Genomic DNA, 57,671 nt, shown 5'->3' on the forward strand with positions numbered 1-57,671 from the left:
CCCCTTTAGCTGAAAATAGCGGTGACCTCTATCTCGACAACGGGATACATTTGAACGAAGCGGGCTACTATTACCTTGCCCAGGTGCTTGAACAGTCTTTTGGATGGCCCCTACGCGAATCAAAGGTTGCCGTCAACGTTTCCAAGTCTAAGGCTACTGCCACTGGCCCTGCTAAAATCATTTCCGGTGGCGGAGATAACGTCACGTTCAGTATGGAAGAACAGGTTCTTCCACTTCCGGTACCTGATGCAGGTCAACCCGCGGCACAAGCATCTGTGCTTGTCCAGGTAAGTGGCCTGGCTAGTGGGTTTTACACCTTGACAGAGAACGGCCGACAATTGATTACGGCATCGGCCGATGATTGGGCAAAGGGCATCGTGCTGGACCACGGCATTTCGCAGGAGCAGGCGGCCAAGATCAGTGGCTATATTGTCAAGAAAAACGAACTCTTCTTCGAGCAATACCGCCCACTAAACAGGACCTATATTCTGGGTTTCAGAGCATATGAGCAGGGCAGGCACAAGCAAGGACTTAAGGACCTCGATTTCATCATCTCCTGGTTGGAAGGACAAATCAATCTGCACCGGAAACCGGTCATCAAAACGTATGAACTTAATCCCTTGAAGAAATAGCCTACTTGGGAGTAAACAAAAAAACAGAAAACAGATAGATGAAATCGATACGTGTGTTATTTGCATTCCGGGGCTTATTTGTTGCACCACTGCTGTTGCTGGCTGCCTGTTCGACCCAACCGGACGAACCCAAGGAATATCCCGAAGATGATCCAAGAAATGAACTCCAATCCTTCCAGATTGCCGAAGGGTTTGAGGTTTCGCTGTTTGCTGCCGAGCCGCTCGTGGCAAAACCCATTCAGATGAACTGGGATGCCCAAGGGCGTTTATGGGTGATTACCAGTACGGCATACCCACTCTCTAAAACCGGCGAGGAAGCTAATGATAAAGTTTTCATCCTGGAAGATACCGATGGGGATGGTGTGGCAGACAAATCGACCGTTTTCGCAGAAGGCTTGGTGCAGCCCACCGGGGTTCTGCCCGGAGATGGTGGGGTTTACGTTGCAAACGCTACGGAAATACTGCACCTTTCAGACACTGACGGCGATGGCAAGGCAGATAGGCGAAGGACAATCGTCAGCGGTTTCGGAACCGGCGATACACACCACCTTATCCATACCTTCCGTTGGGGGCCCGAGGGGAGGCTATATTTCAACCAATCAATTTACATCCATAGCCACGTGGAAACCCCTTGGGGAATCAAGCGGCTGGAAGGGGGCGGCGTGTGGAAACTACAGCCCCATACGCTCGAACTGGATGTGTATGCTAGGGGGCTTGTAAACCCATGGGGGCTGCGATTTGATCAATACGGCCAATCTTTCCTTACGGATGGCGCTGGTGGAGAAGGAATCAATTATGCATTTCCGGGTGCTACTTTCGTGGCCGCTCCCGGTGCAGAAGAGATACTGCGCGGGTTGAATCCCGGGCAGCCCAAACACTCCGGACTGGACATCGTATCCGGGCGGCATTTGCCAGATTCATTGCAAGGACATTTGATTACCAATGACTTTAGAGCCAATCGTATCAACCGGTTCGAATTGGAAGAGCAGGGCAGTGGGTATGCTTCCAAGCAGATGTCCGATCTGCTTTGGACCGATCACGTGGCCTTCCGTCCGGTAGATATTTCCATTGGCCCCGATGGTGCGATTTATGTTGCCGATTGGTATAACCCGATTATCCAGCATGGTGAGGTTGACTTCCACGACCCACAGCGCGATCGGGAACGGGGCCGGATTTGGCGTATAACTGCCAAGAAACAGTCGTTAGTTAAGAAACCTAAACTGGTGGGCGCGTCGGTAGGCAATCTTTTGAAGGCGTTGGAAGCGCCCGAAGCGTGGACACGCGATCAAGCCAGGCAGTTACTGAAAGAGCGGGGTGCAGAAGAGGTTGCAGGACCGCTGCAAAGTTGGATAGATAAGCTCAACAAAAAGAGCGACGATTACGAACGATTAAAGCTCGAAGGGTTGTGGGTGTTCCAGGCGATTGATACTTACAATGGGCCGCTTTTGGAAAGCCTGCTGGATGCACAAAGCCATCAGGTGCGGGCCGCTGCCCTCCGGTCGTTACAGCTTTGGCATAAAAACGTCAGTAACCTAAATGCCATTTTGCAAAAAGCGGTTAAAGATGCACATCCGCAGGTGCGCCTCGAAGCCGTAATTGCACTACGTGAATTAGGCGATGCTGCGGCTGCGAAAACTGCCTTGGATGTGTTGGATCAACCGATGGATGAATTCCTCAATTTTGCGTTGTGGCAAACGCTGCGGCAACTCGAACCCGAATGGCTCGCCGCCGTTGAAAGCGATCCTCAATTCTTCGGGAATCCTGCAAAAACATCGTATGCGTTGAAATCGGCAGCTGCCGCGGACGCCATTACGCTTTTAACGCAACTTTACAAAGAAGGCCAGGTGCCGCAACAATATCGAAAAGATGCACTATCCGCCATTGCTAAACGTGGTCAGCTCCAAGATCTGAATGCTATTTTCGACGTTGCCATCGATCGGTTTTCACAGCAACAGCACGATGTTTCGGATGAGCTCGCCGCGGTGGAAGATGCCGCACGGAACAGGCGGGTTGTCGTTAACCACCAATTGGGCCGCCTTCAGGCAATCATTGAGGGGCCAGACGAAGCTTCTGCTATTGCTGCCATCAAAGTGGTAGGAGCGCTGAAATTAAGCGCGTTCGAACCCCAACTTAAAAAGTTCCTGAGCCATACGAATCGAAATTATGCGAAAGCTGCCATGGCTGCCATGGCAGCCGTCAACCCAACAGCTACGCAAGGACTTCTGAAAAACCTGGCGACTGCACAACATCCGATGGATCTTCGTTTAATCGCTGTTTCGCAACTGGTACAACTCAATGCGGCCGCCGCAGCCAAGATCAGCGTGGGGTTGCTGAATGAGCTGGAAGACCCGGAACAGGCTAAAAACGTATTCAATGAATTTCTCGCTGATGGCGGTCGCACCAATGCGTTGGCTACGGAGTTGCTAGCTACCCGCATACCCGAAGCCGTAGCGCTGGCAGCACGCCAGCATGTGCAGGCATCGATCCCGTGGGATCGCAGGGAAAAGGACGAAGTTAAACTACTGATTCAAGGCCTGGAAGCCTCCGGCGGTGTATTGCCAGCAGAACGTATGCCGCAGGACCTTGACGACGATCAAATCGAAGCGATCGTTTCCAAAGCGGAGCAAAGTGGCAACCCGGTGGAAGGCGAATTGATCTTCCGCAAGCGGGAACTTGCCTGCCTAACATGCCATGCGGTGGGTGGCGCAGGTGGACAGATAGGTCCCGACCTGAGTAGTCTTGGAACAAGTTTACGAGGAGAGGCCATCGTCAAATCCATCATATATCCCACCGAATCGATTAAAGAGGGTTACGAGTTGCAAAGGGTGGTCCGTACGGATGGCACCGAAATGATGGGCTACTTAGTAGCGGACAGGCCCAGTGAAGTCGTTATGCGGGACGTTGCTGGCAATGAGGTGCCTATCCCGAAAGATAAGATACAGACGAGAGAGAAAATACCCGGTTCGTTGATGCCCCCGAGTTTGACAGCAAGCTTGGATGAGCGAGAATTTACCGACCTGATCAGTTACCTCTCCAAACTGGGCAAGACCGGTGCTTTTAGGGTACCTACAGCGCGTTTCGTAAGGCGCTGGCAAGCAGTACCGGTTAACGATGAAATGTTGGAAAGAATAAAAAGCGAAGGTATTGAAGTTGTTTCCAAAGCGAATGAGCCGGGTGGAAGTGCTCATTACAGCATGGTTTCCGGCGCACTTCCCATCGATGAATTGACTATTGTAGAAGCCGGCGGAGACAAGCGTTATAGCTTTGTGAAGTTCCAGGTTGAAATCCTTACCCCGGGCGATGTGATATTTCGATTTGACGACGCAAACGGCATTACGGCTTGGGCAGAAACCAACGTGCTCGCTATCCAGGAACGTACGCTTACCGCCTCGTTTACCCAAGGGGTGCATCAGGTCATATTGGCGGTAGACCGGGACGCGCGCAAGGACGGGTCCATCCGGGTACAGCTAACCGACGACGGCGGTGCACAAGCACGGCTGGTTATGGGAAAGTAAATGTAATCAAACAGCGTGTTTTGATTTCGTGAATTACACCTAACATTGGCCATCAGGCCAATGTTAGGTGTATTAGGATATAGCCGTTGTTTGCTGACATTTGTTTGAAAAGGGCTACTATTTACGTACGGCAGCGTAAGTGCTCGTGCTTTTCTTCGATAAGATGGTATCTTTGTGCGGTAACAAGAAAATAGTCAAATGATGGAAAAACGTATTGCTATTGATCAACTTGAACCCCAAAGCTTTGAAGCCGTGCGTGCATTGGAAAAATACCTGGCTCAATCGCAGCTTACGCCCATACATAAGGAGCTGATTAAAATTCGGGCATCACAACTCAACGGCTGTGCTTTCTGTCTCGATATGCATACCAAAGATGCGTTAAAATACGGTGAGGCCCCACAGCGAATCTTCTTGCTCGATGCATGGCGGGAAACCGATCTGTTTACGGAAGAGGAACGTGCCATCTTGCAGGTAACGGAAGAAGTTACCTTGATTAGTAAGCAGGGCCTCACGACAGCAACCTATGAGACCGCATTGAAAGCTCTCGGAGAAAACTACCTAGCACAGGTTATTGTAGCCATTGCCACGATAAACGTATGGAATCGGCTCGCTGTAAGCACGCATAAGCCTGTGCCTCACATCCCAACGGTTTTGTGACAAAGCGGGGTAGTTTCCGCATTTGCCGGAGCGCATAAAAATTGTAATTTTGTGAATTGCACAATTTTTCATTGAAAGGGAGGTACTGTGGATGTAAATACAAGCGAGGTTGCCGCCGGTGACACCTTCGGCCGCGCAATAAAATCGCGTCTCCATGCGTCGGCATGGCAATGGCTGTCGGCGCAAGTAGATAGCGTTGCTGCCGACCCGAATCCCGGCAGGACTGCCCGGGTATTCACATCGTTGCCGAGGCAACTTAAGACCGATGGTACGTCGCCAACGGTTTCCTTGAATGAGACGTACGAAAACCAAAGTGGGCTTCCGTTGGTGGTGCGAGCGTGGCCGATGGCCAGGCTCGCTCGGGTTTGGCTATTGATGCGTATCCCCAAACTTAATGAAGCCGACTATGTGCAGTTGATTGCACGGTTATTCAAGTACGGCGATATGGAAGAGTTGGTTGCACTCTACTCCGCATTACCGGTATATCATTATCCTGAAGCTTGGCTAACGCATTGCCAGGAAGGAATTCGGAGCAACATCGGCCTTGTGCGGCACGCCGTGATGGTGGATAACCCGTATCCGGCTCACTTTTTGGATGAAGACGCATGGAATCAGTTAGTGCTCAAAGCGTTTTTTACCGATGAAGACATCCCTCACATTATCGGGTTGAAGCGCCGGAACAATTTGCGGCTGGCACAGGCATTAACCGACTATGCATACGAGCGCTATGCAGCGCACCGGGAAATTAACCCGATGCTGTGGATACTCGTGGGGCCTTTTATGGATGGGCGGGCATTTGAGTTGATGGAGCGTATCATCGGCGAAAGTCAGGTGCCGCTCGAACAACGGGCAATCAGATACGCGTTCGAACACTGCAACTACGGTGGCGCACAACAGTACCTTAAGGAACATCAGCTACCTGCGTCGCTTTTGGAGTGCCGTGGAACTCCGTGGGAGATATGGGACAATGATATAGTAAGTATAACAAACGAAGATACAAATCAGTAATGTGCAGCTATCACGAGCAGGATCGCGCGTCTATGGGAGACCGCGTAGCGTTGGACTTAGAACTAGTTAAAGGATTTCGCTTTTTCGATCCGCACATCCATATGGTGTCGCGGACGACCGATGACTATCAGGCGATGGTCGACGCCGGGATCGTCGGTTTGATTGAGCCGTCATTCTGGGTCGGCCAGCCCCGCACCGGTATCGATACTTTCCGCGACTATTACAGCAGCTTGATAGGTTGGGAGCGTTTCCGGTCATCGCAATTCGGCATCCGCCATTTCTGCACCATCGGCTTGAATTCGCGCGAGGCCAATAACGAAGCCCTAGCCGAGGAAGTGATGGAACTGTTGCCTTTTTACATCTATAAGGAAGGGGTGGTTGGTATTGGGGAAATAGGATTCGATGACCAGACCGCTGCCGAGGAAAAGTATTACCGCCTGCAACTGGAGCTGGCCAAAGAGGCCGGACTGCCGGTGCAGGTACACACACCGCACCGAGATAAAACCCGCGGAACATCGCGTAGCATGGACATTGCACTTGAGCATGGCCTCGATCCTACGATGGTCATCATAGACCACAACACGGAAGAAACCGTGAAGGAGGTACTCGATAAAGGGTTTTGGGCGGCATTCACCATCTATCCGTTTACCAAAATGGGCAATGAACGGATGGTACAGCTTGTTAAGGAATATGGCCCCGAACGAATTATGGTCAACTCGGCCGCTGATTGGGGTATCAGTGATCCGCTGGCGGTACCCAAAACCGCAGCCTTGATGGTAAAGAGCGGGATACCCCGGGAAGTGATTGAACAGGTATGTTATAAAAACGCAATAGCTGCATTCGCCCAAAGTGGCCAGTTGGATGAAGAGATGTTTTCTGGAAAAATCCAGATCGACCAGGCGCAGAAATTCGAAGGCAATTCGGTGTTGCGTGGCGGACAGCAGCCGCGGCGAGATGCGGGATCGATCATTATATCCTAGTTACGGATGGAGAACCTGAAATCGTACCTGCAATTGATGCGACCGGCGAACATCGTGACGGCTGTTTCGGATGTACTGGCAGGTGCTTCCATTGCGTTGTTGTTGGTGCCCGAAGGGTCTACGCTGGATTGGTCGGTGTTGATGGCACTGATTATTGCCACCATAGGGCTATATGGGGGAGGTGTGGTTTTCAATGATGTATTTGATGCGGACCTCGATGCCCGCGAACGACCCGAGCGACCCATTCCCAGTGGCAAGGTATCGAAACGGGGGGCAACAATGCTAGGAACGGTACTGTTCCTTATCGGCTTGGTGGCTGCTGGCACCGTCGGTGTACTGCCTGCCGTGATTGCTCTTTCCATTGTGGTGATGTGTTTGCTCTACGATAAATGGGCCAAGCACCACCGCGTTGGAGGTCCGTTGGCTATGGGGCTATGCCGTGGTCTCAACCTGGCGCTGGGTATCAGCTATTCGTTAGCAGCATTGGAGGTGGTTTGGTTTTTGGCATTCGTGCCTGTTATTTATATTGCGGCGGTGACGACCATAAGCCGGGGTGAAGTCCACGGTGGGCAACGGGCACCTTTATATTTATCTGGAATATTGTATGGTGTGGTTGTGGCGTGTGTCGTCGCTTTCGGTATGTATTACCAAAGTAGCATATTAGCCATTGCGATGGTTGTGCCGTTTATCGCATTTATATTCCCGCCATTAACCAAAGCCATCCAAACGCTTGAGGCAAGTGATATCCGTAAATCCGTTAAACACGGTGTGATCGGACTGATTTTTATGAACGCCGCTTGGACAGCGGCGGCGGGTATGTGGGCATTGACATTCGCTACGTTGCTGTTGTTTCCCCTATCCATTTGGTTGGCAAAGCTATTTGCCGTTACTTGAGTTGTTTATGAAGTCTATTATTAAACAGAAATTTTCGGTTTCTTACCACTACGATATCCATTTTACATCGGGGCTGTTCGCACCTGAGAACCGTTTATTAAGCGATTTTTTCGCGGAGCGCCTAGCTGCGGGTGGGGCTGTGCCCAAGCTGCTTGTGGTGATTGACGAAGGCGTTGTAACCTGCCACCCGGCACTCATCGAGCGGATACGCGATTATCTGGAGCACGAATCCGCCGTACAGCTGGTCGGCGAAATCTTACGGGTGCCAGGTGGCGAGGCGATTAAGAACCACTGGGAAAGCGTAGACCGTGTCATTGAATCGGTAGACCGTCACGGCATCGATCGGCATTCATACATCATGGCTATTGGTGGCGGTGCGGTGCTCGATGCTGTAGGGTATGCAGCTGCTGTGGCTCACCGGGGTATTCGCCACTTGCGGGTGCCAACGACCGTTCTTTCCCAGAATGACTCTGGCATGGGCGTGAAGAATGGCATCAACTATCGCGGTAAGAAGAATTTTATCGGCACCTTTTGCCCTCCTGTGGCTGTATTCAACGACAATCTGTTTCTGCTAACATTGAATGACCGTGCGTGGGTATCGGGCATATCCGAGGCGGTAAAAGTAGCGTTGATTAAAGACGCGGCTTTCTTTGACTGGATCGAAGCCAATGCAGGTCGCCTGCGCCGCCGCGATAGTGAAGCAATGGATTACCTTATTTTCCGGTGCGCAGAGCTGCATCTCCATCACATTGCCGGAGCGGATCCCTTTGAATTCGGTTCTTCCCGACCTTTGGATTTCGGGCACTGGAGTGCCCATAAATTGGAGCAGCTCTCCGATTTCGAGGTGTTGCATGGCGAGGCGGTGGCTATCGGTATTGCGTTGGATACCGTATATTCAGCAATCACGGATATGCTGCCACCCCACGATGCGCAGCGGGTGCTAACCGTGCTGCAGGAACTTGGATTGCCTATTTTCCATCCGCTGTTGGAAGGAGAGGGGACGGTGCATCCGCTGTTGACTGGCTTGGAGGAATTCCGGGAGCATCTTGGCGGGCGGCTCACCATTATGCTGCTTCAGGCAATTGGACAGGGCGTTGAAGTACACGAGCTGGATACAGCGCAGGTATTGCGGTCGGCCGCTGCACTGCAAGAAGGTGTTAACTTAGTAAGCTGATATGGTTACCAATTACGGGCAACTGACCTACTGTACGAATATTCATGGTGGTGAGCAATGGGACGAGCATTTTGAATCGCTGAAAACCCACTTTCCGGCTATCAAGAAGGCTGTATCGCCCAGCCAGCCCATGGGTGTCGGTTTGAGACTTGCTGACATGGCTAGCCAAACCTTAATCGAACCCGCCCGACTTGCTGAATTCAAGGATTGGTTGACGGAAGTTGAGGGTTACGTCTTTACAATGAACGGTTTTCCGTTTGGCGCATTCCACGGTACGGCGGTAAAGGAAAACGTCCACACGCCAGATTGGACAACCACTAGGCGTCTGCAATATACCAAAAGACTCTTTGATATCCTGGCGCAATTGGTCCCCGAAGATAGGGAAGGGGGTATATCTACGTCGCCGCTTGGATACCGGCATATATATAACCAGGATGAAATGACCTGGCTGGATATGCGGAAGCGGGCAACATCGCATATCGTCGACATGGTCGCCCATCTGTATCGAATTCGTGAGGAGAAGGGGAGAGACCTGCATTTGGATATTGAACCGGAACCGGACGGTGTGTTGGAAACGGGTGACGAGTTTATCGCGTGGTACGCGGATGAGTTGGTGCCGGAGGGTGTACAGATTTTATCAGACCAGTTGGGCATTACATCTGCTGAAGCCGAAAGGGCGATTAAGCATCACATCAGACTTTGCTACGATGTCTGCCATTTTGCCCTCGGTTACGAGGATCATAGCGCGGTGATTGACGCACTGGCCCAGCAAGGCATACAAATCGGGAAATTCCAGATCAGCGCGGCTATTAAAGCTTTGATGCCAGCGGATACCGAAGCACGGAAAGCGATAGGCAATGCGTTTATGGCATTCGACGAGCCGACTTACCTGCACCAGGTGATTGCCAAGCATCGCGATGGCCGATTGACACGTTTCAAGGATCTGCCCGAGGCACGGACAGGACTTTTGGATATGCAGGTATCGGAATGGCGTTCGCATTTCCACGTCCCTATCTTCCTGGAAAATCTAGGTGACCTGAAATCGACGCAATCGGATATCTTACAAGTACTGGGTATCCACCAATATAGCCGGCAGACCAACCATCTTGAAGTGGAAACCTACACTTGGGGTGTTTTGCCAGAGCAGTTGCAACTCCCGATAGCTGAATCCATCTCTCGCGAGTTGAATTGGGTACTTGACCAATTTACCGACCATCGCTGATATGCAAAGAACAGTTGTTATCGATATTGTTGGATTGTCTTCCGCCGTAATCGGCGCACATACACCCTTTTTGGAAAAATACCTCGAAAATGCCCACGTGAGCCGGATAAAGCCACACTTACCGGCCGTTACGACTTCCATGCAATCCACGTACCTTACCGGCTTATGGCCATCGCAGCACGGAATCGTAGGAAATGGGTGGTATGATCGGACGGATTGCGAAATAAAATTTTGGAAGCAATCCAATAAGTTGGTACAAGGTGAGTGTGTTTGGGAGGTGGCCAAGCGTAAAGATCCCAGTTTTACCTGCGCCCAATTGTTCTGGTGGTATAACATGTATACGGGAGCGGATTATTCGGTGACCCCTAGGCCCAATTACCTGGCCGATGGGCGGAAAATTCCCGATTGTTATTCCTATCCGGCTACGCTACGCGATGAATTGCAGCAAAAATTCGGACAGTTCCCCTTGTTTAGCTTCTGGGGTCCGGGCGCGAATATTGCATCTTCCGAATGGATTGCCAACGCGGCTATGTACGTTGAAGACAAGTATCATCCAACATTGAGCTTGGTATATTTACCCCATTTGGATTATTGCCAGCAGAAATTCGGGCCCGACCCCAGCAAAATCGGAAAGGAACTGCTGGAGATTGATGGGCTGTTGGAGAAGCTGGTCAGTTTCTATGAAGCCAAGGATATAAACATCATCCTGCTATCCGAGTACGGCATTGTGCCGGTATCCAAGCCGATACATATCAATCGCCTGTTGCGCAAAGCCGGCTTATTGGCTATCCGTACCGAGCGGGGACTGGAATTGCTGGATGCCGGTGCTTCCGCAGCGTTTGCCGTGGCAGACCACCAAGTTGCCCATATATATACTAAAGACCAATCCACAAAGGAGCATGTAATGAAGTTGCTGGAAGGGGAAGAGGGAATTGGTCTTTTGCTGGATGACGCCGGGAAAAAGCAGTATCATATTGATCACGGGCGAGCAGGAGACATTGTGGCGGTATCCAAGCCGGATAGTTGGTTTACCTACTATTTTTGGCTCGACGATCGGTTAGCTCCCGATTACGCGCGGGTGGTAGACATCCATAAGAAACCGGGATATGATCCCGTAGAAATGTTTATGTCGTCCAAACTGCGCGCAGGCTATAAGCTCCTCCGTAAAAAACTGGGCTTCCGGTACGTGATGGATGTAATTCCGCTGGACGCCACGTTGGTGAAAGGCTCACATGGTGCAATTGGAATCCCGTCGGAATATTACCCCCTACTGATTACCAAAAATAAGCAACGGGAAAACGAACTTGAGCCGATTGCCATCAAGGATGTCATTCTGGATAGCCTCAAGGCTTGATGTGCAAGCCTTATTTCAATTAAAAGCCATAATCTATATGCAAAATACCACTTTGTATATGTAGCCGTAGTGTGTCGGAAGATATCTTTGTAGTTAGCTAATCCAAATTTGTGTTGCCGCGGTCCATCCCGCGCCTAGCTATAGAAGATATGAAATTCAACAAGCTACTTTTAAGACTAATGGTTCTGCTATGCGGTGCCGTCATATGTTCGGGATCCACCGGATCTTCTAAAGGGATAGCCCTTGATGAGTTAAAGAAAGGTTTCGTCAATCCGCCCGACAGCGTACGCCCTGGCGTATACTGGTATTTTATGGATGGCAACCGTACATATGACGGTATGACAGCCGATCTCGAAGCCATGAAACGTGCCGGAATTGGCAGCGTTATTTTTCTGGAGGTCGATGTGGGCGTGCCCCGTGGACCTGTTGATTTCTTAAGTGAAGAATGGCAGGATATGTTTGTCTATGCCGTGCGGGAAGCGGAGCGGCTTGGCATCGAGGTCATCTTGGGGATTGGCCCGGGTTGGACAGGAAGTGGCGGCCCGTGGGTTGCTGGTGAGCAATCCATGAAACACTTGGTCGCTTCGCGTGTACAGGTGTCGGGAGGAGGGCGCCAGCAACTGACCTTACCTGTTCCACCGCCAAAACCGCCTTATTTTGGTGAAGGGACGTTTACGCCGGAATTAAAAGTAAATTGGCAGGATTACTATGAAGACGTTGCGGTTTTGGCGTTTCCTACACCGCAGCAGCCTACCGAGATACCGCTTATTGATGAGAAGGCACTTTATTACCGCCATCCCTATACGTCGATGCCGGGAGTAAAGCCCTATTTCGTACAGGACGAGCTGTTTGGTGAGCCGGATACAGCTGCTGCAATTGATCCGGCAACACTGGTTGATCTCACGGGCAGTCTCCGACCTGATGGTACGTTACAATGGGATGTACCACCCGGTAACTGGACAGTCATGCGCTTTGTGAGCCGCAACAACGGTGCTGGAACCCGGCCGGCTCCCCTGCCCGGTGTAGGTTTTGAAAGTGATAAGTTCGACTCCCTCGCACTGAAATACCACTTGGATACCTATGTGGGCAAACTGCTCGACCGGGGTGCCCCCATTGCTAAGCGGCGTGGCGACGGAGGGCTTACACGGTTGCATATGGACAGCTGGGAAATGGGAGCACAAAACTGGACGGCAGCATTCCGCGAAGAATTCCAGCAACGCCGTGGATATGACCCCCAGCCTTTTTACCCGGTCTACGCCGGCAATATCGTACAGAGCCGCGAAATAAGCGAACGCTTTTTATGGGACCTCCGCCTCACCGCCCAAGAGCTGGTATTGGAGCACCATGCCCGCTATGTTAAGGCGTATGGACAGCGCCGCGGGTTGAAAATGTCTATAGAACCTTACGACATGAACCCGTTGTCTGATATGGAGCTCGGTTCGGTAGCTGACGTTCCTATGTGTGAATTCTGGAGCCAGCACTACGGCTTCAACGGGGTGTTCAGCTGTATTGAGGCAATTTCTGTTGCTCATATAGAAGGCAGGCCGGTGGTCGCGGCAGAGGCATTTACCTCGCAGCATGATGAAGCTTGGAAGCAATATCCGGGCGCGATGAAAAATCAGGGAGACTGGGCTTTTGCCGCTGGAATCAACCAATTTATGTTTCATACCTTCCAGCACCAGTCGCTTGCAGACAGCCTCCGGCCGGGCATGACGATGGGCCCATATGGGGTGCACTGGGACCGGAATCAAACCTGGTGGCACCTCAGTGATGCGTACCACCGCTATTTGGCACGGTGTTCGTACCTGCTACAGCAGGGCCGTACAGTGGCTGATATCCTTTACCTCACGGCAGAAGGCGCACCGCATGTCTTCACACCACCGTCTTCGGCGCTCGATGGCGATCCGTTTCTTGCCGACCGTAAAGGGTATAATTTTGACGGCTGTACCCCCAGCCAATTGCTGAAAGCACGTGTAGACCAACGTGAAATCGTGTTTCCAAGCGGTGCACGTTATCAGGTGCTGGTATTGCCACTGACCAAGACCATGACCCCGGCATTATTAAAAGCGATTACCGGGCTTGTAGAAGCAGGTGCATCGGTTGTGGGTATTCCTCCACTTCGCTCGCCCGGATTGGCCAATTACCCGCAGTGCGATATGGAAGTGCGCTCGCTAAGTAAAGCACTTTGGGGCGATACGCTTATACCCGAAGCCGCTACCCTACGCAAAGTTGGAAAGGGCGTGTTGCTGTGGGGTGGAGAAGCAAGTAAGCCAACGGAAAATAGCCTATACCCAGACTACGGGGTGGTGGAAACATTCTTGACAGGTGCCGGATTGGTAGCGGACTTTACCGTGGACAAGCCCATCCGCTACACGCACAGGACCAGTGATGATTGGGATTTGTATTTCGTATCCAACCGCACAGCCGATGTGCACGAAGCTTTATGCCACTTCCGTATACAGGGAGGGCAACCGCAGTTATGGGACCCCGTAACAGGTACGACCCGCAAATTGCCAGCCTATGAAAAGAATGGTACACAGGTCGCTATACCGATACGGTTTGAGCCACATCAGAGTTTTTTTGTTGTCTTCCCCAGGAAGCGTACCACCTCTTTCTTTGCAAAGGCCAAAGGTGAAAATATCGTAGTGCCAAAGCCCGTTGTTGAAATTAAAGGACCGTGGGAGGTTTTGTTTGATCCGGCATGGGGAGGGCCGGAGCAAATCACTTTTGATAAGCTTACTGACTGGACGGAACGGCCTGAAGAAGGTATCAGGCACTATTCTGGCAGTGCCCGCTACCTCAAGACATTTGCATTTAATGGTGCGAGAGAAAAGGGTAGGCGTCTGTACATTGATTTAGGTATGGTAAACCATATGGCAAGTGTGAAGTTGAACGGCAGCGACTTAGGGGTATTATGGACAGCACCTTGGCGTGTAGATGTAACCGATCATATCAAGATAGGTACGAATAAATTGGAAATCGAAGTCGTCAATCTGTGGGTAAACCGGTTGATTGGTGACCAATACTATCCGGACGACGGGGCCAAGGACGGAAAATGGCCTGATTGGCTCAAATCAAATGGACAGCGTAACAGTAAGCGCTATACATTTACCACGTTTAATCCCTATACAACCGATAGTCCCTTGTTACCCTCGGGTTTGGTTGGACCAGTGTATGTAACCACCGAATAAAATATTAGTAGGTGTCACCGCTTGAATGGGGGCGTATATCGCTCCCGGTAGCTTGCGGGCGAGAGTCCTGTCTTTTCCTTGAATAATTTGGAAAAATAGAAGCACGATTCGAATCCCAGTTCATACGCTACCTCTTTAACGAGTTTGTCTGGAAAGGTCAGCAGCCGCTTGGCCTTTTCTATTTTCAGCTGGATAGCATATTGTCCCGGAGAAATACCCGTGTATTTTTTAAAGACCTTTCTGAAGAGCGAATAGCTTACGCCCAATTCTTCTGCTACCTGCTCGGCGGTAATGGGGGTTTCTATGTTTTCGCGGAATATAACCCGGGCCTTACCCACCAGTTGCTCCGTATCGTCTTTTTTGTAGTTAAGGGCGTTCTCCTTGGAAATGGCGTGTACAAATCCAAGGAGGTGCAGGACCTCGCCGGAGATGAGAGGCTGGTAACCAGTACGCTCAGTTCTAGTCCTTTCGGAAATATCATCGAAAAGCGAAATGATTTCTTCCCGAAATCCGATATGGATAACGGGTTTCCGGACACTGAAAAAATTATTTCTGACCAACTGGTCGGCTATCGGGCCTTTAAACCCCACCCAATACTCATTCCAGCCCGTCTGTGCGTCGGGTTTATAGCGGTGCCACTCATCCGGAAACAGCATAACGATAGACCCGTCATTGATACGCTGCCGCCCGCCTGTCTGGGACTCAAATTCACCTTCGCCATGTGTGATGTAAATTAGCTGGTATTCGCCCAACACACGGCCGTTCTGCCAGTTGAAATAATAGGCGGCGGGATGATCAGCGCTAGGGTAGGCCGACGAAAATGGAATCGCACCGGCCCCTGCATTTAATGTACATAATCCCCATTTTTCATCATCGGGACTTACAGGAAGATAATTGCGACAGGTTTTCATACAGAACGAACGTTAGCTAGTCCAAAATGTATATCTGTAATATCAAATCGTACATAGACATGCAAGTTAATAAAAAATATTTTAGCAAAAGATTTATACCATATGAGCATGATGACATCAACAGCTGTACGATTGAAAGTTGGACTGTTTGGGATCGGGTTAGACGTGTATTGGGAACAGTTTGAAGAATTAAAACCACGTCTGCTCGCTTATGTACAGCAAGTACACGACCGTTTGGAAGCCCACGATATTGATATTGTAAACCTGGGTTTAATAGACACGGTGGATAAAGCGATCGATGCCGGACATCGTTTCCGGCAGGCTGATGTAGACCTGATTTTTCTTTATGTGACCACTTATGCATTATCTGCTACGGTACTTCCGGTGGTACGTCGGGCTAAGGTGCCCGTCATCGTACTGAATCTTTCGCCCGAGGCAGCGATAGACTATACCTACTTTAATAATTTGGGTAGCCGGCGCGAAATGACGGGTGAGTGGCTGGCGTATTGTGCGGCTTGCCCCGTACCGGAATTGGCAAACGTATTCAGACGAGCAGGCATCCAGTTTTACCAGATTACCGGGTTGCTGGACGCGGATGACCCGTGCTGGCGGGAGGTCGCCGACTGGATTGCGGCGGCTAAGGTTGCCCATATCATGGCGCACAACCGATTAGGCGTAATGGGGACATACTATTCAGGTATGTTGGATATCTATACAGACCTGACACTTCAATTGGCTACGTTTGGCGGCCATATCGAACACCTGGAAGTCGATGAGCTGTCCGCACTGCGGAAGGAAGTCACGCATGAGCAAATCTCCAGCCGGGTAGCAGATTTACGGTCAGCATTTGATGTGCAATCCGATTGCAGCGGGGATGAATTGGCCCGTGCGGCACGTACGTCGGTTGCGTTGGATATGTTGGTTGCAAAACACAAACTGGGGGCGCTGGCATATTACTATAAAGGAAGTGGGATACCGGAAAATGAAGATACGATGAGTTCCATTATACTGGGCAGTACGTACCTGACGGCAAACGGAATACCCGTTGCAGGAGAATATGAGGTCAAGAATGCCCAAGCCATGAAAATACTGGACAGCTTTGGTGTTGGGGGCTCGTTTACCGAATACTACGCCATGGACTTTGAAGATGATGTTGTATTGATGGGGCACGACGGCCCGGGTCACTTCCGTATTGCAGCCGGTAAAATAAAAGTGAAGCCATTGCAAGTCTACCACGGCAAGGTTGGACAGGGACTGTCGGTAGAGATGTCGGTGAAACACGGACCGGTAACCTTACTATCTGTTGTCGAAGGTGACAGCGGCAAACTGGTGTTGCTGGTCGCCGAAGCGGCATCCGAACCGGGTCCCATCCTCGAAATAGGTAATACCAATAGCCGTTACCGTTTTCCCATAGGTGCGCGCCGTTTCGTAGAAAGCTGGAATAGCCACGGCCCGGCGCATCATTGCGCTGTGGGAACAGGGCATATGGCAAGCAAGATAGAAAAACTGGGAAAATTACTTGAATTAGAAACCATCAAAGTGTGTTGATATTATGCGAAGCCGAGTAATCACCGGGCAAATGAAGTGCCTGTTAGTTGTCATTGTCTTCTTACACTGTAACCGGGGAGTGGCACAGCGCCCCCCCGCTGTCACGGCATTCCCCGAGCTGGCAAGGGAGTTTGTACAGCCTAGTCATGCCTATGGTAGTGCACCCTTATGGGTGTGGCACACAAAAGTAACCGAACCCATCATCGATAGCATGATGCAGGATTTTAAGGATAAAGCCTTTGGTGGAGTGTTCATCCATCCCCGGCCGGGTCTAATCACTCCGTACCTGTCGGACGAGTGGTTCAGCCTATATCGGTATAGCGTGGCGAAAGGCAAAGAGCTGGGATTGGATGTATGGATTTACGACGAAAATTCTTATCCCAGCGGCTTCGCAGGCGGCCATGTACCGGCTATGATGCCCGAATCCTATAACCAAGGACAGATGCTCAACCTTACGAAGACAGATAAGTTGCCCGAAGACATCACACCTTATTTCATTATCCTGCAAATGACCGAGACTGGGTATGCCGTGATATCTGATGTTGCCGGAAGGGGTGCAGATACAGGAACTTTTTACCTCTTCAAGAAAGCATATTACGGCAAATCTCCCTGGTACGCTGGTTTTTCTTATGTGGATTTGCTTGCACGCGGGGTAACAGAAAAGTTCATTGAGGTTACCATGACGGGGTATGAAAAGCACATCGGCACAGAATTTGGCCGCACGGTACCCGGAATATTTACCGACGAACCCAATATCGAGGTGCAGGGCAGGGATAATATCCGTTGGACACCAGACCTGTTTGATGCCTTCCGGAAGCGATGGGGATACGACCTGATACCTCATCTGCCTTCTTTATACGAGGAGGTGGGTGATTGGTATAAGGTGAGGCATAATTATTATCAAGTGCTGCTCCAATTATTCATTGACCGATGGTCAAAACCCTGGTATGCCTATACGGAAGCAAAAGGTCTGGAGTGGACGGGCCATTACTGGGAACATGGTTGGCCAAATCCCAATCACGGTGGAGATAATATGGCGATGTATGCATGGCACCAGCGTCCGGCAATAGACATGTTGTTCAATCAATTTAACGAACAAAGCCCCAATGCCCAATTTGGCAATATCCGTGCGGTGAAAGAGCTCTCTAGTGTGGCTAACCAACTGGGGCGCACACGGACACTGAGTGAAACCTATGGAGGCGGAGGATGGGAGCTTACCCTGACGGATATGAAACGGCTCGGTGACTGGCAGTGCGCCTTGGGAGTTAATACGCTGAATCAGCACTTATCCCACATGACCTTGCTCGGTGCCCGTAAATACGACTACCCGCAGTCGTTTTCCTACCACAACCCGCTATGGCCTTACTATGCTTCTCAAAACCAGTATTTCGCCAGATTATCTCTGGCCCTATCGGCAGGTAACCAGGTAAATCACATATTGATTATCGAACCTACGACATCCGCGTGGATGTACTCAACGTTCCAGTCGGCCAATCCCCGCCGTGATGCCATCGGCCACGAATTTCAGGAATTCGTGACGACACTGGAACGCGCCCAGTCGGAGTATGATCTGGGATCGGAAAATGTAATTAAAGACCACGGCAGTGTCCGTAACGCACAGTTTACGGTAGGTGCCAGAACATATCGCACGGTGGTCGTCCCGCCCGGTATGGAGAATATTGACCGACCGACATTTGACCTCTTGTTGCTGTATTCGCAGCAAGGAGGACGAGTGCTGCTCTTTGAGGAAATAAGGTATATCGATGGTGCACCGGCAGAGGCAGACATCCGGCGCTTGCTGAAACAGGGCACGGTGGAGGTTTTCGACGAGCTGACTGACCAACTGATCCGCGACCATTTTTTGCCCGAAGATATTATCGTTGCAGGCGATGCCATTGTGCAGCCCTATCTTTATCACCATACACGCTTATTGGACGACGGGCTGCTGCTGTTTGTCGCCAATTCTAGCTTAGAAGATGACCAAGCGGTTACCGTTACCGCAACGGGTAAGCAAGTACTTTACCTGGATACGGAAACCGGCGAAATCTTCCGTTTTCCTTCTACGACTTCCGGATCGGCACGGTCGTTCAGCTACCGGCTGCCGCCGGCAGGAAGTGCACTGTTCTTTATTGCCGACAGGCAGCAAAACGAGTATCGTACATGGACGGCACCGGCCAAACCGGGAGCGGTGGTTAAGACATCGGAAAGTCGTGTGGAGCGGTTACAGCCCAATGTGCTGACCATAGACTTTTGCGATGTGGCCATTGGCGACACCCTACTGAAAGACCTGCACGTCTACTTTGCTGCCGATACCGTTTTCAAGCACCACGGGTTTAAGGAGGGTAATCCTTGGAATACATCTGTTCAATACAAGGACCACACCATCCAGCGGGATACGTTCCCCGACGGCACAGGCTTTAGCGCCAGTTATCATTTTGAGATTTCTGAAGGGACGGACCTTGATGGCCTGAAGGCCGTGGTCGAACGTGCTGATTTGTGGCAGGTAACCATTAATGGGGAAGCCGTCCGCCCAATCCCTCACAGGTGGTGGCTGGATAAGGATTTTGCGGTTTTTGACGTCGGTCCGTATTGTAGGCCGGGGAACAACACCATTCAAGTACATACGAATCGGATGCGGATATATGCCGAGAGCGAACCCGTATACATCTTAGGCGATTTTGCGCTTCAATCTCGCCCCAAGGGCTGGGTAATCGCGGAAAGCGAGCCGCTTTCGGTAGGTAGTTGGAGAGCGCAGGGAATGCCGTTTTATGGGCATGAGGTAGCCTATAAAAAAACGTTTGAGGGTAAGGCCGGGCAGCGCTACCTGGCGAAGTTGAATGCCTGGAAAGGGACAGCAGCGATCGTAAAGCTGAACGGAAAGACTGTTGGCCATGTGCATTATCCACCTTATGAGTTGGAATTGCGGCAAAATGTACAGGACGGCCAAAAGGATTTGGAGGTGATTATCGTGGGGAGTCTCAAAAATACGCTTGGGCCACATCACGGCAAGCCAACCCCCGGCTTGGTATCACCGTGGCATTGGAGGGTCATCAGGCATTATCCTGCAGGAGAAACCTATGATAGCTATGATTATGGACTTTTGGAGGATTTTGTAGTCTTCCAGATACCTTGAAAATAAGGCGGGCGATAAGTTTGGCCCTCTGGGGGCTGTAAAAGAGCTCTTCGAGAAGTAAAATAAAATAGTTAAGATTGTTGGCATGAAAAACCTAACAAAGTTATTGTTTCTTGGTGTATTTGCGTTTGTCTGCTGTACGCCCGATAAACAAGTAACGCCCGATATTAATCAGGTAGCCCGGGTGTTCCGTGAAGCTCCGGACACCATTCAGACGTCGATATTCTGGTATTGGATTTCAGACCATATATCCAAGGAAGGTGTGGTGAAAGACCTGCACGCGATGAAACGTGTAGGCATCAACCGTGCGTTTATCGGTAATATCGGGTTGGACAACGTGCCCTATGGGAATGTCAAGATTCTTAGTGACGAGTGGTGGGAGACATTGCATACGGCTCTTAAAACGGCAACCGAACTGGATATTGAGATCGGAATTTTCAATAGTCCGGGCTGGAGTCAATCCGGGGGGCCGTGGGTGGAGCCGCATGAAGCTATGCGGTATCTGGCGGCAACAGAGACCTTTCTCAAGGGTTCCCAATACCACACGGTAATGCTGCCTGCACCGGAGGGTGATTTTGAAGACGTCAACGTGCTCGCGTTCCGGGCGCCAGAAGGCTATGGTTCGTCATTTTCCGACCTGGACATTTCGGTAAATACACAACCGCATATCGCCGATGCCGTCGAAGTGGTGGATAAGGACCACCAGACAGGTATTGCGTTGCCCGCAAACCAACGGAGTGTAATCGAATTGGTCTCAACGGCAGATTATACCGCCCGGAGCCTCTCCATTTATCCTGGCAAAAATAACCTGCGGTTTGACGTAACGCTGGAGGTTTTGGGACAAGAAGGATTTCAGGAGGTCAAACGCTTCACCGTAGATCGGTCCAACAATGCGTTGAATGTGGGCTTTGAGCCGTTCGCCCCGGTTATTGTCTCATTTGATGCAGTTACAAGCAATACGTTCAGGTTGGTATTTGACGGAGTTTCGGAACACGCCGGCGTCCGTGAGATCGAACTGAGTGCCATGCCGAAAATTGAATATTACAAGGAGAAGACATTTGCCCGGATGCATCCCACACCATTGCCTTATTGGCATGATTACCTGTGGCCGCGTCAGGTGATGTACGATGGTCCGGCGCTGATGATCGATAAGGACCAGGTGCTTGATATCACGCCACATATGGATCGGAATGGCCAGTTATCTTGGGAGGCACCTGCAGGTGACTGGTTGGTGCTACGCATGGGGACACGGCCAACGGGTGTGACCAATAGTCCGGCGTCGCCCGAAGGATCGGGGCTGGAGATCGATAAGATGAACAGTGTCCATGTGGCCAAGCATTTTGACGCTTTTCTTGGCGAAATTATCCGACGGATCCCCGCAGAAGACCGGAAGACCTGGAAAATGGTGGTGCAGGATAGTTATGAAACCGGCGGGCAGAATTGGACCGATGATTTTATTGCAAAATTCAAAGACCACATGGGCTACGATCCGCTGCCGTATCTTCCGGTGTACTATGGCTATGTTGTGGGGAGCACAGATGAATCAGATCGGTTTTTATGGGATTTAAGACGGTTTGTAGCTGATTATGTCGCCCACGAATATGTTGGCGGGCTACGGAAGATCAGCCATAAACACGGTATGAAAACCTGGCTCGAAAACTATGGGCATTGGGGGTTTCCCGGTGAGTTTTTGCAATATGGTGGACAATCCGATGAATTGGCCGGTGAGTTCTGGAGTGAGGGAACGTTGGGCGATATCGAGAACCGGGCGGCATCATCGGCCGCACATATCTATGGAAAAGTCAAGGTATCCGCGGAGTCGTTTACGTCGTCAGGCAACGAATATGGCCGCTATCCGGCACTATTAAAAAAACGGGGCGACCGCTTTTTTACCGAAGGCATCAACAGCACGCTATTGACCCTCTTTATCCATCAGCCTTATGAAGATATGAGGCCAGGCGTAAATGCCTGGTTTGGTACCGAATTCAATCGGTTTAACACCTGGTTTGAGGATATGGGGTTTTTTGTGGATTACCTGAAACGGTGTAATTTCATGCTCCAACAGGGCAAATACGTGGCGGATGTGGCTTATTTTATCGGCGAAGATGCACCGAAAATGACGGGAGTACAGGACCCCGAGTTGCCGCGGGGCTATTCGTTTGATTATATCAACGGTGAGGTCATCCACGAGCGGCTCTCTGTAAAAGATGGAAAATTTGTGCTACCAGACGGGATGGAATACCGGGTGTTGGTGTTGCCGCAGTTGGAGACTATGCGGCCTGAACTGCTGCGGAAGATCAGCGAGCTTGTGCAGGCCGGAGGATGTATACTCGGGCCTAGGCCCACCCGTTCGCCTAGCTTACAGCATTATGGGGAAGCCGATAAGGAAGTGCAACGCTTGGCAGAAGCGATGTGGAGCGGCATAGACGGAACGCAAAATAAGGTCAACACGTATGGCAAAGGCTTGGTTATGGAGGGTATGGACATGCATGAAGCGTTGGCGTACCTTGATATTGTTCCCGATTGTGATATCGTAGGTAATGATTCCGTACTGTTTATCCACCGTACGTTGCCGGATGCTGAGCTCTATTTCATTTCAAACCAGCAAGACACACTGATAACTTTTGATGCCGCGTTCAGAACGGACGGCAGGCAGCCCGAATTATGGAATGCCGTTGACGGAAGCATGAGAAAGCTGCCCGAATTTTCGTTCGGGGAAAGGACGACCACGGTACCCCTGAAATTGGAAGCCCATGAAAGTGCATTCGTCGTATTCCGCGAAGCGGTTACGGACGAAACCGTGCCGGATGCTGATTTGAAAAACTTTCCGGAACCCAAAGAAACGATCGTATTGGAGCAACCGTGGCAGGTATCGTTTGGACAGCCGCAGGATGCTGGTGGACAATCCTGGGTTTTCGACCAGCTGGTCGATTGGTCTTTGCATCCCGACCCGCAGATCAATCATTTTTCGGGTAAAGCATATTACCGCACTGATTTTTCGGTGGGCCCCAGGCAGGAAGAAGAACGGCTGTATTTAGATGTGGGGGAGGTAGTCGCATTGGCCCGTGTGAAAATAAACGGGAGACCCGTTGGAGGTGTCTGGACGGCACCGTATCGGTTGGATGTCACAGATGCGGTTGTAGAAGGCAGCAACAGGTTGGAAATAGATGTGGCCAATACGTGGGTAAACCGGCTTATAGGTGACCAGAAACTGCCGGAACATCAGCGGCAGACACAGCTATTCGTAAACCAGTATACGGCGGATAGTCCGCTACACCGGGCGGGATTGCTGGGGCCGGTGAGGCTGCTGGTGATGGAAAACTGAGTAGATTGTACTTAAATTTGAATTATTGATGAATAAATTTCGACTAACCCCGTTTTATCTATTGTGGCTACTCATGCCGCAATGTGTGAGTATCGCCCAAGCCCAAGACTTGAACGTACTGGGCCTAAAGGTTGACCTGCTGGAATACCCGTCGCTCCGGGTGGTCAATGGCTACCCGGTTGTTGGCGATGACGCGAACTTGGGCGAACAGGTGCGGATTGCCAGTAAACAGCCTCTCTTAGGTTGGGAACTGGCTAGTACCGACCGTGGGGCGATGCAATCGGCCTTCCGGATCATGGTCTCCCTTGACCGTGACAGTCTGGCAAAAGGAGTCGGCGATGTGTGGGATTCCGGTAAGATCATGTCTGCGGAATCCACCAACGTCCGATACGGGGGACAACCACTGAAACCGAATACGGACTACGCATGGCGGGTGATGGTGTGGGATGAGGATGGAACGCCTACGCTATGGTCGCCTGTTGGCCAATTTCGTACGGCCGACACACTGCATGATTACCAAACCGCTTTTTATCCATTGCAGAAAACCGACGAGGTGCCGCAACGGCTGGCGAAGTCTCACCGCCAAATAAGGGCCGACTTTGGAAAAGCCTCCTTTGGCCAGCTGCGGTTGACCTTGACCTCACCAAACGCGGCGGATACACTTACGGTAAGGCTTGGCGAAGCGATTAACGCCGATGGCACCATAAACCGTAAGCCCGGAGGGACCATCCGCTATGCGGAATACCAGATCCCACTGAAGCGGGGGCTACATACTTACCAGTTGCAATTTAGACCGGATAAGCGGAATACCGGCCGGCAAGCCATTAAGATGCCGGCTTATATCGGGGAAGTTTTGCCATTCCGGTATGTCGAGCTCGACGGATATGCTGGTGACATAGAAACCGGCGATATCGTCCGTTCTACAGTCCACTACCCATTTAACGATTTCTCGTCCCATTTCGAGAGTTCAGATTCGGTATTGAACGCGGTATGGGAGCTGTGTAAATACAGCATTAAGGCGACGTCATTTGCGGGTATCTATGTAGACGGAGATCGGGAGCGTATACCTTACGAGGCGGACGCGTACATTAATCAACTATGCCACTACAGCGTAGATAAAGAATACACCATGGCTCGGCGGTCGCACGAATACCTGCTATATAATGCCACTTGGCCCACCGAGTGGATTTTACAATCGGTGCTGATGGCCTATAACGACTACCTATATACGGGCGACATTCGGTCGGTCCAGTATCATTACGACGATTTGAAGGCTAAATTGTTGTTGCCCTTGCGGGAGGATAACGGGCTGATTAGTACTCGGAAAGATAAACAAACAAAGCAATTGATGCAAGCTGTCCACTATCAGGGTGAGGCGCTGCGCGATATCGTAGACTGGCCACATACGGGCGGCTTTGGCATGGTAGGCAATGGCGAGACGGATGGATTTGTGTTTACTGATTATAATGCGGTGGTCAACGCGTTCCATTACAAGGCCCTGCGTGATATGGCTAAGATGGCTACAGCACTGGGTCTCGAGGCCGATGCTGCTGCGTTCGCTGAAAAGGCTGCGGAGACCTACGGTGCCTTCCAATCCCTGCTGTGGGATCGTAAATCGGGTACCTATCGCGATGGCCTAGACACTGACCACGCCTCCTTGCATACGAATATGATGGCGCTAGCTTTTGGGCTTGTCCCCGAATCAAAAGTTAATCGCGTAGCAGCGTTCATCCGCTCGCGCGGGATGGCATGCAGCGTATACGGTAGTCAATTTCTCATGGATGCGGTCTACGAGATGGGCGATGCCGACTACGGGTTGTCATTACTTGCCTCACAGGATGATCGCAGTTGGTATAACATGATTCGGGCTGGAAGCACCATTACCATGGAGGCTTGGGATAATAAGTACAAACCCAACCAGGATTGGAACCACGCATGGGGTGCCGTCCCAGCCAATATCATTCCGCGCAAACTCATGGGCGTCGAGCCGTTGGAGCCGGGCTGGAGTGTCTTTCGTGTGCGGCCGCAAATCGGCTCGTTAGCGTGGGCTTCGGCCAATGTGCCAACCATTAAGGGCATGGTGGAGATTTCATGCCATCAGGATAATTCGACCTACAGCTTGGAACTGACCATTCCAGGAAATACCTTGGCGGAAGTAGAAATACCTCACCTGGGTAAGAAGCGTCCCCGTGTAACGGTCAACGGTAAGCCCATGGATAGTAAGGATGTTAAAATTGCGGATGGTTTGTTGAAATTCCCACGGCTCCGTAGCGGCAGCTACCATATCACTGTCGATTCGCGTTGATGGGTATTCGGTAACATAATCGTGTACTAAGAGCCTGTTTAAAATTTATCTGATAATTTTTTTAGGTCTCTTTTTGGTCTCGTTTAAAACGAGATTAAATTTTCTCGGGATAGGCTTCCGGCTATCCCTGCGAAACTGAGCAAAGCGATACTCATGAACGCCGAAGAACGCGAACGTAATGTGAATAATTTGCCTCGGTTCGCTCAAAAATAGTCTATAAAAAATTTTACCATACAAATTTAAACAGGCTCTAACGCCAACAATCGGGTAAGCACAGGATGCCGGTTATGCTAATCGTCCCTATCTTGCGGCGATTAATTTTAATTGTAAGCTAAAGTCAAATGAAGCGTCTGCACGTATTTTCCACCGTATTCTTTTTATTGCAATTTATCGTTCCCTGTTTTGCCGATGGCGAAACGGAAATTGTACGAACGTTTGTGTCGCCAACACGGATCCTCTGGCAATCGGGTGCTGTATCCAATACCGAGCAACTACTTACGCCTGGCAATGGGCAGGCTGATTTAACCAACGCCAGCATCTGTGTGCTCAAGAATGAGGGCGACGAGCGTGCGAGCATATTGCTTGATTTCGGCAAAGAATTGCATGGTGGATTGGAAATCGTCACCGGGATGTGGTCGCCGGGGAATGTCCCCCGCAATATTCGCGTACGTTTTGGTGAGTCTGCAAGTGAAGCGATGGCCGAAATAGGCGAGAAAGGCGCAACCAACGACCATGCAATCCGTGACATGAATATACAAGTGCCCTGGCTGGGTAAAATTCAGGTGGGGGAGAGCGGCTTCCGTTTTGTTCGTATCGACTTACTCGATGCCGATGCTGAATTGCACTTGAAAGAGGTGAGGGCTATTTTCACCTATCGCGATATTCCCTACTTAGGTTCGTTCAAGAGCAGCGACGAGCGTTTGAACGAAATCTGGAAAACCGGAGCCTATACGGTCCACCTCAACATGCAGGATTACCTTTGGGATGGTATAAAGCGCGATCGGCTGGTATGGGTAGGTGATCTCCACCCCGAAGTGGCTACAGTAAATACCGTATTCGGTTATAACGAAGTTGTACCAAAAAGTTTGGATTTGGCTCGCGACGTAACACCGCTTCCGGGCTGGATGAGTGGTATCAGCACCTATTCGATGTGGTGGATTATTCTTCACCACGATTGGTATATGCATCATGGTGACCTGGATTACCTCATGCAGCAGCAATCCTATTTATCGGAATTGGTTAAACAAATTGTTTCGAAGATCGGCCCGGATGGAAAAGAACAAATGGATGGAAACAGGTTCCTGGATTGGCCATCGAGTGAAGATGCAGCCGCAGTCCATGCGGGACTACAGGCCATGACCATATGGTCGCTATCGACGGCCGCCAAACTGAGTGAGATCATCGGTGATAAAGAAACGCTTCGGGTTGCCGATGAAGCTGTAAAACGTTTGAAAAAGTACACCCCGCCAATGGGCCAATCTAAGCAAGCCGCGGCGCTCATGGCCATTACGGGTATGGTAGCTCCCGAAAAGGCGAATAAAGACGTATTGGCCGTTGGTGGTGCGAAGAACTTCTCTACATTCTATGGGTATTATATGCTCCAGGCGATGGCCAAAGCGGATAACTACGAAGGAGCATTGGACGTAATCCGCAATTATTGGGGCGCCATGTTGGATTTGGGAGCAACTACGTTCTGGGAGGATTTCAATATGGACTGGCTGCCCAACGCCAGCCGGATAGATGAACTCGTGCCAGCTGGCAAAAAAGATATCCATGGCGATTATGGTGCTTATTGCTACGTTGGACTTCGCCATAGCTTATGTCATGGATGGGCGTCAGGTCCCACTGCTTGGCTAACAGAGCACGTATTAGGCATTAAAGTCGTGGCACCGGGAAGCAAGACAGTACTTGTCGACCCGCATTTAGGTGATCTGGAGTATGCCGAAGGAACTTATCCTACCCCTTATGGAACCATACATGTAAGTCACAGAAAGGGCGCAAACGGCCAGGTAATATCGGAGATCGCGGCCCCTGAAGAGGTCACTATCATACGGAAAAAATGAATGAAGCCAAGATATGCAAAGGATCGCATTTAAAATGAAGCTTATGGCGGGTTGTGAAGTGGAATACAAAAAGCGCCACAATGCAATCTGGCCGGAATTGGCGGCGCTATTGAAAGAAAATGGTGTCTGCGACTATTCCATTTTTTTAGATGAAGATACCAATACGCTATTCGCGGTGCAAGGACAGGTGGGTGACCAATCTTCACAAGATTTGGGCAGTCACCCCATTGTGCAACGATGGTGGGCATATATGGCTGATATCATGGAAACCAACGCAGACAATTCGCCGGTCAGTGTTCCGCTTACCGAAGTGTTTTATATGCCGTGATCCGATAAAGTTGCTATATATCCACTAATCATAAGCTGTTGTATAGGTCTTAGTACCGCTACTTCAAGCCCAAGTATACGTTTTGGCCGGAAACGTCTGACACAGAGCAAAAACCTGGTCGCGCCATCAGGCCTAGGGGGGCGGTGACCATTGCGATGTACGAAAAAGAACAAGCGAAGGAACTGTGTGGTTTAATAGGTAACCTCCTGTACGTTCAATGACGATTTACTGAGAAATTTTGTATAATCGATGAAACTGTTCTTCATCTGCCACAGATTCACGATAAGGTCGCCCAACGGCACAACGAGCCGAAGCTCGGGATTCTGTCGGGCGGTGGGTGAAACCACAACTAGCTCTTCAATGATTTTCGTGAACCCTTCCACCAGTTGCTCGTTCCTTAACGCTTCTCGAGGGGATACCGCCACCAGAAATACTTCCAATTGCTTGTCCAACGTCGATTGTTTGGTGAGCTCCGCGTTCGTATAGGGGAAGCCGTCCACGCCGAAGCAGCAGATTGATGTGGGCGCATAAGCCACCGGATTTGGGTTGTCGTCCGCATAGCATATCAACGACTCATTTTGCGCAATCAATGTGTAGGTGACGTTGCTTTTGCTATTCCTAATTTTGATCCGTGCAAAGCTGAAACCACCCGTTTCATTGACGGCAAACGATTCAACCTTGCCTTTACCGATAACATAGCCTGTCAATGTGTTTACATTTGGCAAAGCCGAATCGAGCATCGTTTGGTCCTCGTTGCGCAGGGCGTCAAAGAGACGTCCGCACGACATAGCCGTCGTTACCGCCCCGGCAACGCATTTGCCGGCTAGGTTCTCCAGTGTATCAGGCCACATGGCCAAACTGGCCGAGTTGTTGAACCGCTTTAACTGGGTAAGATCACGGATGAGTGGCTCATGTGTAGCGTTGCTTTCAGAATCGACCACAAGTCGGTCGCCTTCACCGTTTGCCATAGCAATGGGCAGATCCTTGTAGGTTTGGTCGAGGGAAAATGTGCAAAGCGGCAGGGTGGGGATGGCCCGACCGGCTCCGTCGCCATCTACCACAGCCAGACCGTGGTGTGCAGCGACCACAAAAGGAGCCAGCATGTTCTCGGCGCCGGTCTCGGCCGGAAACACGGCACTGATGGTCTCGGTCTCGGCCACCCGGGTCAATAGCGTGTCATATGCAAACAATAAAGCTTCATCTTGCTTCGGATCCAATGCGCTGTTGGCACCGATATCGGCCATAGCACACCCGTGGAGCTGTTTTTGTTCGTCAGAAAGGGGTAAGGTCCACAACGGTATATCCTTGCCGGTCGATGCAATGCGTTGAATAAAGAACTGACCGGCCTCTACAGACCCGCCGCCGCCGCTTCCCAAAAACGCGGCACCCCATAAAATGTGTTCTAGGGCACGCTCATCGATGTAAAGTGTATCCATGGTATTTAATTCAGGTTAATGCTTGTTTTTATTTTAATAAAACGATAATTTCATCCCAAAATTATGAATAAACGAACGCAATAACAAGACCGCAACAATGAGTGAAGCCATTTTTGACACAAAAGCCGGTATGTTCGCACCGATTGATTGGTTTACTCCCCGATGGACCAGCGCATTTGAAGAAATCAGCCCATATCTAAAAACAGGAGACATTATACTTGTCCATGGAAGGTATCCCGGTAGTTTCTATGTGGAGAAGCTTCAAGGCTGCAAATGGGGGCATGTTTGCATGGTGGTACGGCGCGAGGATATCGATCCAGACAGTCGCCATGGGTTGCCAGAATTATTGATTTGGGAGTCCAATACTTACATGGAAGGGTCCGCGCCTAATCTGTGGCCGCATAGTACCCACGGGAATGTGGTAAAAGAAGGACCCATGTTGGTGTCTTTGGAAGAACGTCTTCGCAAAAACCAAGCGGGTGATCGGGATATCCAGTTTGCTTTAAAAACGCTGAACTGTCCACATAAAATTGATTTCGGAAAGCTCCCGGCCTTATTCGACCTGCATATCGCGAAAAAATTCCCGGCAAGCGATTGGGATGTTTTTGTTTCGGTTTATTTGGGGCGCAATAGAAATAGGGTAAGTGCACATCCGGAGAAGATCGTAAAGCAGCATGCCGATGGCGAGAAATCAAATTTTATGTTAAGTATCGATGACGAGGTCGCAAACTTGGCTGGGCCAAGCCATGAAAAAGAGGTAGATAGGCATGTGATGTACTGTTCTGAACTTATAGCCGAAACTTATAAGCAACTCGGCTTACTGACCAAACGGTACGTGAGTAATGCTTATACACCATTGGATTTCAGTGACAAATCGGAAATACGTCTCTTGGCAAATGCCGCATGGTCAAATGAAGTCTATTTCACCATGTGATACAGCCTAGTGTCCAGTAACCTATCCTCCGCGTGAAATCTACCGTTTTCCTTTGCTTGGTTCAGTTCATCTGTTCGTTAGCTTTAGCCGTATCAGGCCACGGACCGAAGGTAAGGGAAGGTGTATTGGACCTGCGCCAATCCGATATGGAGAACGTGAGTGTGGACCTAGCTGGGGAATGGCGGTTTTCTTATGACCCTTTACGACCTCCGGATTCGGCACATCGCGCACAGACGTTTCTGAAAATGCCGGGGACTTGGCCTGTGCCTACTGGATATGGAACGTATTCGATGGATATTCTGTTGCCAGAAGGACAGAAAAGTTGGGCTCTGGCACTACCCGTCATCCCGTCTGCCTACCGGCTTTATGCAAACGGTGAATTGTTATCTACCATGGGGCAGATGGGTGGATCCACTGCTGTGATACCGCAAATGCGGTCGGCCATTGTGGAGCTGCTCATTCCCAGCGACCGTCTACGGCTGGATTTGCAGGTTGCTAATTTTCACTTCTATGCGGGGGGCATATCAACTCCGCTGCGTATGGGATATCCCGAAACCATACGGCATATTAATAATCGAGGTATATTCATGCAGGCGCTACTTATCGGTGCGTTATTCTTTATCAGTATATACCATGCTTTCATTTTTTTGTCTATCAGGAAAGATAGGGGAGTGCTTTTCTTTTCGATTGCCTGCTTTTTGATGGCAGTTCGGGGGCTTTTTGCCGGCGATGCGCTTTTTTTTGAGCTGTTTCCACAGGCTTCATTCACCTTCTCGTTGAAATTGCTCTACGTGATTTTTCCGGCGGCACTGGTCAGCTTCATGTATTATTTCCGGACCATACTCCCCGCACCTGTTTTTTCGATTTTCCTGCAGCGTACCATCGAAATTGGCGGCGTCGGTTATGTGATGATGGTACTCCTTACGCCCAATACGTTCCATGGGCGGTTTCTATTCTTATTCGCCTTGTTTTTTGTATGGTTTGTCGTTTATCTCCTTTACCGATTTTTCAAGACGCCGCTTCCCGCCTATGAGAATATGCTCGTGGTGGGCGGGCTCTTGTTGCTCATCGTCAGTGTAGCCAATGACCTCCTCAACGATATCGGAGTGTTCCATAGTTGGTATCTCCTCCCTACAGGATTCTTCTGCTTTGTGTTATGCCAGTCATTGCTGTTGGCCAACCGGTATTCAACTGCATTGAAAGAAGCGGGAAAACTGGAACTGGAGGTTGCGAAAAATAGATTTATCGCTAACATAACCCATGAGTTAAAGACTCCGCTTACCTTGGTGATCGGCTATGCGGAGCAGCTAAAAAAGGGTGGGGGGCTCAGCGCCTACCTGTTGAGACCTTTAAACAGCATTCACCACCAGTCAATCAAGTTGCTCAACCTGATCAATCAGTTGCTCGATCTCGGGCGCATAGAGGCGAATGCGATGCCCGTTCAGGTTTTCCGGACGGATGTAGCCCTACTTACCGAATCGATTGTTTCGTCGTTTGAGCCACATTGCAACGACAAAAAATTGCTTCTTACAGTGAATTGCATCGATTTTTCAGGTAATATTGCTATAGATGCTGATAAATATGAACGCGTGGTGACGAACTTGCTATCCAATGCGGTCAAGTTTACCGATGTGGGAGGAGAGGTATCCGTTGTTGCAAAAGCGTGTCCTTCTTTTGTTGAGTTATCAGTTGCCGATACCGGTATCGGAATCGAAGCAAACCGGCGTCAGCATATTTTTAATCGCTTTTATCAGGTGTCCGATCAGTCCAATGGGGGGAGTGGGATTGGGCTTTTTCTTGTCAAAGAAATATTGGAGCTGCTTGGTGGGGATATACGTGTAGATAGCCGGCCGGGCAAAGGTACCAACTTCGTTGTCCATTTCCCGATAGCAGAACAACCCGATGCTCCCTTGTTTGATGTCACAACCTTTCATGTGCAGCATACGGATGTGCTGCTGCCGATTGTAAGCCCGGGTCATACCGAAAAGCGCGACGCGACGGTGCTGGTTGTGGAAGACCATGAAGAATTACGCGCCTTCATTGCTGCGAATCTGAACCCTGCCTATCATGTTTTGCAGGCCGCAGATGCCGAGCAGGGTTGGGCTATCTGCCAATCAGAACTTCCCGATCTGGTCATCAGCGATATAATGCTTCCAGGTGTAGACGGGTATGAATTATGCAGGCTGATTAAGCAAACTTCCTTCTGTCACCACATCGCCGTGATGCTGCTTACGGCAAAGAGCCGTTCCGAGCACCGGATCAAAGGACTGAGTTTCGAAGCGAACGACTACCTGACGAAGCCATTCCATGTAGAAGAGCTATTGCTGCGTATCCGTAATCTGTTGAACCACCAACTACGGCTACGTGATTATTACCATCGACACCTCACCACATCGTCGGCGATGGACGACACCACTGCGCCGACAGATCCATTTATGGCGAGTGCGTATGTAAAAATCGAAGAGGAGTTGGACAATTATCGCTTCAGCGTAGAAGACTTGGCCAGTCACCTGGCTGTAAGCAGCCGTACACTCAACCGTACCATGCAAAAACTCACTGGCTTTACAACCATCGACGTAATCCGGAAATATCGTCTTAAACGGAGTATCGGATTTCTAAAATCCGGCCATACGGTTTCCGAAACGGCCTACCGTGTCGGTTTCGACAGCCCGTCTTATTTCAGCAAATGTTTCAAGGAAGCGTTCTCCTGCAGTCCTTCCACCTATAGCAGAGCCAAGCACTAACGGGTTGTCCGATTAGTATTCATCATTGTCCGATAATTTATAGTCCTTTCTTATTGTAGTCTAGATATTTGTCTCCGTGAGATGGATGCTTTGTTTTAAGACTCCGCTATACGAATAAGATAAGGTATGAAAAAAAAAGACAATGAAATTCAATCAATTTAACAACAACAAACAATTAATCATGAAAAAGTCACTATGTATGTTAACGCTGCTGGTTGCAGCCACTCTAATCGCTTCAGCGCAGGACAGACCTATCAAATTCGGATTGAAAGCCGGATTGAACTTACCAACTATTTCTGCGAAAGGAGATGATGTTGATGGTGAATTTGCCGATTACCTGAAGACGCTGACAGCGTTCCACATTGGTGGTTATATCGATTATGCAATCAGTGACCAGGTGAGTATCCAGCCTGGTGTTACGCTGTCTGGTAAAGGATACCAGCTCAAAGGAGAGGAGGAGGGCGATTCGTTTGCCGACAAAACCCAACTGATGTATCTCGAGATCCCGGTCAACGCGGTAGCTAGTTTCAATGCCGGTGTCGGAACCGTTTTTGTAGGTGCCGGCCCGTATTACGCTTTTGCGCTGAGCGGTAAAAACAAATGGGAGTATGACTTTGAGGGAGAAATAGAAACTGGAGAGGAGGATGTCGAGTTCGGTAGCGGAGAGTATGAAACGAATCGTGGTGATTTCGGTATGAACCTGTTGGGTGGCTATCGGTTCGCCAACGGGTTTAACCTGTATCTAGGCTACGGATTTGGCTTTGGCAACTTGGTCAATACGACGGGGATAACGATATCGAATCGCGTGTTTTCCGTCGGCGCCGGGTTTTCATTCTAGTGCCAGCTCAGCGAAACACCAAATGGAAAGATGGTTAAACCATAAAAGCATAATCACTACAGATTAACTATTTAAACAGAAAAAGGAATGAAAAAGTATGCATTGTTTTTGACCATTACGTTGTCGGCTACACTGATGGCCCATGGTCAAATCACAAAGGAAGAGAAAGGTAGCAGGGGTTATCTTAGGCTTGGATTGAGCAACTTCGGACAGGAACTGAAAGACGATTTGTCGAATTTTTCGGTCAATGAAGGGGGTAGTATAAACACGGAAGCATCGTTACTGTCAAATGCGCTTGAAGGCCGCTATGGCGCAGAAAGGGGATATGTGTTCGAGTTTGGTCGGAACTATTATTTTCACCGCAACAGCCTGCTGCCTATTTTGGATGCGCGCCTTGGGCTGGATTGGACGCAACTGTCGTTGACCTACAACAAACTTAATTTTGATGAAATGGCGTCTGTGGATGAAGCCGCTGGTTATGAGGTTGATGCCACTTCTTTCTTTGCAGTCTCTGCCTCATCGAAGCTGGGCCCTGTGTTCTCCATTAGCCCGCTTCCCAAATTGGTGATTGATGCCCGGCTTCAACTAGCTGCTACCTATCATTTTAGTTCGGTAGATTACTATGCTTACGACGAAGCCAGGGATGACGAGAAGTACTTTTCATTTTTTCCGGAAGATGAAGGAGAGGAAGAAGGTTTTTCAGCAATGACCAAAGCGGGTAACTTCGGGTTTAAAACGAACTACGGCGCCACCCTACGGTATGGCGGGTTGGGAGTGGCGTTGGACTATTTTCCGGGTAAGATTAAATCGAGTTACCAATCTAATGAGGGCCATGGCGAGGCGAAGTTCAAGAACAATATGTTCCAGATCAAATTGAGTTTAACGTTGTAGCGAATTATTATTAACTAGAAAAAGATAGACTATTTAATCTCATGAAACACGTACAATTTATCGCATGGATGTCACTCGTGGTATTAGCGAGTGCATGCAAAAAAGAACCCAAAGAGCCTGAGTACAAGAAGGCATTACAGGTCAATTTTTACGAATCTGCTACGGTGCCGGATGCTACGGACGTGCCTCAAATCACGATCAAGGATGAAACGTTCCAGATAACCGCAATTGGCGACAATGTAAACGGTATTCCACAGCGTATTAGCAAGGTCTATTTGTCGGATACGGAAACCGACAGCGAATGGGTTGCCCTACTCGACGCGAGTGGGCAACCAACGTTCGTTTACCAAATAAATAGTGCCACAGGAGAACAGGAGCAGGATCTCTACTGGTATCACCGGGAAAGCGAATCCGTAGCTTATCTGCGCTATTATGCTTACGATTGGACCAATCGCCTTGGCACATTGCGCTACGAGCAGAAAATCACGGACGGCAACCGCGAAACGACCTTCGATGGTACGACGACACAGGCTTCATTACCAGACCGCATCGCATCATTCGATCCTGTGGGGCGGGTTGGTGCAGGCAAAACGTTGGGCAATCGCTCGTTCCAAACACCTGTATTTTCAATTGGGCACAGGACGTTTGTGGCAGCGGATGGAGGAGAATCCTCAGATGATGATTTTGATCGCGGGGTTTACGATCTGATGGAATCGCTACGTTCGTTGAAAGACGAATTGTTCGACGGTATCTGTGACGTAAACAAGGCATCCGGAGGCCGGGGAGTAGGCTGTCGGATTCTCGACGTCCTTAAGGAAGTGACCGATAGGGAGATTTTCGATGATATCGATCGGGGCCGGCGTGAACAAGAACAGCGTGACGATCGGACGGATGCCAACACCTATCGGAGCAATCTATTTGATCTGGATCTCGGGATTTTCGATCTCAGTGAAGTGGGGAGCGACCTGCAACGTCATTTCAACAATATCAGGGACAATGTCCGGGGGGTGGATTTCTCAGAATTGATAGACAGGTTGTTCGAAACCATTGATGTAATGCCGGAGGATTTGGATGATTTAACCGATTCCCGTGGCGTCATCCACATCGGATTGTCATGGAATAGTGACTCGGACATCGACCTGCATGTGGTTGATCCCTTTGGCGAGCGTATTTATTTCGGACACACAACCTCACAATCGGGAGGATACCTAGATAGGGATGATGTAGACGGGTACGGACCCGAGAATATCTATTGGGGAAGTAATGCGCCGGACGGCAAATACACCGTATATGTGCATTATTATGACCACAACTCTACGCCTGTGCCTGCCTCGCAGTACCGTGTAAGAATAGTGAACGGTTTAGGTGCAGAACGTGCCACAGATGGTGTGCTGACTGCGGTTGACGAGACAGATCAGGTAATCACATTTACTAGGCAGGGTGGTCACATTATCTTCGATTAGTAAGTGGTAAAAGATTCGCTAATCAAGATTAAATGGATATATGGTAACCGGGGAACGACAATCCATTGTTTCCCGGTCTCCTGTGCTGAATGCGGGTTGTTTGCGTTAATCCCACTCCGGTCTCGTGAGCTACTGTTATCAAAAAGTGCTGTGTGCAAAAAAAAAATGCTATTTTTAGCGCTGGGTATGCAAGAATTGCATAGCCTTGGTTTTGAATTAGCGTTAAGTCACGATGAAGCCCGTTTCTGTGTTTGAACATATCTATATCAACGAGTATTCTGCCACGCCCAAGTATCAGCAGTTGGCCAATGCAGTCATCAATGCGATCGAAAATGGGAAGATAAAGAAGGGCGATATGCTTCCTTCGATTAACGAGTTGAGTTATGTGTTAGAAATATCGCGTGATACTGCCGAGAAAGGCTATAAGCACCTCAAGCAATTGGGGGTGTTGGGATCTGTCCCCGGTAAGGGCTATTATATCGCCGATTCTAATTTCAAGCGCAAACTGCAAATCGTCTTATTTTTCAATAAGCTGAGTGCACACAAAAAAATAGTGTATGACGCTTTTGTAAATGCTATCGGCAGCGATGCTTCTGTAGATTTCTATGTGTATAATAACGACTTACTGCTTTTCCGTAAATTGTTAGAAAACCTCAAGCAAACCTACACGCATTATGTAATTATTCCGCACTTCATTGACGGCCGAGATAAGGCAGGCGAAATCATCGACAATATTCCCAAGGATAAATTGTTGCTCTTGGATAAATTGGTGCCGGGGGTCGGAGGGGAATATTCGGCGGTGTATGAGAATTTTGAAAAAGACATCTATGAAGCATTGGAGCAGGCTAAAGAACGGTTGGGTAAATACCACACGCTGAAGTTAATTTTTCCCGATAAAAGTTATTTCCCCAAAGGCATCATCAAGGGATTCTATCGGTTCTGCCAACAGTACGCTTTTAACCACTTATTGGTGAGTGATATTTCGGAAGAACCGATATCGAAGGGTGAGGTTTATATCAACCTGATGGAAGACGATCTGGTGAAGTTGCTTGATCGTGTGATTTCACTCAAATTGAAAATCGGAAAAGATGTAGGAATCATTTCATATAATGAGACCCCGCTTAAAAAATTTATCCTTGATGGAATAACCACCATTTCCACAGATTTTAAGCAGATGGGGGAGACGGCTGCTCGCCTTATCTTGGAGAACTCAAAGCAACACGAAGAGGTGCCGTTTTACCTGACATTGCGGCCTTCTATTTAGATTTAACTACCCATTACCGCTTGGTCTTGGTCGTCAATGGGAATTGATCGATTACGCCAGCGACAATTTCCGGTAATTTATTGATTGCATCTTCCGGATTACGTACCTGTCCGCTGCCACGGGCTTGCCAAATGACGGTATTGGATTGCCTGTCTCTGGCTTCGATGATGATATGACCGGCGCGGTAACGCTCTTCGCCTACGGGCCGGTTCCAGCCGTAACCATAATGTCCCCAACGCGGTCCCCACATCCACGGATTATACCCCCACATACCCCATGGGCCATATGGATAGCCACCGTACAGTGGCCGGCTTTTGTTGTTGACGATTGCAATGTACCGAAACAACAAATCGGGGTTGTCCTTGCTGTATGTTAATCCGCGGGCTTCCAATTCCCGATTAGCAGTTTCCAAGATATTGGCGTTGGCAATGTCGTTGTCAAAATACGATTTGGACATCGAATCTATAGGAGGCAGCCAACCATAGGTGCGGTACTGCGAAAAATCGGTGCTTTGTATTTTGGTGGTGTGGTATTGATACGCCGAACAAGATGCCAATACCATCAAGGGAAGTAAATATAGAACGAATCTTTTCATGGCTATGGACTCCTAAAAAACCTATTTATATAACGTTAGACGGCGCGCGGCCCAGATGGTTTAATCAATCGGCTTCATAATGTTGTGCACCATGGCCCACATAACTTACCGTGTACGCCCGTAATCGGGTGGGTCGTACTTTTGATCTGCTCATAGTTCACAATGGATAGGTAGCTACCAACGGCATTGCACGTCCCGAGCCGAATGCTTTACTGCTGACACGCAATGCTGGCGGGGCTTGAAAGCGCTTGAATTCAGCCCGGTCTACCAAATGGATAACGCGGTGAACCAATGCTTCTTCAAATCCCAGTGCTATGATTTGCGTTGCACTCTTTTCGTTTTCAATATATTGGAAAAGTACGGCATCCAACAGCTCATAGTCGGGTAGGGAATCGCTGTCTTTTTGGTCAGGCCGCAATTCGGCGGATGGCGGCTTTACGATGGTATGCTGGGGGATAATTTCCTGATGGCGGTTGAGGTAGTTCGCTAAATGGTAGACCTGTGTTTTGTAAACGTCGCCAATGATGCTCAATGCGCCAGCCATATCGCCATATAATGTGCCGTAGCCGACGGCGGCTTCACTTTTATTGGAAGTGTTAAGCAGGATGTAGCCCAATTTATTGGAAAAGGCCATTAGCAATGTGCCCCGGATACGAGCTTGGATGTTTTCTTCGGTGACATCCGGCGCCAGTCCGTCGAACGCCGTGCCCAGGCCTTGTTCGAATGCTTGAGCCATGTGTTGTATGGGGATGATCTCATGATGGCAACCCGTATTGTGGACTAGTTTTAATGCGTCGGTGATGGAATGGTCGCTTGAGTATACGGAAGGCATCAGTACCGACATGACATTTTCGGGTCCCAGTGCTTCACACGCAAGTGCCGCCACTACGGCTGAATCGATGCCCCCCGATAAGCCAACCACGGCCTTGGTGAAGCCTGATTTTTTGAAATAATCGCGGATGCCGAGTAACAACGCCTGATGAATTAATGGTGTATCCAGTGGATGGTGTACGGCATCCGCCTGCTGCAACGGCGTGACGCCATTGTCATCCATTTCGTAATAGTTTATCGCTTCGGCAAAGGATGTCATCATATCGATCAGCTTGCCCGTGGGCGAAATAACGATTGAGCGGCCATCGAAAATGAGGTCGGTATGGGCACCCACTTGGTTTAAATACAATAGCGGCGTCCGGTTGGTCTTGGCATGGGTACGCAATACGTCCAGTCGCGCGTTGAGGTGATTGTATGAAAACGGAGATGCCGCAATATTGATAATGATGTCGGGATGTTCATCCGCCAGCGCATCCATGGGGCTTTTGCGGTATAGTGGTGGTGACGCGATATTCCAAAGATCTTCGCAAATGGTAAGTGCGATTTTTTTATGTTGGTAATTGATGCAGTGGAATACGTCTGCCGGCTGGAAATAGCGATATTCGTCAAATACATCGTAGTCGGGAAGCAAGCCCTTGTGTACGGTTTGCTTTACACGACCTGCTTCGATGAACAGCGCGGCATTATGGAGGGGCTTACCTTTTCCGGTTGTATTACGAACGGGTGCCCCAATTATGCAAGCTATCCCCACACAATGGGCAGCTATTTCGGAGATAGCAGCTTCGCAGCGATCTAGAAAAGCCGGCGAGCGTAACAAGTCTTTGGCGGGATAGCCTCCGACGGCGAGTTCGGCGAAAACGATGAGATCGGTGCCCTTGGCTTTTGCGGCATGGAGGGCTTCAATAACGGCTGCGGTATTTCTTTCGAAATTGCCGATATGGTAATTGAGCTGGGCTAACGCGATGATCATTGTTGCTTGTTGTCAGTAAAAGGTCAGAAAAAGATGCCAAAATTGAAGGCCACGTACGAATTTCGGGGCTCACCATCTTTAATGGCCCGTGTAAAACCATTGTTGAAGCTCAATCCCGTTGCCATCACCATGTTGTGGTCGAGCTGCCATTCCACTCCACCGCCAATTTGCAACGCCAGTCTGAAGAAGTCCGCATCGTCTCCCATCGAGCTCCGGGTGGAGTTGCCAAGCTCTTTTTCCTTGGCGTTAAGTTTCACGCCGCCGGTGAAGCCGAACTGCCCGTAGTAGCTGCGAAAATAGCGCATGGTACTTTTCAGTTTAACGGTTATCGGGATTTCGGCGTATTGCAAGCGGAAGCTTTGGGTGAGGTCGGCCCCGGGAGTCGTATTTATCGTGGGGTCTGCATATTCCACGTCACTATTCAGGGTGTTGATGAGTAATCCGGTAGCAAAATAATAGTTTTCCGTAAATGCGAAGTCGGCCAATAAGCCATATGCAAAACCAAATTTCGGTGTGTTCTGGTAACCCTCAGCATCGCCATGCCGCATCCATGCCATATTCGGTGCAAAGGTGATACCCAACGAAACAGGCTTGTATTGATAGGTGGAACTGTAGTAGTCTTGAGCAATGACTTGCCGACTGCCGAAATTAATGAATAAAAAAGCCAATAAAAGGAATCGTATTGTTTTCTTTTGCATATCACTGGTATAATCCGTGTAAATCCATTTCACAAATCCTTAACTTCGCTGCAGCTAATGAACAAAAATAATGCTCAAAACCCGCGCACGGCAAATTTATTGCTTTTTTTTAATTATCAGCCTGTTTTCATGCGGTCGGACCGAACGGGTGGACGTGAGCCACGTCGATGTAGATATTACCATCGAACGTTTCGACCAGGCATTGGATAGCATTACGCCGACCAACATCGTCGCCAAGAATCGGGAATGGCTTCAGCACTATGGTTTTTTCTATGCCGATTACATGCAGTATATGCTGGAAGCCGGCAACCCGCTGGACAGTGCCCACATCGCATCCGTGCTGAAAAAGGTTATTGCAACGGATGATTTTAAGGCATTGAAAGCAAGTGTTTACGAAACTTTTCCGGATATGGGGGCACAAGAGGCGGGGCTGACCGATGCGTTCAAACATTTGAAATATTATTTCCCGGCGATTGACATCCCGAGGATTATTGCTTTTTTTTCTGGCTTCGCCGTGCAGACACCTATCGGAGAAGGATACGTGGGTATTGGACTCGACATGTTTCTTGGGGCGGAATCCAAGTTTTATCCCGCGTTGCGCAGCAGTATCCCGCAATATCTTTCCCTGCGTTTCACTCCAGAAAATATGGTGCCGCGGGTGGTCGAGAGCTATGTGCGTGGGACATTGTATCCGCAAGATGCTTTGGATGTGAGTTTGCTACAACACATGGTATACCAGGGAAAAGTAATGTACGTGATGGAACAGGTGTTACCCAGCGTGGCGGACAGCCTGATCATCGGCTATACTGCTGACCAGTGGCAGTGGGCTAACCATTTCGAACGAGACATATGGGCTTGGTTTTTACAGGAGAATTTACTCTATGAATCCGATTACAACCGTATACAGAAATACTTGGGCGAGGCGCCATTTACCCCTGAATTGGGCGAGCAGAACGAATCAGCACCGAAACTCGGCGTGTTTATCGGCTGGAAAATGGTGAGCGGATATATGGAGCGAAATCCCGACGTCAGCCTTGCGGAGTTATTGGGCATGAAAGACGCCCAAAAGATATTGGAGGAATCGCGCTATCGGGGAAGGGGGTGAAGCAATACCCTACTCGTTCTTGACTTCCACTTCGAAGTCGAGCGAAAGAAACGGTGCGGTTCTGGAGTTTCCCGCTTTTCCGTAAGCGTGGTCACTCGGTGTGAAAAAGCGTATCTTGCCTCCTTTATTGACCAAAGGCACAATCTCAGACCACGCGGATATGAGGTCGCCGGCTAAATCGAATTCGCTATCCGTATTGGAGTCAATTACTTTCCCTTCGGGGTTTTTCAATGTGTAATCCACGGTAACCGTAGAGTCAGCCGTAATGGGGTCTCCGCTGCCTTGTTCGATGATTTGATAATAGATGCGGTCCTCGCGTTTGGTGAAATCGGCTATGTTCAGCGATGCATTTGCTATCATCTGTTGGATTACCTGATCCTCGTAATCGGCAAAGTTATCGTGTACTGCAACAACGTAATCTAGCGATGCATTGGGGGGGATGCCTAGGTTTGGTCGACCGTTTCTACCATACATCAGCCGCGAAGGGACGATGATACGGATTTTTCCATTCGTGTTTTTCAGTACCTCGCGGATGACCTCTTTAAAGTCGCCCGGACGCTCAACGGTGGGCGTGCCGGCATAGGCTGATCCGAATGGGAAATAGCCGAAATAATCTGCATAGCGATTGTTGGTACTTAACGTATCTGTAGCGTTATACTTGCCGTCTAGGCTTTTCACGGTGTAAACGACCGGGTACGTTTTGGTATAATCTATCGGATTGCCCGTTCCTTCTTCCAGTACCTGGTAGAATAAATCGGTCTCCTTGTATTGATGTACCGTAAGGTTATTTTTATCGATGTAAGCTCGGATGTTCGCGTTATCCAGTTCTTCAAACGATTGGTATTCTTTTTTTGAGCAACCCATCAATGACGCGATGGCCATGATACCGATAGCCGCAATACAAGGAGTCGATTTGATCATTTTTGTCTGTACAGTTTTTTAATTAGTTTGCCCGGTTAATTAGCGTCTTGAATGTCCACTACCTGTATTTCAAAATAAAGTGGCGAATTCGGCGGAACAGTACCTTTACCCCGCTGGGCATAAGCCATGTGTGAGGGGGTAACGAATCGGATAGTTGCTCCTTTCTGTAAACCTTCGGTCGTAATACCGCCGAATTTGTGGGGTTCAGTCAACAATTCACCGTTTCCATCATATCTGACTTCCGTAGGAAAAAAGACCGCTTGCCATGCGAGAATGGTGTTTCCTAAATTCAATTCTGCACCTGACGCAGAATCGTCACTACCAAATTCGGTACCGTCAAGCAACTCGCCGACATAATTCACGTAGACGTTCGGGTAAATTGTTTTATAATTAAAGGATCCGGCAGTTCCAGCCGAAACGATTTCATACCAGATACCCGTTGCCTCATGAAAACGAGCGTTTGGCATGTGCTCGTTTACGTACTCTGCAATTAGTGGTTTCTCTATTTCATATTGTGCAGCTGGATCATATGAATCACCCTTGATGCACGACGACAATCCCATGGCGATCAAAGCGCCCAACACCAGTACATTTATTTTCTTCATCATTTTGTTGTTTCAACCTTGCCGGTTGCAAAGTTATTTAAATAATCCGATTAATTGATCTGTTAACACTATTTAACAAACATGAGCAGGCCCATTAATGTTTCCTGCCGAGGTACAGACGTACCGGTTTTCGGTTTTGCTACAAGAGGTGGTTAAAAAAGTGTAAGCTAGTCGCGGGTGGCTCCGAAAACCTGGACCCAATAGTTGCCGTGTTGGGCGATGGCCATTTCGCGGTAAGAGTCACGCATTAAGTTGGCACAATGGCTCGGGCTATCCAGCCATTTCCTGATGGCGGCTTGCAGGTCGAAATCACCGAATGCAATGTTTTCCCCGTATGTGAGGATGGAGCGGCTATCATCGATATACCCCGATTGCACAAGGCGGTTGTAAACATTTTCACCAGACGGGCTAATGTGGCTGAAATAATTGTTTTTGTGCATGTCTTTGGCGTGTGCCAATGCTGCTTCGTAGAGCTCACTATTCCAAGCAACCTTCGTGGTGGCCGGCATGGACACATCCCCGCATTTGCAGCCCTTTTGACGCCAGAGATTCACGTGGGTCAATGCGGTGACTGCGCTTGAATCTAACCCTATGACATCGTCTTGCTGCGGGGCTTGGTCATCGGCCGACGGGCCCATCGGTTCCCGTATCGTTGCTGGCTCCATCGATTCACTGCCGTTCGGCTCGCAAGCAGACAGCGCGGCGAATACGCAGAAAGCGATGGAAGCAACGTACTTTAACATAGGTAGTTGTTAAATTTTTTACAATAGACGTAAAAAAATTTAGTTATTCCAAACTTTTTTGAATTTGCTTATTTCTGTTCAATCCGGTTGTGATTGTTGACGCACCGTCGCTAATAGCACGGACAGATCGCTTGCTCGGATTATTCCCGGGAACTTAAAGATAACCTCGAAATGCTCATTGAGCAGCACCCAAGTTGGGAAAGCCAGCCGATTGTTGACGCTCCCCAATGAAAAGGCCAGTTCATGGCTCCCCGTAGATGCTCCGGTTGAATGGAATCGATAGGTTGTGTCGTTGAACACCACCGCTTCGCTGTTTTCGGCATCAAACTCGGAGAAATACATATAGGCAGCGGCTTTCTGGAACTCCCGATTTTTCTTGAGCTGTGCTTGCTGCATCCGGCAATACGTACACCAGTCGGTGGTAATCAAGATAAGCGCGGGTTTAGGATGGATGCGCATGCTATCCGTCAATTCGCCGATGGGAATCGGTTTTAACTGTGCGGATGCCGTTAATGACACCAACACCACTGAAAGAATCGATATGAATCGGTAAATCAAATTAAACATGCGCTCCTCCTAAACTACACACTATTGGCAATTATCTTAATAAAAACTATACCGTATGCCCAGGAATCCCCTGGCACCTTGGTTGGGCCCATACACGTAAGACGGGTCAAAAGTCAACCCATAGGGGTTTTCTGGTGTGGTGATGGCTTGACCGTTACCGTCAAAGTCAACCAGCTTATCAAATGGGTCGTGCGGTCGGGCAATGATGAATGGGTTCCCTCGATTGGGCGTCCAGTTTAACAGGTTTTTAATGCCGCCGTATACTTCGATACCGCTGCGGAATGCTTTGGTCAGCTGGATGTTTTGGATGCTCCACCACGGCGATTTTTCCGACCGTGGGTCCGTATCGCTCAATAAGGGTAGCCGCATGGGGCCATAAACGTTGCCGGTATAGTCAACCGTTATTCCAAATCGCTTCAGCGTGTAGCTCGCATTCCAAACCCCAGTGAACCGTTCGGTGAACAGTTGCTGGATTTTTTGCCCGTCTTCTTCACTGTACACATCCATTGCTGTTACACCCGCCATCATCTTCAGGCCGTTCATCAGGGCGAGGTCTATGTTGAGTGAAATACCTTGTGAAATGGCATGGCCGTCGAGGTTCCCGTAAAGGATTTTTTGTACATCGGTATCGTAGTCGGCAATGATTTTATTATTGAAATACGTGTAAAACGCAGTTGCATCAAAGCCAATGATGCCACCATTACCTAAAGGCACTTTTTTCACGAAATTAAGGTTTCCGTTCCACGATGTCTCGGGTGCGAGCTCCGATTCGAAAACAACTTCCCGCGCTCCAGTGAGTGCTGAATGGTCTTCGGTGAATACATTGGCCACACGATACCCGTTACCAAAACTCAACCGAAGCACATTGTTTTTATCGAGTGAATTCCATTTGTAATTGATACGAGGTGTGAGAATGTTTCCATGGATGGAATTATAATCGTACCGTACGCCAAGCAATAGTTTGTTGCGATCATCGAACGTGATTTCGTCTTGTACAAACAGACCCGGCAGGCGCGTGTGCGTGGGCCTGTTGATGTCCACATTTAACGCATCTGCAGTGGCTGGCGTATTGTCATCGTAAAAGGTGTATCTATAAGTAAATCCGCTAAGCAGGTCGTGGTTACCCAACACTTTGTTCCATGTTAGCTGCCCAAAGCCGATATACTGGTCAGCCAGGAAGGGCATATCGCCGTATACACTGTTTTGGTCGTGCCCGTTGGCGCTGAATTGAAAAACGATACGCTCTTTTACCGGGAGTTGATAGGTGCCGAAAAACTCCCACCTACTCGTGTAAATACTTTCGCCATACACTTCATCGCTACCGCGGTATTTTGGAGCCCAGTTCATTTCCCCGCCCCAACGGTCTTCGTATACATAGCGTGCAGCAAAAGAAAGAATACGATTATCTTTCCTGTCCACATTCCATTTATTGAAAAGTGAAACGCGGTGTTGGAGCGTCACATCCGTGAAATTGTCATTGTTGTTATCCAACGGGTTTTGGTAATTGAAATAACTTACCCCGAGAAGTGACTGTGATTTTTTTCCCACACGTAGTTTTGCGGCTACGTCTGCACTTATTTCGCCCCAACCGGTGCCGAAGGCATCGACTGCCAAAATGGGCGTGTTTCTCGGGTTTTTGGTGATGACATTGATGAGTCCGCCCACTGCTTCGCTTCCGTAGAGTGTGGATGCGGGGCCTTTTACCACTTCCACCCGCTCGATTAGCGATTGGGGGATGCCGCTCAATCCATATACGGTGGATAAACCACTTACAATCGGCATACCATCAATCAAAACCATCGTATAGGGGCCTTCCAGACCGTTGATGTGAATGTCACCCGTGTTGCAGATGTTGCAATTGAGCTGCGGCCGAACGCCGTTGATGTTTTGTAAGGCGTCAAACACGGTCGGAGCCGGGTTCGACTTGAAAAACTTGGCTGTATAAACTTCTACCGGCACGGGGCTGTCCAGTTTTGACATTTCTTTCATCGTACCCGATACCACCACTTCGTCGAGTGATGTGCCAGCGTCCAAGAGGACGATATCCTGTGTTTTGGGTGTAGAACCGTCTGTTCGTATCGTTATTGTATAAGGTTGGTAACCGAGGTATTTAACTTCCAATTCCCAGCGACCGGCCGGAACATCCTTAAGTACGAAGTGGCCGGTGCTGTCGGCGGTTGTGCCGACATTGAGCGACGGGATGGCCACTGTGGCCCAGGGAATGGCTGTGGAGGACTGGTCGGTAATGGAACCGCTAATGGTGGAAATGGTTTGGGTATAGCCCCAAAAGGAGGAAAGTATCAAAATGAAACTCGCAATGAGATTTTTTTTGTTCATAATATTCAACTAGATGATACATAATAGTCGTGCTATAGCCGAAATCGATCAAATGCAATCGTTAGTCGGAGCAATTCGCAGACAATAAGATGTTGTGCCCTGAAATAGCAAGGATTAAAAAGAATCTAGTTGGTGCGTGGAGGTGCACGAGCCGATTGGTGGTTTACGACCACTATCGGTGCATGAGGGGTGCGGTAGCTGGTATACGCCGTGGTAAATGGTGTGATAACAGGTTCGTCGTATGTCGTAAAGTCAGATTGCAAGAAACGACCTTGGAAGAGCGCATCTAACAAATAGATTTCCGTCTCGGACTCGTGATGTGGAACGGCGTCGGGATCTGCTTTGAGGTTGTAGGGGTGCGTGTGGATGATAATTCGTCCGTCGCGTGTCTTATGCTTGTGCATAAACACCATACCGCTGGCCACGATAAGGCAGAATAATCCCACCTGGAACAGGGCAAGTCGACGACGTATGGAATTTTTACACCACACGGCAAACTAAACTATGTACTCCATCAATAACCATTCAGCAAAGATAAGATTTAAAAGTTAGATTAATCTAACAAATTGTTAATATAATATTAACTTTCTGCGAATGAGATTTATATTAGTCTATTAACCGGTTATTGTGGTCGGGAAAAATCAATAATGGTTCATATTTCTTGGCTTTTTCTTGCTCCATCAGTGCGTAGGAAATAATGATAACCACATCCCCAACCTGTACCAGCCGTGCAGCGGCACCATTGAGGCAAACTACGCCCGATCCGCGTTCGCCCTTGATAACGTATGTCTCAAAGCGCGCGCCATTGTTGTTGTTTACGATTTGCACTTTTTCGTTGGCGATGATGTTTGCCGCATCCATTAGATCCTCATCAATGGTAATGCTTCCCACATAATTGAGTTCGGCTTGCGTAACGCGTACACGATGGATTTTGGATTTCAGTACCTCAATAACCATGGGACAAAGATACGGAAATAAATAACGCTATAAAAACAGGTTGTCGATGAGCCGCACGCCATCTACCCAAATGGCAGCCAAAGCAATGAGCGGCCGTTCCCTTGATGTTTCGCTGGCTACGGTAAAATTATCGGCATGAAAGATGGCGAAGTATTCCACGCGGATGCCTGGGCTGTTTTCCAATACATTGATGGCATCTGTGCATAGGTTATCCAAACTCTTCCGGTGCAGGTCGGCCTTGGTCTGTTGCAGCGTCTTGTACAATTGCGATGCCTGTCTGCGCCCAGCGTCCGTTAGCCGTACGTTACGGGAACTCATGGCCAATCCATCCGGCTCCCTTACCGTGGGGCACAGCTCTAGGGCAAGTGGCAGCTTAAATTGGTTAACCATGTGCTCCACTACTTTATACTGTTGGAAATCCTTTTGTCCGAAACACGCGATATTGGGTTTTACGGCATCGAAGAGCTTTTTCAGCACTTGTGTAACCCCTTGGAAGTGTCCTGGGCGATGCAGCCCCTCCAATACCTGTTCTAAATGGCCAAGGTTGAGGTTCCATTGTTCATACTCCCCGTACATTTCGTCCACCGTAGGATGGAAAAGGATGTCGCAATGGGCCAGTTGAAGCAGTTCGATGTCGCGCTCGAAAGGGCGGGGATACTTTTCCAGGTCCTTCGGGTCATTAAATTGGGTAGGGTTCACGAAGATGCTGCATACGACAATATCGGCCAGTTGCTTGGCCTGGGCAACGAGTGCGAGGTGACCTTGGTGCAACGCGCCCATGGTGGGCACAAAGGCAATGCATTGCCCTTTTCTATGCAGTGGCTCCAGCAACTGCGATAACGAAAGTTTAGTGCTAATTAATTCCAACAAATGAACGCTTTTTTTGTTCGGCAAAAATGGCGATTTTTTGCCATATATACACGAGAGTCCCGCCAACTAATTGGTATATTGACAAAAAATGCTTATCTTTGCGAACCGATTTTACTGTGCTAATAAAATAAAAACAATAATTGGAGATGGCAAAAACGAAGATTCTGTTTGTTACCCACGAGATGTCGCCTTTCCTCGAATTAAGTAAAATTTCCGAAATTACCCGCCAACTGCCTCAGGCGATGCAGGAGCGGGGCTATGAAATCCGTATCTTGATGCCGCGATTCGGCAATATCAACGAGCGCCGTAACCGGTTGCATGAAGTCATCAGGTTGTCGGGAATGAACATTGTTGTGGATAACAACGACAATCCGCTGATTATCAAGGTTGCATCTATTCCGGCAGCACGTATGCAAGTTTACTTCTTGGATAATGAGGAATACTTCCAGCGCAAGCAAGTGTTCTGCGACGACTGCGGCAAGTTTTTTGAAGACAATAACGAGCGGACGGTATTTTTCTGTAAAGGCGCATTGGAAACTGTGAAAAAACTGGGTTGGGCTCCGGATGTGGTACATTGCCACGGTTGGATGAGTGCGCTCATACCGGCATATATAAAAACAGCCTATAAAGATGATCCTACCTTTAAGGACGCCAAGGTAGTCTATTCCCTATACAACGAAGAGATTGACTTTTCGCTCGGGGCTGATTTTTCAGAAATAGCCCGTACCGGCGATATGACTGCTGAAGATGTAGCACCCTATGGTAAAGGTGATTATGCAGGGCTATACCAAGGTGCATTGGCCTATTCCGATGGTGTGGTTTTGACAGGAGATGACGTAGATAAACAACTGTTAAATATTGTTAAAAAGAGCGATATCCCGGTATTCGAGTTAGAAGACCACGAAGAATTCGAAAATTATTGCAACCTTTACGAACAATTTTCAAGTGTAGAGCTTGAGACGGCAGTGGAAGCATAATTTTGAATTTAATTCTTTGCGAATGAGTTATCATACCAAAGACTTATTGACCATGTTGATAAGTCTTTTTGTTTTAGGAGGTTGTACCAATCCATCAGGCATCGGATTGGATGTCGATCCGGAAGATGAGTTGGTGGGTGTATTGACCGATACGCTCACCCTGCAGGCGGTGACGGTGCCAGACGGCAGTGCGCGGTCTTCGTCTTTTGCACAGACCACATTCGGTTGGCTTGATGATCCAGCTATTGGGAAAACCGTAGCGGACCTGGCATTGGCCATTGGAAGGCCTACAACCGTTCCTCGTATACGGCCCGATGCCGATATCGATTCCGCAATTCTCGTGCTGCCTTACGGTACGGAATATTTCGGAGATACGCTCCGCCCCAATTTTACCCTCCAAGTGCTACAGCTGGATGAAGCGTATACGGATGGCGAGTATGCGACGAAGGAGTGGGCGGTGAAAGAGGAGGTTATCGGCACAAAAACCATCGGCCGTTTCGCGTACAAACAGACAGATAGCGTCAGTATCATCAGACATATCGATGACAAGGACACGTTGGTGAAAGATATTCCCCAATTGCGAATCGCCCTGTCGCCCGAATTCTTTAAGGAGCTTCTCAGTGAGGAGGTCGATTCTGCTTTACTGTCTACCGAAGCAGGATTCAACAACCACGTAAAAGGGTTATACCTGCGTGTGGCGGAAAGCGAGATGACCGGGGTAGGTGGATTGGTAGCCTTTCAAGGCATTGCAGATATGACCGGTATCGAACTTACTTATCGGCAGCCGAATGGCAAGGAGGGTGAGGATGCAGGCATCGATACCGTACGTACCTTGTTGCCAACAACGGTACAAAATAACAGCGGGACTTTTCGGAGGCTGACTTCCAGTATCAGGCGGACATATACAGCCGAGGTACAAGCACAGTTGGATAACCCTGAAGAACATTATGACGTATTGTACTTACAAGCACCTGCGGGACTCCGGGCCCGTTTGCAAATACCTTATATCGATGCGCTGAAAGGGCGCAATATCGCCGTAAATAAAGCAGAGTTGGTTTTATATACATCATCTCCTGAAGTGGATGGATTTGATATGCATGCACCGCGCCTCACGTTGTATCGTGAAGACATCGCAGGACAGCGGCAGCCGGTCCCCGATGGCGATTCGCGTACCAGTGGTGGCGGTTATGGAGGTGACGGTCGTAGTCTATGGTATCGGTATGGTAACTGGCGAGCTTTTGGAGGTTATATGAAGGAGGGTGAAAGCCGTTACATTTTTCATTTGACTTCTTATATTCAAGACTTGCTACAAGGAAAGATAAATCGTAGCGAGTTTTTCATTGCACCGGCCGCGGTATCCGACAGCTCCATTCCCTATTTCCCTGTATTGAACACTGGCGGGCGGGCGATCATCAATAACGGCGACGGTACGGAATTGAAAATGAAGCTCAATATTTATTATACGCAGTCTGCTGACTGATTCCCTTAGTGGAAAGTCCATCATAAAAAAGCGCTCTTTCTTTTTGGAAGGGCGCTTTTTTATGTGCGCCTGGCACGGGCGATAACGCTACGGCGTAGGCTCCGAACACGCTTGGAAGCAGGAAGTGTCACTGCTGAGGGGACTATAGGTATTAAAGAAGAACCAAAAAAATAGGCCGTAAAAAGAGGCGACGTTAACGTTTAAAAAATACCTAAAATTTTCCGGTCTCCCTGTGCACGAGTACGGTTGGCCGGGAAGGAGGGCTTCGATTTAATGTTGATCTCTGGCGAACCGACAAGCGTCATCGCACAGCGGAAGCCCGTCATCGCGTCCGATTCGTCCTGTTGCATGAAGCGACGCGTTGCCGGGTTGAGCCAATAGGCACGATCGTTCCACGATCCGCCTTTGTAAACGCGCGACTTATCGTTCACCAGCGTGGTGACCCCATAGAGTTCGTTATTTGTTTCGTCGGCATACCCGCGCACATCATAGTCGAATGTTGCCCCTGTGGAATCAGGTGTGGCGGTTGCTGCCTGCAGCTCTTCCCATGTTTGTTTTCTAGGCGCTTTGGCTGGTATCCGGATGGGGCGACCGTATTTGTCTTTCGCAATGACACCCGTTTCAGAATCCTCGAGTTGCTTATCCATATACACATTCCCCCGGAACGGGTTGAAGTCTTGGAAATCCTCAAACGAAAGCTGTCGGTACACATCGCGTACCCATTCGTTGACATTGCCGGCCATGTTGTAAAGCCCATAATCGTTAGGCAGGTAACTAGTGACAGACACGGTGATGTCACCACCGTCGTTGAGGTATCCCGCCACACCCATGTTATCGCCGCTGGTTGGCTTGAAATTGGCCATCATCAATCCTTGTGTACGGCGTTTGGCCGAACGGAGCCCCAACCCATCCCACGGATATATTTTACTGCTCTCGATGTTGCCGTATTCGGTATTGCCTACTAAACCAAGGGCTGCGTATTCCCATTCAGCTTCCGTGGGAAGGCGGTAAGGTTGCTTAAGCACACCATCTTCCATCCGGACTGGCCGGCGCGCGCCGTCTTCTGTTCCTGGTGTGTTGTCTTGTGGCATTTTTTCGCCATCTATCCCTTCACCACGATATTGCCCATTGAGGTAAATGTCTGTATTGAACGGTTCGGCAGGTCTTCCCTGCGATTCCGCTAATGTGCGGTAATCGACCAATGCGCCCTTTTGACGAAGTATATGCTCGTTTACGCGATCGGTCCGCCAAATACAATAATCGTTGGCTTGCTCCCACGTTACGCCTACCACTGGATAATCCTGGTAGGCGGGATGGCGCAAGTAGAGGTCGACGTAGGGCTCGTTGTAAGAGAGCGGGTGCCGCCATACCAGCGTGTCTGGAAGTGCATTGTAATAAAGCTCCTTATCATCTGGGAAATTCTGGTTGAGCCAATGCAGGTATTCCAGCCAGTCCGCATTCGAAACTTCCGTTTCGTCCATGTAAAATGAGGCAACCGTTACGCGACGGCGTAGGTTATCGTGCGCATATGTGATGTCTTCGTTGAGACTTCCGCCCATCACAAACGTACCACCTTCGATGACAATCAGTCCCGGGCCCGGCCCTTCTTTTACTTTCCGGTTGATCTGTAAACCACCATTATAAGGGTCGTTGTACGCGACGCCGGTTTTCGGAGAAACTCCACTCCGATTTTTACAGGATACAAATAAGCTTACGCAGAAAAACAATAAAAGGGCAGGGATAAAATACGTATTCGTTGTTCTCATTTGGTATATCGGAAATGACGCTTCTTTTGTAAAGAATCAAAATTAAGTAAATTATTGGAGTTACGCGCAACTAAAATCACTTTTCATCTTAGCCAACACGGCCAAAATGCACAAATTCTATACCATTTGAGAATATCCGGGTATTTGCTTATGTTTGTTTTTTTGCATTTTTTGCACTTTGTATTTTTGCATTTTGCCGCAAACAGGCAAATCACCACATAGCAAAACAACAAAACAACAAAACAACAAATAGGCAAAACAGCAAACAGCAAGAGAAATGAAAATAAAAGTAGGTTTTGGTTTTGACGTACACCAGTTGAAGGAAGGCCATCCGTTCATTGTGGGGGGGGTACAATTGGATCACCACGCTGGAGCGTTCGGCCATTCCGATGCCGATGTGTTGGTACATGCGATTTGCGATGCCATACTGGGTGCCGCCAACTTGGAAGATATCGGCTATCATTTTCCCAATACAGAAGAGCGCTGGCGTGGTGTAAGCAGCTTGTTGTTACTTGAAGAATGTGTTAAATTATTGGCTGCAAAAGGGTGGTCATTGGGTAACATTGACGCGATGTTGTGCTTAGAAGCGCCGAAAATAAAACCTTATATCCCAGAAATGAAGGCCCGTATTGCGGTATCGGCGGGTATTTCCGAAGAAGATGTTTCCATCAAAGCCACGACCAATGAGACCATGGGGTTTATCGGCCGCGAAGAAGGGGTTGTTGCCTACGCGGTGTGCTTGATTGAACGGTAGGATTTAGACTTGTCGTCTGCTAAAAGATGGGCATTGAAAAAGCGGTGCCCCGATATGACTTACGCATTCCGGGGCACCGCATTCTTGTGGATAATGATGTATGTATCGCTAGACTAATAAGCCCCGATATAGTGGGCTCCTGTACTGGCGACTAGTTTTGCACCTTTGTTGATTTCTTTGGTTTTCCAGTTTATAACATAGATGCTACCATCTTTTCCTGATGGCGTGATGGGAACGTAGGCAAAGTCACCTTCTGCCCCGATGTTTTGGTATTGACCGAAAGTGTCGGCTAAGTCTTCGTCGCTTTCGTACTCGGTAGTCAGTTTGGTCGCGGTTTTATTATTGAGGTCTACAAGCGCGATATATCCGCCATCGACACTACCGCGCGTATATAATACGACACCAATACCATCTTTAATGTAGCGGAATGCGCGGATGCCGGCGTCATCGATTCCCAATGCAGCATTTAAGTCGAAATTGTATGAGTTATCGTAATCGTTGGTCGACTTACTGATGCGAAGGATCTGGTGCCCACTGCCCATGCTGGTGGCCGCTTGGTAGAGGTGTCCATCCGTACCCAGGTATTGCGTCATCGTACGGTAAGAGAGGTTATCGGTTTGTGCAACCGTAGAGGTGATTATTTTCGGATTCCTCAGCGAAGGATAATCAACTACGTAAGTAATTGTGCCCAAATCCCTTTCTTCGGTGGTGGGCCAGCTCAGCGAGCCATTTCTTCCGGCAACGGGTGCCGTTTTGGTCAGATCATGTCTGCGTATCCCCACGCCAATGAACAGCTTGTCTTGGGCCTGATTCAAAACAGGTACATCAGCACGCCATACATGATATCCCTGTCCTTCCAATTCTTCGCCTAAGTCAACGGCTATATTACCTGTGTTTCTGATAGCGGGGTCGTCCAGATCGATGTTGGCAATGCGGATTTCGCCTTTCGGGTGTTGGTATTTGTAATTCGGCGATTCGCCCGTGTACGAATCCTTGGCATTGACGAACGACACGCCCACGCCTTTTCCTTCAGCGGCCTTGGTCCAGCGAGGAGATGTGCCGAGAATAACGGCTGTGTTCAATTCCTCACCCACTTCGATGTATTTGCCTTCGCCGGATACCTGGTATTTATTAAAGACGCCGCCATCGGCGCCGGTATATTGAATGTTATAAAGGTATTTTCCGTCAGCAGACGCTTGTACCCGGGCCGTACGTTGTGATTTCAATGAGAACCCTTTACCTTCATCATATATACGTACCTCGTAACTCGCATTGGCTGCATTTTCGGGTGATATTGCATAAGCAAGTGTACCACCGTTACCCGCTGTGCCAGCTTCGTCGGGAATGGCCGCGGTCAGCGTAATCCAACGCGTATCGTCGCCACCGGGCGGGTTGGGGTTGGGGTCTGGGTTTTCGGATTTACTACAACTACCCAGTGAAATCGCTGCTATGGCCGCAGCATACATGGCTTTTGTTAATCGATTGTTCATGTTATACTTGTTTTTATAAAAATTTACTAATGGTGTAATTCAATTTGAAATAGATACCCCTGCCTGGCTTCTGCACCATGAAATTGTCGTAGGCTTCCGCGTTGAAAATGTTCTTCGCGTCAACGCTGGCAATCAGCTTACCATTCGGGAAGCGGTAACTAGCCCCGAGATCGTGGGTGAACTGTGTAGGGGTTTTTGACCACTCCGGTTGCCCCCATACGATATAGAATTCGCCTACATACCCGGTGTTGTAATAGAGGTTTAGCACGGACTGCTTTTGGAAGATATTGTTCAGCCGGTATTGGATATTGCTGTTAATGGTGAAAAAGGGCTCATTTGGTACTTGTTCGTTGTACAGGTCGTGGTTCTTTCCGGCGGCATCCACCCCTCCTTTGAACAGGTTGTTGAATTTTGAGAAATTTACCATCGCATTCAGGCGGTTGTCGTAGATGTAGATGATTTCGGCTTCAACACCGCGGGCCTGCGTTTTTCCCAAATTGATGTATCGGGTGGTCTGGATGTCGGCATCAGATTCGTCTTCGATTTCATCTTCATCGACAACTTGTTGAGTGATTTTATCAAATCCGTTCCTCCAAAATGCACTGCCGTAAACCGATATTCGGTGTTTTCCAATATCTACAGCCCCCCAGCGGAGCCCCAGGTTATAGTTGATGTTTTTTTCTGGCCTTAGCCGCAGATTGGGTAATATATTCACTTCGGGGTCACCATACATTTCACGTTCGCCAGGCATCACGTATGCATTCTCACCCGATGCGATGAAATAAAACGAAGGCAAAATGTTGTACGATAGCGTGGCACCGTATCCGAAGTTGTCTGCGAGCGTTGTCGTGTCATGCCGTACAATCGTATTGACACCTTCTCTGGTTACGATTTCCGGCCGGCTTGTGCTCGTTTTGTTGACTGTGTATTTAGCGAGCAAGTTCGTCTTCAGCCGATCACCGAAGGTCTGTGCCTCGTAGTTTGCCGAAAGGATATTTTTGGCTACCTTACTCACGGTGACGAGATCCTTATTGATGGGATTCAGCAGATCGTTATCGTCGCGATCGGTAGTCTCGAACTTATGGTTGAAAGAAATACGGTGCCGGTTAGCAATGGTATAACCTAAATTTGAACGCACGTTAGTTATTTTCCGGTCAATTTGAGTTATTGTTTTTTCTCCCTGTTGCCCACCACCCGTGGTTCGAAGGGGTACGCGTTCGCCGAACTCGATGACTTCCCTTACCGTGCCATCCCAGTTGTAAGCGAATCCTACGGTGTCTTGTAGGTAAGTGCTGCGGTTACTACGTACCGCATTGACCGTTAATGCCAAACCATCGACTAGCAGATCTTTTTTATTGTAATTGAGGCTCAGCACGTGCGCTTGGAACTCAGAAAACCGGCCAACGTAGGGTACCGCCATGGTGGTGCCGTGGGGGATTTCATTATAGGTGTCTGAAATGTTATAACCGATGAAGAATTGGTCTGCCCAGTTTACATCCGTGAACCCCGCTTCGAACCGTCCACCGATCGATTTGTATACATCGTTGAACCGCTTGGCACGGTAGGGACGGGTGATCTGCTGCAGGTGGTTCACGTACGTGGTAGACCTGCCCCAAGTCGTGAAGCTATTGTCAGTATAGGTGTAAAATCCGGAAGCCCGAGTGGAAAACCCACTTTTTTTGTGGCGGAAGGTAGTTCCGATATCGGCTTGGAAGGTGTTGAATGATCCGTATGATGTAGCCACGGTGATGTTATTGCGCGATGCGTCTTTCTTTAACACCACATTGATTGCACCCCCTACATAGTCGCCTGTAAGGTGTGACGGCAACACCCCTTTGTAGATTTCTATTCGGTCAATCATCGCTGGAGGGATGTTGTTTAAGTTAAACGAAGAGCCATATGTTGAAATTTCGATGCCATCCAGAAAGAGTCCGACCGCGCTACCGGATAATCCATTCAAATTATATTCAACCCGCGACCCGACTCCGCCATTCTGGCGGACACGCACCCCTACTGTTCGGTCCAGAAGTTCGTTGGTGGTAAGGTTTCTTACAGACGCTTCCTTGGTTTCGATTACAGCAACGGCGAACCCGCTCGTTTCCATTTCCCGCTTTTCAGTGTTGCGGGATACATTGGCCTCGTCCAGTCGTGTAGTTCTGTTTTTCTCCGTAACGATGTTTTTACGTTGATGGGCT

Annotated in this window: 42 protein-coding genes (2 of these 42 cut by a window edge); 26 read left to right on the plus strand and 16 right to left on the minus strand. The window is 49.2% G+C overall.

From position 1 onward, the window contains the following. The 10 genes from VNQ80_RS10825 to VNQ80_RS10870 form a co-directional block, all read left to right on the plus strand. Positions 1-632, plus strand: partial view of a GDSL-type esterase/lipase family protein gene (locus VNQ80_RS10825; protein WP_325638390.1) — the 3' portion only. It extends 598 nt beyond the left edge of the window; only the last 632 of its 1,230 coding nucleotides appear in the window; the start codon falls outside the window, past its left edge; it ends in the stop codon at positions 630-632. A 38-nt stretch (positions 633-670) separates the two neighbouring features. Next, positions 671-4,147, plus strand: a complete 3,477-nt coding sequence (locus tag VNQ80_RS10830) for a PVC-type heme-binding CxxCH protein (protein ID WP_325638392.1) — start codon at positions 671-673, stop codon at positions 4,145-4,147. A gap of 201 nt (positions 4,148-4,348) precedes the next feature. Then, a complete protein-coding gene (locus VNQ80_RS10835; protein ID WP_325639579.1) occupies positions 4,349-4,804 on the plus strand; it encodes a carboxymuconolactone decarboxylase family protein in 456 nt (151 codons plus the stop codon). Positions 4,805-4,891: 87 nt separating this feature from the next. Continuing rightward, positions 4,892-5,812, plus strand: a complete 921-nt coding sequence (locus tag VNQ80_RS10840; RefSeq protein WP_325638394.1) for an EboA domain-containing protein — start codon at positions 4,892-4,894, stop codon at positions 5,810-5,812. Further along, complete coding sequence (locus VNQ80_RS10845) at positions 5,812-6,792, plus strand: TatD family hydrolase (protein ID WP_325638396.1); 981 nt, start codon at positions 5,812-5,814, stop codon at positions 6,790-6,792. The genes VNQ80_RS10840 and VNQ80_RS10845 overlap by 1 nt, the downstream gene beginning before the upstream one ends. Positions 6,793-6,798: 6 nt before the next feature. Next, entirely contained in the window at positions 6,799-7,686 is an 888-nt protein-coding gene (gene eboC, locus VNQ80_RS10850; protein WP_325638398.1) for a UbiA-like protein EboC, read from the plus strand. A gap of 7 nt (positions 7,687-7,693) precedes the next feature. Continuing rightward, positions 7,694-8,860: a 3-dehydroquinate synthase gene (locus tag VNQ80_RS10855; RefSeq protein ID WP_325638400.1), complete on the plus strand. Its 1,167-nt coding sequence runs from the start codon at positions 7,694-7,696 to the stop codon at positions 8,858-8,860. A gap of 1 nt (position 8,861) precedes the next feature. After that, complete coding sequence (gene eboE, locus VNQ80_RS10860; protein ID WP_325638402.1) at positions 8,862-10,082, plus strand: metabolite traffic protein EboE; 1,221 nt, start codon at positions 8,862-8,864, stop codon at positions 10,080-10,082. Between the two features lies 1 nt (position 10,083). Next, the gene (locus VNQ80_RS10865; RefSeq protein WP_325638404.1) at positions 10,084-11,436 is read left to right on the plus strand and encodes an alkaline phosphatase family protein; all 1,353 of its coding nucleotides are present in this window, start codon (positions 10,084-10,086) and stop codon (positions 11,434-11,436) included. 149 nt (positions 11,437-11,585) lie between these two features. Beyond that, positions 11,586-14,627: a glycosyl hydrolase gene (locus tag VNQ80_RS10870; protein WP_325638406.1), complete on the plus strand. Its 3,042-nt coding sequence runs from the start codon at positions 11,586-11,588 to the stop codon at positions 14,625-14,627. Between the two features lie 14 nt (positions 14,628-14,641). Here the strand turns inward: VNQ80_RS10870 and VNQ80_RS10875 are convergent, their stop codons facing one another. Then, positions 14,642-15,538 carry an AraC family transcriptional regulator gene (locus tag VNQ80_RS10875; RefSeq protein WP_325638408.1) on the minus strand — a complete coding sequence of 299 codons (897 nt, stop codon included), beginning with the start codon at positions 15,536-15,538 and terminating at the stop codon, positions 14,642-14,644. Positions 15,539-15,646: 108 nt separating this feature from the next. Here VNQ80_RS10875 and VNQ80_RS10880 point away from each other — a divergent pair, with 108 nt between their 5' ends. The 6 genes from VNQ80_RS10880 (at position 15,647) to rhaM (ending at position 28,240) form a co-directional block, all read left to right on the plus strand. After that, positions 15,647-17,086 carry an arabinose isomerase gene (locus VNQ80_RS10880; protein WP_325638410.1) on the plus strand — a complete coding sequence of 480 codons (1,440 nt, stop codon included), beginning with the start codon at positions 15,647-15,649 and terminating at the stop codon, positions 17,084-17,086. A 4-nt stretch (positions 17,087-17,090) separates the two neighbouring features. Further along, a complete protein-coding gene (locus VNQ80_RS10885; protein WP_325638412.1) occupies positions 17,091-20,219 on the plus strand; it encodes a glycosyl hydrolase in 3,129 nt (1,042 codons plus the stop codon). An 85-nt stretch (positions 20,220-20,304) separates the two neighbouring features. Next, on the plus strand, positions 20,305-23,544 hold the full coding sequence (locus VNQ80_RS10890) for a glycosyl hydrolase (RefSeq protein WP_325638414.1): 3,240 nt from the start codon (positions 20,305-20,307) through the stop codon (positions 23,542-23,544). 28 nt (positions 23,545-23,572) lie between these two features. Continuing rightward, on the plus strand, positions 23,573-25,849 hold the full coding sequence (locus VNQ80_RS10895) for an alpha-L-rhamnosidase C-terminal domain-containing protein (RefSeq protein ID WP_325638416.1): 2,277 nt from the start codon (positions 23,573-23,575) through the stop codon (positions 25,847-25,849). 341 nt (positions 25,850-26,190) lie between these two features. Further along, on the plus strand, positions 26,191-27,912 hold the full coding sequence (locus tag VNQ80_RS10900) for an alpha-L-rhamnosidase C-terminal domain-containing protein (RefSeq protein WP_325638418.1): 1,722 nt from the start codon (positions 26,191-26,193) through the stop codon (positions 27,910-27,912). A gap of 13 nt (positions 27,913-27,925) precedes the next feature. Continuing rightward, positions 27,926-28,240, plus strand: coding sequence for an L-rhamnose mutarotase (rhaM, locus tag VNQ80_RS10905; RefSeq protein ID WP_325638420.1), 315 nt, complete (start codon positions 27,926-27,928; stop codon positions 28,238-28,240). Between the two features lie 191 nt (positions 28,241-28,431). Here the strand turns inward: rhaM and VNQ80_RS10910 are convergent, their stop codons facing one another. Continuing rightward, complete coding sequence (locus VNQ80_RS10910; RefSeq protein ID WP_325638422.1) at positions 28,432-29,676, minus strand: DUF917 family protein; 1,245 nt, start codon at positions 29,674-29,676, stop codon at positions 28,432-28,434. 97 nt (positions 29,677-29,773) lie between these two features. On the opposite strand from VNQ80_RS10910, the gene VNQ80_RS10915 reads away from it, so the two are divergent. The 6 genes from VNQ80_RS10915 (at position 29,774) to VNQ80_RS10940 (ending at position 37,810) form a co-directional block, all read left to right on the plus strand. Then, positions 29,774-30,610 (plus strand): hypothetical protein, encoded by an 837-nt coding sequence (locus VNQ80_RS10915; protein ID WP_325638424.1) that lies wholly within the window; start codon positions 29,774-29,776, stop codon positions 30,608-30,610. A gap of 32 nt (positions 30,611-30,642) precedes the next feature. Continuing rightward, complete coding sequence (locus VNQ80_RS10920; RefSeq protein ID WP_325638426.1) at positions 30,643-33,354, plus strand: ATP-binding protein; 2,712 nt, start codon at positions 30,643-30,645, stop codon at positions 33,352-33,354. A 181-nt stretch (positions 33,355-33,535) separates the two neighbouring features. After that, the gene (locus VNQ80_RS10925; protein WP_325638428.1) at positions 33,536-34,192 is read left to right on the plus strand and encodes a porin family protein; all 657 of its coding nucleotides are present in this window, start codon (positions 33,536-33,538) and stop codon (positions 34,190-34,192) included. An 87-nt stretch (positions 34,193-34,279) separates the two neighbouring features. Next, on the plus strand, positions 34,280-35,083 hold the full coding sequence (locus tag VNQ80_RS10930; RefSeq protein WP_325638432.1) for a hypothetical protein: 804 nt from the start codon (positions 34,280-34,282) through the stop codon (positions 35,081-35,083). 41 nt (positions 35,084-35,124) lie between these two features. Then, the gene (locus VNQ80_RS10935; protein WP_325638434.1) at positions 35,125-36,546 is read left to right on the plus strand and encodes a hypothetical protein; all 1,422 of its coding nucleotides are present in this window, start codon (positions 35,125-35,127) and stop codon (positions 36,544-36,546) included. Positions 36,547-36,778: 232 nt separating this feature from the next. Further along, positions 36,779-37,810, plus strand: a complete 1,032-nt coding sequence (locus VNQ80_RS10940) for a GntR family transcriptional regulator (RefSeq protein ID WP_325638436.1) — start codon at positions 36,779-36,781, stop codon at positions 37,808-37,810. Between the two features lie 13 nt (positions 37,811-37,823). Here the strand turns inward: VNQ80_RS10940 and VNQ80_RS10945 are convergent, their stop codons facing one another. The 3 genes from VNQ80_RS10945 to VNQ80_RS10955 all read right to left on the minus strand — a co-directional run bounded on the left by VNQ80_RS10945 (position 37,824) and on the right by VNQ80_RS10955 (position 40,904). Next, positions 37,824-38,405, minus strand: a complete 582-nt coding sequence (locus VNQ80_RS10945) for a DUF4136 domain-containing protein (protein WP_325638438.1) — start codon at positions 38,403-38,405, stop codon at positions 37,824-37,826. A gap of 157 nt (positions 38,406-38,562) precedes the next feature. Continuing rightward, a complete protein-coding gene (locus VNQ80_RS10950; RefSeq protein WP_325638440.1) occupies positions 38,563-40,206 on the minus strand; it encodes an NAD+ synthase in 1,644 nt (547 codons plus the stop codon). Positions 40,207-40,229: 23 nt separating this feature from the next. Further along, positions 40,230-40,904, minus strand: a complete 675-nt coding sequence (locus tag VNQ80_RS10955) for an outer membrane beta-barrel protein (protein WP_325638442.1) — start codon at positions 40,902-40,904, stop codon at positions 40,230-40,232. A 70-nt stretch (positions 40,905-40,974) separates the two neighbouring features. Here VNQ80_RS10955 and VNQ80_RS10960 point away from each other — a divergent pair, with 70 nt between their 5' ends. Next, on the plus strand, positions 40,975-42,009 hold the full coding sequence (locus VNQ80_RS10960; RefSeq protein ID WP_325638445.1) for a gliding motility lipoprotein GldB: 1,035 nt from the start codon (positions 40,975-40,977) through the stop codon (positions 42,007-42,009). Positions 42,010-42,018: 9 nt separating this feature from the next. Here the strand turns inward: VNQ80_RS10960 and VNQ80_RS10965 are convergent, their stop codons facing one another. From VNQ80_RS10965 to panC, 8 genes are all read right to left on the minus strand, one after another. Next, entirely contained in the window at positions 42,019-42,930 is a 912-nt protein-coding gene (locus VNQ80_RS10965; protein WP_325638447.1) for an FKBP-type peptidyl-prolyl cis-trans isomerase, read from the minus strand. 35 nt (positions 42,931-42,965) lie between these two features. Further along, a complete protein-coding gene (locus tag VNQ80_RS10970) occupies positions 42,966-43,538 on the minus strand; it encodes an FKBP-type peptidyl-prolyl cis-trans isomerase (RefSeq protein ID WP_325638449.1) in 573 nt (190 codons plus the stop codon). A gap of 164 nt (positions 43,539-43,702) precedes the next feature. Beyond that, complete coding sequence (locus tag VNQ80_RS10975) at positions 43,703-44,278, minus strand: CAP domain-containing protein (RefSeq protein WP_325638451.1); 576 nt, start codon at positions 44,276-44,278, stop codon at positions 43,703-43,705. A 78-nt stretch (positions 44,279-44,356) separates the two neighbouring features. Then, a complete protein-coding gene (locus tag VNQ80_RS10980) occupies positions 44,357-44,845 on the minus strand; it encodes a thioredoxin family protein (protein ID WP_325638453.1) in 489 nt (162 codons plus the stop codon). A 36-nt stretch (positions 44,846-44,881) separates the two neighbouring features. Then, positions 44,882-47,182, minus strand: coding sequence for a TonB-dependent receptor (locus VNQ80_RS10985; protein WP_325638455.1), 2,301 nt, complete (start codon positions 47,180-47,182; stop codon positions 44,882-44,884). A gap of 125 nt (positions 47,183-47,307) precedes the next feature. After that, positions 47,308-47,673: a hypothetical protein gene (locus VNQ80_RS10990; protein WP_325638457.1), complete on the minus strand. Its 366-nt coding sequence runs from the start codon at positions 47,671-47,673 to the stop codon at positions 47,308-47,310. 115 nt (positions 47,674-47,788) lie between these two features. Next, entirely contained in the window at positions 47,789-48,139 is a 351-nt protein-coding gene (panD, locus tag VNQ80_RS10995; RefSeq protein ID WP_325638459.1) for an aspartate 1-decarboxylase, read from the minus strand. Positions 48,140-48,166: 27 nt separating this feature from the next. After that, on the minus strand, positions 48,167-49,006 hold the full coding sequence (gene panC, locus VNQ80_RS11000; RefSeq protein WP_325638462.1) for a pantoate--beta-alanine ligase: 840 nt from the start codon (positions 49,004-49,006) through the stop codon (positions 48,167-48,169). A 149-nt stretch (positions 49,007-49,155) separates the two neighbouring features. Between panC and VNQ80_RS11005 the strand changes: the two genes are divergently transcribed. Together VNQ80_RS11005 and VNQ80_RS11010 are read left to right on the plus strand one after the other, a co-directional pair. Beyond that, positions 49,156-49,986 (plus strand): glycogen/starch synthase, encoded by an 831-nt coding sequence (locus VNQ80_RS11005; protein WP_325638464.1) that lies wholly within the window; start codon positions 49,156-49,158, stop codon positions 49,984-49,986. Between the two features lie 22 nt (positions 49,987-50,008). Continuing rightward, a complete protein-coding gene (locus tag VNQ80_RS11010) occupies positions 50,009-51,466 on the plus strand; it encodes a DUF4270 family protein (protein WP_325638466.1) in 1,458 nt (485 codons plus the stop codon). 200 nt (positions 51,467-51,666) lie between these two features. On the opposite strand, the gene VNQ80_RS11015 is transcribed toward VNQ80_RS11010, so the two are convergent. Next, the gene (locus VNQ80_RS11015) at positions 51,667-53,232 is read right to left on the minus strand and encodes an SUMF1/EgtB/PvdO family nonheme iron enzyme (protein WP_325638468.1); all 1,566 of its coding nucleotides are present in this window, start codon (positions 53,230-53,232) and stop codon (positions 51,667-51,669) included. Between the two features lie 277 nt (positions 53,233-53,509). Between VNQ80_RS11015 and ispF the strand changes: the two genes are divergently transcribed. Further along, entirely contained in the window at positions 53,510-53,986 is a 477-nt protein-coding gene (ispF, locus tag VNQ80_RS11020; protein WP_325638470.1) for a 2-C-methyl-D-erythritol 2,4-cyclodiphosphate synthase, read from the plus strand. Between the two features lie 113 nt (positions 53,987-54,099). Here the strand turns inward: ispF and VNQ80_RS11025 are convergent, their stop codons facing one another. Further along, complete coding sequence (locus tag VNQ80_RS11025) at positions 54,100-55,476, minus strand: hypothetical protein (protein ID WP_325638472.1); 1,377 nt, start codon at positions 55,474-55,476, stop codon at positions 54,100-54,102. 13 nt (positions 55,477-55,489) lie between these two features. Continuing rightward, positions 55,490-57,671 carry the 3' portion of a TonB-dependent receptor gene (locus VNQ80_RS11030; RefSeq protein WP_325638474.1) on the minus strand. It continues 281 nt past the right edge of the window, so only the last 2,182 of its 2,463 coding nucleotides appear in the window; its start codon lies beyond the right edge, outside the window — the gene reads right to left on this strand; its stop codon occupies positions 55,490-55,492.

It is taken from the genome of Parapedobacter sp., assembly GCF_035556095.1.
In the GTDB taxonomy this organism is placed as follows: Bacteria; Bacteroidota; Bacteroidia; order Sphingobacteriales; family Sphingobacteriaceae; genus Parapedobacter.

Bases quoted from the DNA above. Each gene is read 5' to 3' on its own strand.
- VNQ80_RS11005 (WP_325638464.1), top strand. From the start codon at position 49,156: ATGGCAAAAACGAAGATTCTGTTTGTTACCCACGAGATGTCGCCTTTC.
- VNQ80_RS10845 (WP_325638396.1), top strand. From the start codon at position 5,812: ATGTGCAGCTATCACGAGCAGGATCGCGCGTCTATGGGAGACCGCGTA.
- VNQ80_RS11015 (WP_325638468.1), bottom strand. From the start codon at position 53,232: ATGAGAACAACGAATACGTATTTTATCCCTGCCCTTTTATTGTTTTTC.
- VNQ80_RS10910 (WP_325638422.1), bottom strand. From the start codon at position 29,676: ATGGATACACTTTACATCGATGAGCGTGCCCTAGAACACATTTTATGG.
- VNQ80_RS10900 (WP_325638418.1), top strand. From the start codon at position 26,191: ATGAAGCGTCTGCACGTATTTTCCACCGTATTCTTTTTATTGCAATTT.
- VNQ80_RS10830 (WP_325638392.1), top strand. From the start codon at position 671: ATGAAATCGATACGTGTGTTATTTGCATTCCGGGGCTTATTTGTTGCA.
- VNQ80_RS10890 (WP_325638414.1), top strand. From the start codon at position 20,305: ATGAAAAACCTAACAAAGTTATTGTTTCTTGGTGTATTTGCGTTTGTC.
- VNQ80_RS10915 (WP_325638424.1), top strand. From the start codon at position 29,774: ATGAGTGAAGCCATTTTTGACACAAAAGCCGGTATGTTCGCACCGATT.
- ispF (WP_325638470.1), top strand. From the start codon at position 53,510: ATGAAAATAAAAGTAGGTTTTGGTTTTGACGTACACCAGTTGAAGGAA.
- VNQ80_RS10950 (WP_325638440.1), bottom strand. From the start codon at position 40,206: ATGATCATCGCGTTAGCCCAGCTCAATTACCATATCGGCAATTTCGAA.
- VNQ80_RS10960 (WP_325638445.1), top strand. From the start codon at position 40,975: ATGCTCAAAACCCGCGCACGGCAAATTTATTGCTTTTTTTTAATTATC.
- VNQ80_RS10935 (WP_325638434.1), top strand. From the start codon at position 35,125: ATGAAACACGTACAATTTATCGCATGGATGTCACTCGTGGTATTAGCG.
- VNQ80_RS10865 (WP_325638404.1), top strand. From the start codon at position 10,084: ATGCAAAGAACAGTTGTTATCGATATTGTTGGATTGTCTTCCGCCGTA.
- panD (WP_325638459.1), bottom strand. From the start codon at position 48,139: ATGGTTATTGAGGTACTGAAATCCAAAATCCATCGTGTACGCGTTACG.
- VNQ80_RS11010 (WP_325638466.1), top strand. From the start codon at position 50,009: ATGAGTTATCATACCAAAGACTTATTGACCATGTTGATAAGTCTTTTT.
- VNQ80_RS10975 (WP_325638451.1), bottom strand. From the start codon at position 44,278: ATGTTAAAGTACGTTGCTTCCATCGCTTTCTGCGTATTCGCCGCGCTG.
- VNQ80_RS10980 (WP_325638453.1), bottom strand. From the start codon at position 44,845: ATGTTTAATTTGATTTACCGATTCATATCGATTCTTTCAGTGGTGTTG.
- VNQ80_RS10985 (WP_325638455.1), bottom strand. From the start codon at position 47,182: ATGAACAAAAAAAATCTCATTGCGAGTTTCATTTTGATACTTTCCTCC.
- rhaM (WP_325638420.1), top strand. From the start codon at position 27,926: ATGCAAAGGATCGCATTTAAAATGAAGCTTATGGCGGGTTGTGAAGTG.
- VNQ80_RS10835 (WP_325639579.1), top strand. From the start codon at position 4,349: ATGGAAAAACGTATTGCTATTGATCAACTTGAACCCCAAAGCTTTGAA.
- eboE (WP_325638402.1), top strand. From the start codon at position 8,862: ATGGTTACCAATTACGGGCAACTGACCTACTGTACGAATATTCATGGT.
- VNQ80_RS10945 (WP_325638438.1), bottom strand. From the start codon at position 38,405: ATGAAAAGATTCGTTCTATATTTACTTCCCTTGATGGTATTGGCATCT.
- VNQ80_RS11025 (WP_325638472.1), bottom strand. From the start codon at position 55,476: ATGAACAATCGATTAACAAAAGCCATGTATGCTGCGGCCATAGCAGCG.
- VNQ80_RS10855 (WP_325638400.1), top strand. From the start codon at position 7,694: ATGAAGTCTATTATTAAACAGAAATTTTCGGTTTCTTACCACTACGAT.
- VNQ80_RS10895 (WP_325638416.1), top strand. From the start codon at position 23,573: ATGAATAAATTTCGACTAACCCCGTTTTATCTATTGTGGCTACTCATG.
- VNQ80_RS10970 (WP_325638449.1), bottom strand. From the start codon at position 43,538: ATGATGAAGAAAATAAATGTACTGGTGTTGGGCGCTTTGATCGCCATG.
- VNQ80_RS10940 (WP_325638436.1), top strand. From the start codon at position 36,779: ATGAAGCCCGTTTCTGTGTTTGAACATATCTATATCAACGAGTATTCT.
- VNQ80_RS10870 (WP_325638406.1), top strand. From the start codon at position 11,586: ATGAAATTCAACAAGCTACTTTTAAGACTAATGGTTCTGCTATGCGGT.
- VNQ80_RS10965 (WP_325638447.1), bottom strand. From the start codon at position 42,930: ATGATCAAATCGACTCCTTGTATTGCGGCTATCGGTATCATGGCCATC.
- VNQ80_RS10955 (WP_325638442.1), bottom strand. From the start codon at position 40,904: ATGCAAAAGAAAACAATACGATTCCTTTTATTGGCTTTTTTATTCATT.
- VNQ80_RS10930 (WP_325638432.1), top strand. From the start codon at position 34,280: ATGAAAAAGTATGCATTGTTTTTGACCATTACGTTGTCGGCTACACTG.
- VNQ80_RS10875 (WP_325638408.1), bottom strand. From the start codon at position 15,538: ATGAAAACCTGTCGCAATTATCTTCCTGTAAGTCCCGATGATGAAAAA.
- VNQ80_RS10925 (WP_325638428.1), top strand. From the start codon at position 33,536: ATGAAAAAGTCACTATGTATGTTAACGCTGCTGGTTGCAGCCACTCTA.
- eboC (WP_325638398.1), top strand. From the start codon at position 6,799: ATGGAGAACCTGAAATCGTACCTGCAATTGATGCGACCGGCGAACATC.
- VNQ80_RS10885 (WP_325638412.1), top strand. From the start codon at position 17,091: ATGCGAAGCCGAGTAATCACCGGGCAAATGAAGTGCCTGTTAGTTGTC.
- VNQ80_RS10880 (WP_325638410.1), top strand. From the start codon at position 15,647: ATGATGACATCAACAGCTGTACGATTGAAAGTTGGACTGTTTGGGATC.